Below are 46746 nucleotides of genomic sequence, written 5' to 3'. Positions count from 1 at the left end.
TCAGAGAAGCCATCCTTGAAAAACTCAGAAAAACTTTAAAAACATCTGGCCCTAAAACCATTGTGGGTAACCGGGGTTACCAAAGATATCTTAAGATAGATAAGGAAGCTGTCACGATAAATGAAGATGTCATTAAACAAGAAGCCATATATGATGGTAAATACCTGTTGCGCACCAATTGTAATCTACCACCTGCGGAAGTAGCCCTTGCTTATAAGGGGCTCTGGCAAGTGGAAAGAATCTTTCGGACGATGAAAAGCAGCTTGGATTTAAGGCCGATTTATCACTGGAAAGAAGAACGTGTACGCGGACATATTTTTATCTGCTTCTTAGCTTTTGTTTTACAGGTTATGCTGGCCAAACTACTTAAAGACAGCAAGCATAGATTTAAAGATTTAATGCTTGACCTAAGGAAACTACATGCTGTTAAATTTACCATCGGTCAGGAAGAGTTTATTTTGCGCACAGAGTTAAAGGGCAATATCTTTGATATTTTTAAGGCTGTTGGTAGCAGACCGCCAAAAAGGATACTAGGATACAAATCTACCATATAAAGGAATATTGTAGTGGTACGTCTATTTGGTGTGCCCGGAAACCGTTGATATTACTGAATTCCTTTGGATAGTGCTGTCAAACTTGAGTAAGACTGGTATGTTTATATTTATTAGACAAGTTGATTAGTTTTCTTCAAAGCAACGTAACTATTTAAAGGATAAAACTTAATAATTATAGAATTTTAAGTATAATGTTTTGGTCGATTTTCTCGCTACCATGTTGACTATAACCCTGTTCCCAAATCCATTAGGCACTCACTATCCATAATCATTAACAGTGATAACTCAACAGAAAATAGTTAAATAATTGATGGAGGTGACAAGATTAAAATGCTTGAAATGACTAACGTAGGTGTAACCATAGAAGGAGACAATGGCTCGGTAGAAGTATTAAAAGATATCAACCTAAAATTTGAAGAAAAAAAGATTTATGTGATGACAGGACCTAACGGTAGCGGTAAATCGTCCATAGCTAAAACCATTATGGGGATTTACCAACCTACTGCAGGTAAAATTATCCTGGATAGCACTGATATCACCAACATGAGCATTACGGAGCGGGCTCGTCTAGGTATCGGCTATGCTTTTCAACGGCCACCACTTTTCAAAGGTATGACAGTGCGCGACTTTTTGAATTATGCCGCCGGTCCTGATAATACGATCATGCATTGTGATCTCCTCTACGATGTAGGTTTATGTGCCCAAGATTATTTGGAGCGTGAAATCAATGCCAGCTTTTCCGGGGGGGAACTGAAGCGAATTGAAATTGCGAGCATTTTAGCGCGCAATTTAAAAGTTGCAATCTTTGATGAGCCCGAGGCAGGGATTGATTTGTGGAGCTTTCAGCGTTTAACAGAAACTATAGCCAATATGAATATAAAATATGACACTACCATAGTGCTTATCTCACATCAGGAGCGCATTATTAGATTAGCAGACGAAGTAATTCTGGTAGCTGAGGGAAGAATTAGCGGCATAACTACTCAAGGAAAAATCCTCGACGATATTCAATGTTTAGATACGGGCTGTGAATGCCGGAATAATTGTATTAAAGGGGGCGAGGATAACCAATGCTTGATACTTTAGATTTAAAGCTTTTAGAAGAAGTAGCTGATTTGCACGGGTTACCTCAGGGAGCGTACAATATTCGCAAAAATGGCCAGGCTGCTGATCGCAAGACTACGGCCAATATTGATATAATAACTAAAAAAGATAAACCAGGCATTGATATCGTTGTTAAACCGGGCACCAAGGAGGAAAGCGTGCATATTCCGGTAATTTTATCCCAGAGTATTGGTGATTTAGTTTACAATACGTTTGAAATAGGCGCATATGCAGATGTTTTAATTGTAGCGGGCTGCGGCATTCATAATCCTAGCAGTGAAAAGGCGCAGCATGATGGGATTCATGAATTTTTTGTCCGCAAAGGCGCAAGGATGAAGTATATCGAGAAACACTATGGTGAAGGGGAAGGCACCGGACAACGAATTTTAAATCCGAAAACCATTATCGAAGTAGAAGAAGATGGTATAGTTGAAATTGAAATGATACAAATCAAGGGCGTAGATCATACTGTTCGGGATACTGAAGTTCGCCTACAAAAAAATGCCCGTTTAATCGTTTCGGAAAGGCTACTGACCAACTTGGAACAAACAGCTATTTCCAACATTACTGTAGAATTGCTCGGAGATGAATCAACCGCGCAAATAATTTCGCGTTCAGTAGCTCAGGACAATTCACATCAGGATTTTCATTTAAATATGTATGGTTACTCTAAGTGCCGGGGACATATTCAGTGTGATTCGATAATAATGGACCAGGCTCACGTTACCTCTAGTCCTATGATTAGCGCTTTAAACACAGACGCACAGCTTATACATGAAGCTGCCATCGGCAAAATTGCCTCTGAACAATTGATCAAACTAATGTCCATGGGCTTGACGGAAGACGAAGCAGAGGCCGCCATTTTAAAAGGCTTCTTAAAATAACAATACGCTTCCCGGTAGATACTCTTTAAAGGCTTATGAATAAACCAGGTTATAAGCTAATAATATAGTAAGTAAAGGCCTCCTTTTCCTCCGGAGGCCTTTACATTTTCTATAAATAAAGTAAGTAAGGTTACATGCAGCAACAACAATAGAGTATAAGATTTATTAATTCTGCTTATCATCTGTGTTTAAATCATTAAGAAGTAATTCACGTGTTTCCAAAGCCTGTTTAAGAAAGCTATCAATAACATTGATATCTAACTGCTGGTTAACATTGCCGGGCTGAGTATTAATATCAATTTGAATTTTCAGAGCATCAATTTTTCGACTTAGTTCTGATACTACATTTACGTCAGTACTGGTACCAGCTAACTTCCAGACAACTCTGGCTGTCGAACTTATTGTCCACTCAACAGGTTCATTTTCTAAATAATAACTAGTCGGAATAATAAATTTTGAATAGACATGCGGGTTGAAGTCTTGCTTTTCACTAGTTGTATTAAAGCTAATCCTAAGAAATGAAAAGTTAAATATATCAAGCATTTTTTGTAGCATATTTAAGGCTTTTTCTTTGAAAGAACCAACTACCTCCGTAATAACGCCTTCCTCATTAACAATTCTTTGTTGAATATCGATTCGTTTGCCATAAACCATTATATTCCATTCATTATTGACTGTATCTAAGCGGGGTCTCACTATAGGCAGCTGGGCAGTAGAGATTTTTTCTAAAAAACTATTCGGAATTAAATCATATTCTTGAAATGCATTAGTTAATACCATCATCGTCTGAGGTGAAACAGAAACAGCCTCAAAGTCGCCGAAAACACTAATTTTGTAGTTCATGTTTATATCCTTCATTGTTTCTCCTCCTATCTCTATATAAAGTTATTATATACTTAATTATACTCAAAACTAAAAAATTTACCTAAACGGTATCTAAGCAAGCAGGAGCATTATTTGAGTACATCGTCCTTGCAAATGAATTTATATTGATAAATTTAGCATATTAAAAGAATTGCTTAGAATTTTTCTGGGCAGAATACCATTAAAATCTTGTAGGAGGTTGGTTTGCTTGTTTATAAAAGATACTATAACAAGAGGTTTTGTCGCTGGCATAATGGCAGGCGTCCTAATGAACATTGTAAGCTACATATCTTTTTATCTAAATATAGCTAGCTTGCGGTTTTTAGATTGGCCAAGTATTATTATCACAGGTCACAGCCCGGCAAATACTTTGTCAGCTTTGTATTTTCTGCTCGTTCAATTGATTTTTGTAGGTTTTTTGGGATCAATATTTGCCTTGCTTATTACCAGAGTGACTACGAGCATGAATCATTTATTTAAAGGGTTCCTTTTTGGCGTAATATCATGGTTTACCATATATGGACTGACCTATCTAGCAGATGTACCTAAGCTTACTCCTTTGGACATGGGTACAGCAGTAACAGACTTTATCGGTGCCATAGTTTTTGGAATTGTGTTGGCTGAATCATTAAACAAATTAGATACTAAGTATGACTTACTTTAAATAAGCAGCGGTTATTCCCAGCCAAGCAAAAGCGAAAGGCTGTAGCATCAATAAAGGCACTTGCTGAAAGCGGTCGTTTTGACCGTCCAATTGCTACTAAAATCATCGCAGCTTCCCGATTTTACCCTGCTGAGGAATACCACCAAAACTACCACAAAAAAAATCCTGTGCATTACGATAGGTATCGCCTAGGCTCGGGACGAGCCAGCTTCCTCGAGAAGTACTGGGGGGAAAAGGTGGAGCGGGAATTACTTAAGAATAGGCTAACCAAACTCCAATATGATGTAACTCAGAATAGCGCTACAGAGCCGCCCTTCAATAATGAGTACTGGGACCATGAGCAGGAAGGTATTTATATGGATATAGTATCCGGGGAACCACTGTTTAGCTCCCAGGATAAATTTGATTCCGGGTGCGGGTGGCCTAGCTTCACCAGACCGCTTCACCCGGAGAAAATCCAAGAAAAGATGGACAAAAGCTATAACATGCTCCGCACAGAGGTTAGAAGCAAAGAAGCCGATTCTCATTTAGGCCATGTATTTAAGGATGGTCCCGCACAAACAGGTTTGCGTTACTGCATCAACTCAGCAGCATTGCGGTTTATTCCCAAGGAGGATCTAGAAAAAGAAGGATATAAGGATTACCTAGATCTTTTTAATTAAAATGTTCACTTTATTGCACAAGTACTTTTTGCGTTTACTGGGACAGCTTGTCCAGTTCCCCAATACGGTCCTTGCAAAAACAATATGGATTGAATTTTAGAAATTAAAATTAAACATACTTTAAACCTCTAATTCAAATATAACCTTCTTCTTTTATTGCATCACCCGTTGCTAACATCAATTTAAACAATTAACTAGCACATTACCGTTTAAACGATAATATTCCTGTATACAAATCCAGTCAACAAAAAAAACCCCACCATTAAATCAACTGGCAGGTTATCGTTTGATTACTTATCATAAGCCGTCTATGTAACATAGGACCGCAACTGCTGTTGTCCGCTTATCTATAAAACAGGGAAGACTACTCTGGTCAGGAGTTCACTTTCCTCTGGTACGTCGTTCAAATAAAACTCATAAGCCACCCCGGTTGGTGTGTACCCATTTTCTTCTATCCATCGCATCATCGCATTATAAACGGGTTCAACCTGACTGTACGGGCCTTTATGGATACAGGATACCTGTTTACCGGCCGGTATTTCACTAGGTTTAATATCATTTTTTCCCGGGAGAACTTTATTGACTGGAAAACCTATTTCCAAGTCCAGATCCTGCATGTCCATGTTATAGTAAGCAGCAAACGGCTCCCCGGAGGGATTCTCGCCCAGTTCCCCGAGGTATTTCATAATAGCACCAAAGGCTGCACCAAACACTTGCGGCAGGTCCCCCACCGCAGCCCTGGTCCGAATTGACAGAACAGGTTGGGCCGCTTGCTCATACATTTCAATTTTGTATGACATTTTATACATCTCCCTTCCGATTTACTGCCTTTATTATACAATATTATATTAAAAAACACCAATTTATTTGATAATTCAGTAAGGTTCGTCGTTTGCTTTATTTCCATATAGCGGAGAACTATTTTGACCTTTGCTCGTCTAAGTTATTAACTATAAGCCTCAAGAATCAAGACTTCCCGGAGGCGATGTATTTGGCTCTAGATAAAAAAGGAAGGTGTTTTTAATGCGGAAGCTATTATTGTTCACGCTTGCTGTTTTGCTCCTATTGACGGTTAGCGGCTGCGGCAGTGCAACCAAGAACACAAACGAATCAGTTACCCCGAGTGGCCAGTATGCTAATCAGACTGCTGATATGTCTACCGAACAAAGGGAAAAAACAGAGGCAAAGGAAGACAGGCAATCTAGCATGCAGAAAAAAATTATTACCACCGTAAACCTGGTGCTTATTGTGTACGACGTCGATAAAACGGTCATAGAAATAGAAAACATACTAAAGAAAGTTGACGGTTATATACAAACGGCCAACCTTTGGCATACCAACGAACAGCCCCGGGGTAGTTTAGTTTTGCGCCTGTCCGCAGAAATGATAGATGAGTCTTTGCCCCGATTAGAAGCCCTGGGGCAGGTTGAAAAAAAGAACATTACTCGGCAGGATGTCGCTGAAGAGTATTACGACGCTGAAGCCCGCAAGAACAACTTGAAAAAACAGGAGGAAAGATACCTAGAGCTGCTGAGCAAGGCTAACACGGTTAAAGATATGTTAGAAATTGAGAATCAGCTAACCCGGGTGCGCGGTGAAATCGAATCCTTTGAGGCTAGGCTAAAGTTGCTAAACAGCCAGGTGGACTTAGCCACCATAAACCTGGAACTACGTTCACCCCAGAGCTTACCCACCGGCGAAACCCTTAGGGAACCTTTCGTCCAGCGTCTACAAGCCGGATGGCAGCGTGGTGTCAACGGCATGAGCAACCTAGTTCAGGATTTACTTGTACTGGCGGTTATATTAGTGCCATATATACCAATTTTGGCACTGGGTGGTTACCTCACCTACCGGTTATATAAAGCAAGACTAGCGATAAAAAAAAGCAGTGATGAGAAACAATAATAGCAGAGAAGCAAAACATGAAAAAAACACATGATAGCGCTATTGCTAGGATTTTTTGTTTATTTCTACTTATCAACGGCAGGCTGTAGTACTTTCGATAACATCAGTTAAAGTAATTAATCTAAAAAACGCGATTAAAGATGTAATATTTTTACCGATAAAATAAAAAAATAACCCAGGGATAACAAACCACTGGAGGACTAAATATGCCAAGAAACGTTGCCGAAATCATTCTAGAACAGCTTGCCGCCTGGGGTGTGAAAAAAATTTACGGGTTCATCGGAGATAACGTATTCCACCTTTTCGATGCCCTGGCTCGCCAATCCCAAATTGAATTTTACCAGGTACGCCATGAGGAAACAGCGGCTTTTATGGCCTCAGCCCAGGCCAAGCTAACCGACGGATTAGGAGTATGCCTGACAGATGGCGGTCCCGGTACACTGCACCTGTTAAACGGCCTGGCTGATGCCTATACGGACAGGGTGCCTGTGCTGGCCATTACCGGGCAGGTTGCACGCAGAAACATCGGAACTAATGCTAAACAGTATATAGATCAACAATCATTGTTTAGGCCTCTGGCTGCTTATACTTCCCTGCTCTGCGACCAGGCCAACACGACGGATATCTTAGGTAAGGCTTACCGTATCGCGGTCACCGGGCGATCAGTGTCCCATGTCAGTGTGCCTATGGATGTGCTGCCCATGCCCTGCGATGCTGAGATTTTACCACCTGCCCCATATCTTAATACGTATCCAGCGTCATCATCCCAGGTGCTCGATGGTGCCGTGACAATGCTGGAGCAGGCCAACCGCCCTGTGATTCTTATCGGCGAAGGAGGGCGTCCGGCCGGGGCTTTACTGGCGGAACTGTCTGTCCGCTGGGGAGCTGCGGTAATTACTACGCTACAAGGCATGGGAGCCTTCGACCGCGCTCAGCCGTTGTACGTCGGCGGGCTGGGGCATGCCGGCAGCCCTGCTGCAACCAAACTGTTAGGCCAGGCAGATTTGTGTCTGGTGGCCGGAGCGAATTGGTGGCCACAAAAGTATGTGCCCCGCCAAATATCCATCATCCAGATAGCCCCAAACCCCTCCGACATCGGAGCAACCACGCCGGTGTCCTATGGCGTGGTTGGTAATACCGAATCGGTTTTGCAATATATCTTAGAGCGAGCCTCATTAACCCCCAAACAGGAGTGGGTTTATGCTATTAAACAAGAAACTGAAAACTGGCTTAATCAGCTTGAACAAGAAGTAAACACGCCCGGCTCCCCGGTTCATCCGGCTGCAGTAGTGAGAGCTGTACAAAACTCGGTTACAGATGACACCATCATCTGCCTGGATACTGGCGATCACACCGTGTGGTTTGGCCGGGTTTTCCGGCCTACTCAGCAGCGTGTTTTAGTATCCGGCAAATGGCGTTCGATGGGTTTTGGCCTGCCTGCAGCTCTAGCCGCTAAGATTAACTGTCCCGACCAAAAGGTACTAGCTCTGGTGGGTGACGGCGGCTTGTCAATGAATATGGGAGATTTCCTTACAGCCGTTAAATATAAGCTGCCGATTACGGTGGTTGTTATGAATAACCGCACTCTAGCAATGGAAAAGAACAAAATGCTGGCCGGCGGTCTTACACCCAAAGGAACATCGTTATTAAACCCGGATTTCGCCAAATTCGCTGAATGCTGCGGTGGGAAAGGATATAATGTGGAGCATGCCGATGAGTTACATAACGTACTACAGTCAGCCATAAACAACGAGCTACCCACAATAGTGGATGTACAAGTAGCTGACTTGGCAGTGCGGGGAACGGCTATGCCTTCATAACCTGGCTACAATTTTTCCGAACTAAAACTTATGTCCGATGTTGAACAGTTACGCAATGTATTAAACGGGTATATAATCTTTTTTAAGTCGAAAAGATATAAACCCGTTTTGTTTAAAAGTTTTATAAATCGTTTTTATTTAATCAGCATACGATAAAATGCTATAATAAACTATACGAAATAAATATATGCTAATAACCAGTTTCATACTGATCAACGAAAGGTGAAGTTAATGGTTCAATCGCGCAAAAAAGCTAACTGGCAGGTATGGTGGAGGTTATTACGGCCACATACCCTAACCGCCGCCTTTGTTCCCGTGTCAGTTGGCACAGCACTAGCTCTGCAAGAAGGACAAGTTAACTTGCCCCTATTTCTGGCTATGCTGTTGGCCTCATTAATTATCCAAGCAGCCACTAATATGTTTAATGAATACTTCGATTACGTTAAAGGACTGGACACTGCTGAATCCGTAGGCATCGGCGGCACCATCGTCCGGGACGGTGTGCCGGCGTCTACCGTTCTAAATATAGCCCTGGCTTTTTATGGCGTCGCTATTATCCTGGGCTTCTATATCTGCGCTGCGAGCAGCTGGTGGCTTGCCGCTGTTGGTCTTGCCTGCATGGCAGCCGGTTACCTTTATACCGGTGGTCCCTGGCCCATTGCCTATACCCCGCTGGGCGAGATTCTGTCGGGAGTGTTAATGGGCATGACCATTATCCTGATTTCTTTCTTTATTCAAACCGGCACTGTATCATTAGAAAGTGTGCTGATTTCCGTTCCCATTACCGTGCTCATAGGGAACATAATGCTTTCCAATAATATCCGTGACCTGGACGGTGATCGGGACAAGGGTCGCCACACCGTGCCCATCCTGCTGGGCAGGGATAATGCCATCACTCTGCTGGCGATAGTATTTACCTTTGCCTTTCTTTGGCTTACCGGTTTAGTACTGCTGAAGATCGTCACACCATGGTCATTACTGGCCCTAGGTAGTATCCCCAAAGCACGGCTGGCTGTGCTGGGCTTCCGTGGCAAAAGTTTAGCGGTGGAAATGATGCCGGCCATGCAAGCTACCGCCCAAACCAATACTATTTTCGGTCTATTGTTGGCCGCTGGGCTAACCTTAGGTTACTGGTTTTAAAACATTCGAGTAATTTTTATAATATCATTGAAGTATTTTATATTAATCGGTTATGATAATAGAGAAGATATTAACAGGGAGAGATTTATATTATGGAAGAATGGGTAACCTTAAAAAATTTATTTGATACTGAGGAAAAAGCATTAAAAACCGCCAATATTGTGGCTACTACCGAAGCCAGGCTGGCCTGTGAGCCCCATGGTCCCCAATACGAAGTGGAAACCAAGCTTGAACAGATCGGTGAGAAATGGCAGGTATCCTGGCGCAAAATATTTGTTGGCTTTGCCTCAGGCTGTGGCAGTTGCCAATCCTGCCAACCACCGGCACCCAAACGCACCGGTGGCGGTAAAGTAATCCCTTTTAGAAAACCGTCTTTCTAATACCGCTACTTTTTTCGCATATTGCTTAATTGTTTAGCCTGTCGCTGCCTTAAGCCGGACAGGCTATCATAATTACTGACCAATAACGTCCCTGTATTGTAATGAGCCATAAAGAAAGGGTACATGATGAGCTTATTAATTGCAGAAAATCTTTCTAAAAGTTATAGTGATAAAATGCTGCTCAACCATGTCAATATCAGCTTAAATGATAGAGATAAGCTTGGGTTAATCGGTATTAACGGCACCGGCAAGTCCACACTGCTGAAAATTATTGCCGGTGTGGAGCAAGCAGACGAGGGACAGGTAACTAAAGGTAATAACATGCAAATAGCCTACCTGCCTCAAAATCCTGATTTTGATGACCAGGCTACGGTACTGGAGCAGGTTTTCAAAGGTGATAGCCCGTTAATGAAATTAATCAGGGAATATACGGCTGCCCTTAACAACCCTGCTACCTCCAACGAGCAAATTATGCAGCTTACCCGCGACATGGATGCCCTGAACGCCTGGAACTTGGAAAGTGAAGCGCAGTCCATCTTGACCAGACTGGGCATAAGTGAATTTAATGTCCTTATCAGCACGCTATCCGGCGGACAGAAAAAAAGAATCGCGCTGGCAGCGGCACTGGTCAAACCGGCAGATTTACTCATTTTAGATGAACCGACCAACCACCTGGACAATGAAGCCATCGACTGGCTGGAGCAATACCTAAATAAAAGAAAAGGCTCATTGCTTATGATTACCCATGACCGGTATTTCTTAGACCGGGTGGCCAACCAGATTATTGAGCTGGACAGAGGTAGTCTTTATATATACAAAGGTAATTACAGCTACTACCTGGAGAAACAACTTGAACGAGAAGAAATGGAGCAATCCTCTGAGCTAAAAAGACAGCGGCTGCTCAGAAAAGAGCTGGCCTGGTTAAAAAAAGGAGCCAAAGCCAGATCCACCAAGCAGAAAGCCAGAATAGACCGCTACCACAAGTTAAACAGCCAGCCCGTTATCCAGAAAGAGGAGCAGCTGCAAATATCCGTGGCTTCCAGTCGCCTGGGCAAGAAGACCATTGAGCTGGAACAGGTATGCAAAACATTGGGCGGTACCCGGGTAATAGATAACTTCAGCTTCAAGTTAGCCAGAAACGACCGAGTCGGCATCGTTGGTCCTAACGGGAGCGGCAAGTCCACCCTTTTAAACATCATGTGCGGCCGGGTGCAGCCGGACAGCGGCACAGTGGATACAGGGAAAACGGTTAAGATTGGATATTACTCCCAAGAAATTCAGCATATCGACGGTAATTTAAGAGTTATTGAATACATTAAGGAAGGGGCGGAGCTGTTAAACACGTCAGATGGACATACCATAACGGCCTCGCAAATGTTGGAGCGGTTTTTGTTCCCTCCTGCCCTGCAGCGGAGCCTGATTGAAAAGCTCTCCGGCGGGGAGAAAAGAAGACTGTACCTGCTCAGGGTGCTGATGGAAGCACCCAATATATTGCTATTGGACGAACCAACCAATGACCTGGATATAGCAACGCTATCCATTTTGGAAGATTACCTGGATGAATTTAACGGTGCTGTGCTGGCTGCTTCCCACGATAGGTATTTTTTAGACCGTATGGCAGAAAAAATTCTGTCCTTTGAGGGAGACGGCTATATTGTGCAATACACCGGTAACTATTCAGATTACCGGGAGAAACGCAGTGAACAGGCCAACAATAAAGCAAATAATCGCGTTACTGCCCCCAAAAAGCAGGAAGAGCAAAAAGGAATAAAAAACACTAAGCTTAAGTTTACCTATCAGGAGCAAAAAGAATATGCGGACATAGACGCTATCATCGCCGGACTGGAAAAGAATATAACACAACTGCAAAGCCAAATTAACGAAGCCACCGCTGATTACGTCCTTTTACAGCAGTTGGTAGCAGAGAAGGAAGAATTAGACAAGCAGCTCCAAGAGAAGCTGGATAGGTGGGTTTACCTAAATGAGCTAGCTGAAAAAATCAGGGGTCAGGCTTAAACTCCACCGTTACCCTCTCCCGATCTTTTCGAGAAAACCAGCCACCCGTCTACCACCGGGCAGGCGGCGCACATCTTCGGACCGCACACCACCAAGGCAGATCAGCGTTATGGGGTACAGCACCGCACCGGTCAGCACAGCCAGCAGAGTAGGCCAGGTATTCCCCCCTATTTTCATAGCACTTACCCAGAAAACAGCCAGTACACCGGCAGACATACAGAGAGTAGCCAGCACTGACCGGGATAGTGCTTCCCATAGGTTAAACCGCATACCCACTAGGCGAGACAGCGCGATTATATTGAGCAGCGAGGAAACTATAAATATTACCACTGTTCCATAAGCTGCAGCCCGGATCCCCAGGACCGGAGTTAAGTAATAAGCAATAGCTACTTCAAATACTATGCCGATAACCAGGTTTCGCACAGGCACTATAGCCTTGCCCATGCCCTGCAGAGCTCCCGCCGTAACCAGGTGTACTGACCAAAAGACCACTACAGCAGACACAGCAGCCAGGGGTACCCCGGCGGCCGCTTCCGCAAACAACAGCTCGGTTAGCTGGGGAGCCAGCAAATACAGGCCGGCCGTGGCGGGCAGGGAAAATATAATGGACAGCCTCAGCGCTTGTGTCAATTGAGACCTGATGCGTTCCATATTTTGCAGCGCGAAAAACTCCGCTACTGATGGCACCAGACTGGCTCCCAGTGAAACAGCCAGGGCGAGTGAGATATTGATAAAGGCCATAGCCATTTGGTTATATTGCCCGAACAGGGCAACGGACTGCTGGTGGCTGTAGCCGGCAAACTGCAATCGGTCGATAATGAGCCACTGGTCAATTAGATGGGTAATGGACATGGCCACCGAAGCAAACGATACCGGTATGGCCACGCTAAATATCCGCTTGAGTAGGGACAGCGTGCCTTCCCTGGCTCCGGATAAATCCTGGCTGGCCAGCTCCAACATATCCCGGCGCTGCCAGTGGTAAAGGAAAACCAGCATCAGCGTAGCCCCCACCGCCCCGGGCACAGCACCGAAGTTAGCCCCGGCAGCGGCAACAGATAGGCCATGCGGCAGTAGCAGGTAACTGAACAGCAATGTACCCACTACCAATAACACCTGGTCGGCTAGCTGCGAATAAGCCACTGCTCGCATATTTTGTAGTCCCTGGAAGAGCCCCCGGTAGGCGGAAGTTAACGCAGCAAAAAATATCACCGGGGCAATGGCCAGCATACCCAGGTAAGATTCAGGTATCTGTACCAGGCCGCTCTTGATAAGCCAGTTCGCTCCAAAGAATAGCAACAGCGCAAAGGTGACACCCAGTACTAGCATGGAAGCCCGGGCTACCCGGAAGGTACGTATCGCATCGCGGTAGTGCCCCAGAGCCATTTTTTCAGAAACAATACTGGCCACGGCCACAGGTATGCCAGCTGCAGAAAGAGTGAAAAATAGTAAATAAATTTGGTTGGGCACAGCATAGATCCCCAGCCCCTCATCCCCTAGCAAACGACCCAGTGGGATGCGGTAAACCGCGCCTAAAACTCTAATGATCATCCAGGAAACGGTCAGTGTTAGAGCACCCTGCAACACTGTTTGCTTATTCAGTAACTTATTAGCCATGAACTTTTTCTCCCGCTATATCCTGCCTGTTAAAAAGGCATAGCTCAACAAAATTGCTATTTATTCTTTACATTGATTAATCTAATCTTTTTGTTTATAAAAAGCTTATACAATTTTCTAACCGGTTTGGATAATAAAGTATGCTAAGCAAACGTATACCTACCATTGGAGCCTGGGTGCAGCCCCTCGATGGTCAGGAGGCTCTCTTTCCAAGCAAGACCACAACCAAAACCACCAAGAGTTCCGTCACCGCGGATCACCCTGTGACAGGGTATCACAAGCAAAATACGGTTTGCCCCCAGAGCACCACCCACCGCCCGAGCGGCCCGGGGGTAGCCAGCCAGGGCAGCAACCTGCCCATAAGAAAGCAGCACCCCGTAACGGATCCCCTGCACCACCTGCAGCACCCGCTGCTGAAAAGGCGTAAATACGGACCAATCAACTGGGAAGTCAAGCTTCACCATTTCGCCGCTAAAATATCGGTTCAGCGCTTGGTCTAACCCGTATAGTACATGGCCGGGCTCCGGTGGTACCACCGGAAACTCATTATTAATTCCCAGCCAGGTTAAATTACAGTTACACTCTTCAAGACTGGGCTGGGGCAACGTTAACGCCATCAAACCGACTTCGCTGCGGGCAGCTCCCACCCAGCCATTTGGCGTAGTAAAAGTCCAAACCAAAGGGGCAGGCTGAAAATCTGCAAAACTAGCTGTCTTCTTATCCGAGAACGACAATTCAAAAATACCTCATTATAGTTAATAAAAAAAACAAATTTGGCTATCATGCAAAATACAACTATCTATCAATTCTGATTATCTACCTATTTGATCATTAATAGGGATACCAGATCTACATGACTACATTAATAACCTTAATTTTACAAATACTATTTTACTTTAACACCGACAGCACAGCTTGTCAATTAAAGCCGCATAGGTAAGCTTTTTAAGCGCAGACTACCATAGAGATACTAAATAAAATCATAAGGAGCGAAAATGAATATGAAAGTTAGCAAAAGTCCCAGTACAGCCCTGTATCCTGTACCGGCAGTACTGGTCACCTCCGTTCTGGAGGGGTATCAACCAGACATAATCACCATCGCCTGGACAGGTACCATAAACTCTGAACCACCGATGGTATATGTCAGTGTGCATACCTCAAGGCATTCCCACAAATTAATCAAGGAATCCGGTCAATATGTAATCAATATTCCATCAGCAGAGCAGTCTAAAGAATTAAATTATTGTGGAAAGGTTTCAGGCCGCGATGTGGATAAATTCCAGAACACTGGACTTACCCCTGTGCCGGCTACAAACGTACAGGCCCCATTGATTAAAGAATGTCCGGTGAACCTGGAGTGCCAGGTAAGGCAAGTCGTTTCTTTGGGCAGCCATGATGCATTCATTGGTGAAATTTTAGCGGTTCATGTAAATGAAGATATTTTAGACGCTCAGGGAAAAATTGATTATAGCTTGGCCAAGCCTTTAGTTTTCTGTGGTGGTCAATACTTCATGTGCATCAAAGGAAACAATTTATAGAAATCCTTTCCGTGCTTGGAAGCTAAACAGGCAATAATTGATATTGCCTGTTACAACCCTACCCAAGAAAGCCCTGCTTTTAAGCAGGGCTTTCTTCAAATATCAATGAAACTTGGGTAGAACAGAAGAAGAGACCCCAAACAAGGGTCTCTTCTTGTTTTAGATATTACATCATGCCGCCCATGCCGCCGCCCATTCCAGGAGGCATGCCCATGGCCTTGGGATCTTCTGGTTTATCTGCCACAAGAGTTTCAGTAGTCAAAATCATAGCCGCGATGCTGGCTGCGTTCTGCAATGCAGAGCGAGCAACCTTAGCGGGGTCAACAATACCGGCATCGATCATGTTGACATATTCACCGGTAAGAGCATTAAAGCCCACACCTTGTTCAGCAACCCGTACTTTTTCCACAACCACGGAACCTTCCATACCAGCGTTATTGGCAATCTGCCGCAGGGGTTCTTCCAGAGCCCGGCGCACGATATCCAGACCTACTTTTTCATCCATGTTATCAGTGCTAAGATCTGCCAGAGCGCTAATAGCCTGTACATAGGCTACGCCGCCGCCGGGAACAATACCTTCCTCGACTGCTGCGCGAGTTGCATTTAAGGCGTCCTCGAGGCGCAGCTTTTTCTCCTTCAATTCAGTTTCGGTAGCTGCACCCACCTGGATAACAGCCACACCACCGGCTAATTTAGCCAAGCGCTCTTGCAGTTTTTCCCGGTCGAAATCTGAAGTAGTTTCTTCCATTTGTTTTCTAATCTGAGCTATCCGGGCGGTAATTTCGTCAGCGCTGCCTATACCACCAACAATAATTGTTTCTTCTTTCTTAACACGGACCTTGGAAGCACGACCCAGCATGGTAATATCAGCTTTATCCAGTTTTAAGCCAACTTCTTCGGAAATTACGGTGCCGCCAGTCAGTATGGCGATGTCCTGCAGGATAGCCTTGCGACGATCACCAAAGCCAGGAGCCTTGACAGCTACGCAGGTGAAAGTGCCGCGCAGTTTGTTCAGCACCAGGGTAGCCAGCGCTTCGCCCTCAACATCTTCAGCGATTAGCAGCATTGACTTGCCGGCTTGCACCACTTTTTCCAGAACCGGCAGAATGTCTGCTATAGCAGAGATTTTGCGGTCGGTTATTAGCAAATATGGATCATCCAAATTAGCTTCCATTTTATCAGTATCGGTGATCATGTACGGGGAAATATAACCACGATCAAAGTTCATACCTTCCACAACTTCCAGGGTGGTACCGATACCTTTTGATTCTTCAACGGTAATAACTCCGTCTTTACCTACTTTCTCCATAGCATCAGCTACCATGGTGCCGATGGATTCATCGTTGGCAGAGATTGAAGCAACCTGGGCAATGGCGGCCCTGGTTTCCACAGTCTTAGCCGAACCCTTAATAACATCAACAGCCTTCTCAACAGCCTTCTCTATACCCTTTTTAATAATCATGGGGTTGGCGCCGGCTGCTACGTTTTTCAAACCTTCCCGCACAAATGCTTGTGCCAGCAGAGTGGCCGTGGTGGTACCGTCACCAGCAACATCGTTAGTTTTAGTAGCTACTTCTTTAACCAGCTGAGCACCCATGTTTTCAAAAGGATCTTCCAGTTCAATTTCTCTGGCAATAGTCACACCGTCATTGGTAATCATGGGTGAACCAAATTTTCTATCCAACACTACATTGCGGCCTTTAGGGCCAAGGGTAACCTTAACCGCATCAGCCAATGCGTTTACACCCTTTTCCAGTGCCTTGCGGGCATCCTCTTGGAAAATAATTTCTTTACCTGGCACTATCAATAACCTCCTTCAATTAGGTATATATAATCAGGTTAAATAAAAGCTTTGCTAAAAATTAATCTCTGCTAAAAAACTACTCGATTACGCCAAGAACGTCTGCTTCACGTAGAATCAAATACTCAACATCGTCGATTTTAATATCATTGCCTGCATACTTTGAGAACAGCACCTTGTCCCCAACCTTGAGATCAATAGCTACGCGCTGGCCATTATCTAACAGACGGCCAGATCCTACGGACACTACTTCGCCTTGCTGAGGTTTTTCTTTGGCTGTATCCGGCAGCACAATACCGCTTTTAGTTACTTCCTCACTTGGCATAGGCTTGACAACAACTCGATCGCCTAAAGGTCTTATCACAAAAACCCCTCCTTAATATAATTTGATAAAAGTATTAAGCGGTTTTATTATTGTTAGCACTCATCATTATCGAGTGCTAATACCTAAGTAATATAATATAGAACGAGTCAGCCAAAAGCAAGTATTTTTTAGCAAGAAATTACCCTCTTTTATTATAAATAGGACAATTTTTTAAATATTGCTCCAGCTTTCTCCTTCTATATAATGATTGGTGTATTTTTTTACAGCATTACTGCAATGCAATTTATATGAATTTAAACTCCTAAAAATATTTTCCCACATTTTTCATGATATTATACAGATTTTCCAATAAAATTTTTGTCTGGATCTACTCATCACTACCGCATTCTGTAGCCCGACCGGTAAGTATATCAAGACCATGGGGCAGTGCCGGTAAAATAGCTTCCAGGCATTCCCGCACTCCTTTAGGGCTGCCGGGCAAATTAATAATGAGTGATTTATGCCTGATGCCAGCTACTGCCCGGGAAAGCATAGCCCGGTTGGTTTTTTTCAGGCTTTCCAAACGCATAACTTCCGCAATACCAGGTGCCTCACGGTGGATTACTGCCCGTGTGGCCTCGGGTGTATTATCCCGCGGGCTAAAACCAGTTCCCCCGGTAGTTAATATAAGTTCATACCGACCACGGTCGGCCAATTCAATTAATGTTTCCACAATAACATCGTAATCATCAGGGATAACCCGATAATCTGCTACAGTCCAGCCCTGCTGCTCCACTAATTCTTTGATTATCCCAACGCTGCGGTCCTCGCGTTCGCCTCTTGAACCTTTGTCGCTCATGGTTAAAATGGCCGCTTTGAACATATCTTAATCCCCCTAAAATTTATCTTCTCAAGAGATCAACAAGCATCCGAGCAGTAGCCGGTAACAGGCTTGCCTTTCCCCGGAGCAAAATGCTCATTTACACCCGGTTATCGTACAATATTTTCCCACAATCACGCAAGTTGTAGCCTCCCAAAGCTTCGACTTCCCTTTGGAAGGCAGGCTCGGCCATTACCTCTAGCAAACGCTGAATATACGGTGTGTCATAGAAAGCAGCCGGGATACACAAATCGTATCGTTCCTCCACGACAGGCACAAAATCCAGTTCTAAGGCTAAAGCTGCTGCCCGAATGCCCATACCGGCGGCGGCCGATCCCGAAGCTACTGCCGCGGCCACAGCCATATGTGTATATTCTTCATGCTCGTAGCCCTTGATATCATCCGGGTTAATATTATTTTCTTTTATTTTATAATCAAACAAAATGCGCGTGCCCGCGCCTCGCTGCCGGTTTATGTAACTAAGACCTCGCTCGGCCAGGTCCTCTACTCCACGGATATTATGGGGATTGCCGGGTGCCACTATTAAGCCTTGCTCGCGGTAAACCAAATTAACCAGGACCACAGGCTGGCCGGGCAGCAATCGCTTAATATAGGACACATTATAATCGCCGGTTTTTTCGTCCAATAAGTGAATCCCGGCACAGTGTGCCTCGCCTCGTTTTAAGGCGCCTAAACCGCCCAAGCTGCCAACATTGGCCGAAGAAAGAGTTGCAACAGGATACTTTTGGCGCAGGTGATTGGCCAACACATCAAGAGTGATGTCGTGACTGCCAATAATCACAGTTGTCTCCCGGATTTCCTGCAATGGGCGCATTAATTCCACTGTTACAGACTCCCCGGCATTAAAACCCTCAGAAAGCCTGGGCACCCGCAGCATACCATCCGCCCGCACCAGCGACATAATCACTCCGGCTCCCCGGGAAATAGCTGTAGCGATTATTTTATCACCTACCTGTCCCATTTTAACCCGGACAAATTCCTCGGTACCCATAGGCGATACAATTTTACGCGATACAATAGCACTGGCTTTTTCCCGGGCAGGTGACACCGCGCCCAATTTGCTGTAAATAATTGGACGAACGAACTGCTCAGCAGCCACCACGGCAGACACCGAGTAACCGGGTATACCAACCACCGGTTTACCCGCAATTTCGCCTAAAATTACAGGCTTAGCGGGCTTAATGGCAACACCATGGGTGAGCACACGACCCAGTTCACCAATCAGCTCAGCCGTGAAGTCCTCCCTTCCCGCTGAGGAACCGGCATTAATCAGTACCATGTCAAAGTTAGCCACCGCTTCTTGCAACCGCGATTTTAGTGCTTGATAATCGTCGATAGTAATCTCCTGACGCTGAGGGATGCCGCCCCATTCAGCCACCATAGCACCCAGCACCCGAGTATTATATTCGATGATATCACCGGGCTTAAGGGGTACTCCGGGTTGCACCAACTCGGTCCCGGTGGGCAAAATAACCACCCGTGGCCTGGGATGCACAGCTATTTCCGTTAAACCACCAGCCAGTATGCCGCCAAGATCCACGGGACGTAACCGGTGATTGGCAGGTACAATCATTTCTGTAGCTACCACATCCTCGCCAATCACACGCACATGCTGCCAGGGAACTACACCGCTTGTTATTTCAAATACATTTTCATCAATAAAATGTACGTCTTCAATCATAATTACTGCATCACATTCAGGCGGCAGGGGATCCCCGGTGTCCACCACAGCAATATGTGTACCCAGGGTTAGCCTTTTGGGCGTAGCATCGGATGCGCCAAAGGTAATCGATGCCTGCACTGCCACTCCGTCCACTGCTGACGCATGATAATGGGGTGAAGAATTCCGAGCATACACCGGGCTTGCGGTCACCCGGCCCGCTGCTGCTTCATCTACTGCGATTAATTCACTGGGCCCCGGCGATAGTGCACCAAGCCCGGCTAGATAATCAAGATACTCCGCCAGCGCCTCTTCCAACGGCTTGTCATCCAAGTAAACATCCCTTTTCATGGTTTCACTCCGTTCGCCATATAGTCCATCCATTAAAACAGCTTAACCTCAATATAATCTCCGGCTTCGACGCCTTCTTTTTCTGAGGCTATACGAGCTAGACCAGTAGCCCGCACCATTGTACTGATTAACCCCGATTTACCAAGCACTGGGTCAGCAACCAGCTCGCCATTTTCTTGGTACAAACGAACTCGCAGGTAGTCCTCCCGCCCAGAAGCTGAACGCATATTACGAGTCAAACGAGCACGCACGGGGAATTCAAGCGGGTCATCCAAATAAACACCGTGCCTTAAAAGGGGCGTGACTAGCAAATCAAACACCACCATTGCCGAGACTGGATGACCTGGCAAGCCAATTACAGGCTTGCCCTCTACCACAGCCCCCACTGTTGGTTTGCCGGGCTTAATTGAAATACCATGGAATAGCACCCCTGGTGAGCCCAAGGTATCCAGCGCCCGCGCAGCCACATCTCTTGTACCAATCGAGCTACCGCCAGAAAGCAGTACCATATCACATTCCACCAGCGCCTGTTTGAGCCTATCCAACAGCAAATTAAAATTATCACGTACAATGCCATAAATGTGAGGCTGGGCACCAGCAGCCACCGCCTGGCCATATAAAGCATAGGAATTAATATCCCGCACCTGGCCTGGACCGGGCTGCTCCCAGGTTTCCACCAACTCGTCACCAGTAGAAATGATGCCTACCTTGGGTGGCACTAGCACCGGTACACTGGACACACCCACCGCTCCCAGCAACCCCAGATCCTGAGGCCTGAGTAAATGTCCCCGGGATAGCACCCCAGCCCCAGCAGCAATATCTTCACCGGCCAAAACAATATTCTCCCCCGGCGCTACCGGTCTGGTTACCCCTATGGTCAGCTCATCTAAGTCTTCAGTATATTCAACCATTACGACTGCATCAGCCCCGGGCGGCAGCATACCACCGGTGGGCATACGCCAGGCCTGCCCCACCCCGACTTCACCTATAGCCGCAGCATCTTGCCCCATTAACACCTCACCGGTTACATCAAGGTAGGCAGGCAGGCTTTCCGTAGCTCCAAATGTATCCCGTGCCCGCACGGCAAAACCGTCCACAGTAGAGCGAGTAAAACCAGGTACTGCATCCAAAGCCGTCAGGTCCTGGGCTAGCCTACGACCCATTGCCTCCAGTAACGGTACTTGCTCAACCGGGTAATCCGCCTTGATATGTTCCCCCAACAATTCCCGGGCTTCCCACACCGTCCGAGCCTGAAACAGTTCACCCATAAAATTACCTCCCAACGCTCATCATCCCAGGCTAGCGGTCCCAAGCATAGCCGTGACCAGGGACTGTATTTTTACCACATGAACAAAAAATTTGTCTGCACTATCTGTCAATTAAAAGCAGCCCAATTCACAACCGCAAAGCTTTATTTTTAGCTCATTTGCCGCCTGGCCAATTTCCTTAGGTGCAACGCCCAACTCGCTAGCCAGTTTTCTGGCTACAGTACAACTCAATTTACCGTCTTTGGCAGCGTTCTGCACAACAGTTCTAATTTCCTCAGTGTTTATGGACATATATATAATCTCCTTTCATATATTAAAATAGTTATCATTATCTAAGCGACCTCTCGTATTTAGAAAAACCATATTTAATACAGTATCCCTAATAACAACAATTGGGACCGCTAGAACAGGCAGAACCAGGCTAACAGTAACAATATGTTTTAGAAAACATATTATCATTATAAAGATAACCTTTATGACTTTATTGTGCAACAGATAACATTAACCTAATCGACAAAAAATACGTAACATCAATTAATTATTATTTTAAATATTGCTATTTCAACTATCACTTCCACCTGATTGCTTAATGAAAAGTATCCACTACTGTCTTAACAATGTCTATTTTTTTTCACTGCGTATAATTAAATTTTACCAAAATCAGCCTTAAATAATATTCCTCGTGATTATTATCAATTTATATAACCATACAACAAAGGTTGAGCCGGTGGTGAAAATGAAATTGCAGCTGTGGATTTACGAACACTACGATTAATTTAGTATGATATATAAATAACCACCCCGTAAGAGGTGGTCATACATATTTAACAAATTCTTAAAGCAGTTCCCGTTCCATACTGATCACTTCCACACCCTCATGATTCTCTACAAAACGCATCACCGAATCCAGCATGTTTTGCATATGCGCAAAATCACCACTGACTGAGCTTATACCCACGGTGGAATATTTCCAATTATCCTGACGTCCTACCTCCGCCACTGATATATTAAAGCGGTGCTTTAGCCTCTCGAGCAAGCTTTTTAACACCTTCCTTTTGTCCTTCAAAGATTCTGCCCCAGCCAGTGACAATTCCAGGGTTATTACTCCCACAACCATAAAGCTGTTCTACCTCCCAAAATGCACTTCAGTAAATGCTTATCCCGTTAACATGTAATATATCATTTTCCGCGAGCCGGTGATGATATAATAAACTCCTGAGCAGGTCTAAACACATAAACACTTATTATAAATATAATAACAGCGTAGTATACAACATGCAATGACTAGACTTTTGGATCTGGCAAAGAGTGCAAACGGGTTGCAGGCATCTAAAATTTTTATGGTTTTACCATAATGGCCAATATTTATTACCCATTTTTATATTGAAAGTTATGCATCTCTCCATGTAAAATAATACTAAAGCTCTATACAATAAAATAACAATTAAAATATTTTGGGGAGGGAATACTATGGATCCACATGATGCACATGGAGCACCGGCACAAGAAGACTTCAGAATGGATTATTCAGAGTGGAGTAACAATAACATTATCCCAGCTGTCATATTTTTTGGCTTTTTATTCTGCGCAGTAGCAATTTTTATTTAAACGTTTGTGCGTTGGGTCAATCTAGTTTAACGGCAAATTTACTCATACCATCAAAATCAGCAGGTGCTACCTGACAGGTACGCCTGCTGATTTCTTTGTTGTCGAATGTTTAAGCCAAGTTAATCAGCGTTAAAAACAAGTATCTTGTCCTGTTGCTTTTCCTCAAAACGATATCTGCGGGACACGCCTGTTTCTTTAGCTGCTTTCTGCACTGCATGGGAGACTGCCGGGCAAACACCTTCATGAAAAACCGAAGGGATAATATATTCTGGGGAAAGCTGCTCGGCCGGTACCAGATCTGCCAGCACACGGGCCGCCGCCAGGCACATGGCATCGTTTATTACACGGGCATGGCAATCCAACGCCCCCCGGAAAACGCCGGGAAAAGCCAAAACGTTGTTGATCTGATTGGGAAAATCAGAACGCCCGGTAGCAATAACTCCAGCAATATCCTGTATCTCGTTAGGATCCACCTCGGGCACTGGGTTAGCCAGGGCAAAGATAATCGGTTTTTCCGCCATGCGCAAAATATCTTCCCGGTGCAGTAAACCAGGACCGGAAACCCCGATAAAAACGTCGGCCCCTCCGATAACCTCCGGCAAGCTGCCATGCACGCAACCCTTGTTAGTATGCTCGGCCAACCATTTTTTTGAGTCAACTGCCGATAAATTGTCCCGGCTAATGGCTCCATTGCGGTCGCAGATTATTATATCACGTGCACCCGTCACCAGAAGCATTTTAGTTACAGCCACACCAGCCGCACCTGCGCCGTTAATCACTATTTTAACCTGGTCGATACTTTTACCCACAACCCGCAGCGCATTGATTAAACCTGCTGTCACTACAATAGCCGTACCGTGCTGGTCATCGTGAAATACCGGAATATCCAGCCGGCGGACCAGTTCTTCCTCAATAGAAAAACACTTGGGGGCGGCTATATCCTCCAGGTTAATACCTCCATAAGTAGGCGCACAGGCTACCACTGTGTCTACAATTTCCTTTATGCTGTGTACATTAAGACACAGAGGCACCGCATCAATACCACCAAACTTTTTAAATAATAAAGCTTTACCCTCCATCACCGGCAAGGCTGCTTCTGGACCGATGTCACCCAGCCCTAAAACAGCAGTGCCATCGGTAACAATAGCCACCGAATTACCCTTAATAGTCAGCTGGTAAACCAGTTCAGGGTCGTCTGCAATAGCCTGGGAAGCGCGGGCCACCCCCGGAGTGTATACCGTGCTTAAATCCTCACGGTCAAGGATTTCACTTCGAGCTTTAATTTCCATTTTACCACCCAGGTGTTTGGTAAATACCCGATCAGCAACCTGCTCCACCTCTACGCCTGGAATTTCTTCCAGTGCGCCGACCAATCTAGCCATGTTTTTCCGTTCAGAAAATCCAACCATTAATTCTCTGATAACATAACCTGATTCAACGGATACCACATCTATGGAACCCAGATTGCCTCCCTCCGCGGCAATTACGGCCAGCACTTGAGCCAGCATGCCGGGCTTATTAACCAACTTTAAACGAATAGTAACATTAAGCGAAATTGCCATACATTAACCCCCTAACAATTTTCTGTATATCTTATGGTAGCCTGAATATATTTTGCAAATGCTACTGCAACCTTCTAATAATATATTAGACATGTTTGTTCTCCTGTTTACAAGGCTAACATACCAAACACCGCCATGTAAATAACTACAATTAATACCAACAATACTTTCCTGTACAGTATGCTTTAAATATATGATAAAGTAAATATAGAGCATAAAACCAGTGGTATATGGGAGGGATTGCTGTGTCCATATCAAATGAACAAGAATTGCTCAATCCGGCCCAAATCAGCCAGACACTGGGCATTAACCCCATTAATATTATACGACTGACCAGAGAGGGTTATCTCGAGGTAAAAAAACAGGTAAGTTTTAAAAACGGTGTTATGCAGCTATTTAACCGTACACAGGTTCAAACTCTTATACCTGCCATGCCCAGAATTAAACAAGCCTGGGAACGATATGACAACTATCACCATGGCGGCAACAGGATGGCCCGGGCAAGGGCTTACAGACACCAATCCTACCGCGACAAGGTTAATCGCAAGGAGCAATTTTTTAATTCGTTAAATGAACTGACCCAAGAGCGACACGAAATACTAAAAACCGCCTACTACCTTTACTATCTCAATCATTACGCCAAAGCAGGCAGTTCCTACCTGTACGATTTAAAGGAGACCGTACTGCATACACTGGTCAAGAACTATTACCAGCGCACTGATTGGCTCAAGATCAGTTTAATTGAAGGGACCAATAAAATCGTTTTATGCCCTGAGTGCCGGGCAAAAGCTAACAACCAACGTCTCAGTTACCTGGAATACCTGGATAAAACCGGTGGATGTAATAAATGTATAAAAGAATATAAGTACTACAGTCTGTACGAATTTATCATCTGCTGCCAGGACTACCGGTTCTGCTTTCATACACCCTATTCTACAGCTAAAAGATGGTTTAATAAACAGGCTTTGCCACCATGCAAAGAATGTCCCGAAAGAGAAGGCGCTTACGCCTTTGGGCGGGCGATATACGATTCCGAAGCAAAGGCTGTGGAATTAATCGAGGTGATTGACGAACTGCAAAATTTCCTGGCCTTGTATAATATTGAGCCACTTATTGACACTTATTGACTTAACCCTGGAGACAAAAATGAAAGGACGTCAAATACAAAAGCAGTTTTAAGGCACCCCGCTTTACTTCTGGTCTTCACCTTTAAAACTTGCTTTTATGATATCCTGACGGGTAATGATTCCTATTAATTTACCATCATTATCAACTACTGGCACCCGGTTAACATCCTTTTCGGTAACGATTGTGGCCACATCTTCAATTGATGCGTCAGGACCAACAGTATAGAGTTTGGTTGACATCAGGGCACCTACCTTTTGAGCAACCGCACGCTTGACATCATGAATAAACCGGTTGGGGTTTTCCAAATAAATGGGGCTGTCGAATAGTACCACATAAAATGGAGCTCTAACTGGTTTTTCCTGAAAAACCAAGTCTGTCTCACTAACTACACCTACTAATTTACCGTTATCATCCACCACCGGTAACCCGCTGATCCGGTGCTCCAGCAATAAGCGCGCCATTTTATCTACATCATCATTAGAGTTTACAGTAATCACATTAGCCGTCATGATATCCTTGGCTTTTTTCATTATTTTCGCCTCCTAATACTAAACTTTCATAATAATTATATTATTTGCACCGCTACTCTTCAAACCCGGTTTTCATTGACCCGCATAATTATTCACGTACTCCTCAAACGTGATAATATTTTTTTCTTGCATGAAAGTAACTACCGGCACACCTAAGCATCAAAAAAGATGCTGCAGGGTAATTCCCTTGGCAGCATCTTTTTGATTATTCAGTTCATTTCGGGCTTTGCATCTACAGTTTCATTCAGCAAAGTACGATTTTTATAATTCCAAGCCAGCACCGCTTCGGCAAAGGAGACCATTTTTTTAGTCATTCCACCACCCACTTTACCATTCATGCGACTGGGCAGTTCCCCTTTGTCTATATAAGAGTAGTCGTGCATACCCAATTCAGAGGCCATTTCATTTCTAAACTCCTCAAGAGCAGGGGCCACATAAGGCTGTAAATCCTGTGGCACTATACCGGTGGCGGCAGTTTTGCTCATTAATTCCGGAAGCGTATTTTCCAACGTCATTAAATTTGTTACCGTTCCTTCTGCCAAAACCGTCACCTCCTAGAAAAATTTTTTAAGGATTATCATATCCAGTTAACGATTTTAGTATCCCTTCATAAAAAATTTATATGCTATAAAATAATACCCAGTTTTTTACTGAGTAAAATTATTTTAATTTTCAATTAAGTTATAATCAGGTTCAATTGGCACAGTCGTATCCATGTTGCCGTTTAAAATACTTTCCTTCTTCTCACCCTCCAATAAAAATTGCACCTTTTCAATACCAGGGAGTTCGCACAGTGAATTAACCACTGAGTACAAAGTCATAGTTTCACCCGCTGAACCGCCCCAATGTTTACTTTGAAATTCCTTAGAAAAGTTGACATTAGCTACCCCATTAACCACCGATATGGAGATCAGTTTAGTGTCTTCAGGAATCGTGCGCACCAAACTATCTTTCCCCGGACCGTTAATCAACTCCTGAATAACTGCCGCCTCCAGTGATTCATGTCCTTTGGTGACGGTTCTTTCCTCAGGTAATAAATACATGGCCTGCTCATCACTGAAGTAAAGAGTAACTTTTTGCTGGTTCTGAGCCGATTGGTCGCTGCCATCGCCAGTCTGGTTTGAATTATTCCCCTTATCCCCCTGTGATGAGTTGGGATTCTGGTTACCATCTGTAGAGCCGTTATTCCCACAACCCGCCGGTACTAAAACAATAAGCGCTAGAACCGCCACCAGTACCAGTATAAACTTAAGTCTAAAACAATTTACTCTTTTAAGCATAAACAACCCCCCTTTACATAATTGTGCTAAATCTGCCTGCAAGAATAGTATACCTTAAAATATTTAACTAGTGAAAGTATTTGTAATGATTTTTCGCTAGATGTTCAATTTAAAAATCTAGCTTAAAAACCTGAGACAACTAATTTACAAATGCAAAACCAACTAATTTTGATGCAAACCAGACATTTTTTTACCTTAATACTAATAAAATTACTAAGTAGTTAGATTAATATAAGTTTAGATTCAACCATCATTTTGCAAAGCAGTGTACTTTTTTAGGGGGGGTTTACTTGTTATCACCAAGCCTTGAGGATTATCTGGAGGAAATTTACCGTTTTTCATTGAACAATGATGTAGTGCGGGTCAGCGATATTGCCGCTTGCCTTGGTGTAACCATGCCCTCGGTAAATAACGCCATTAGGAAACTAAGCAGTGAAAATTATTTAGTATATAAAAAATACAGAGAGCTGGTTTTAACTGATAAAGGACGCAAGCTAGGTCATTTCCTCGTTAAGAGGAACAGTATACTGCAAAGATTTTTGTACGTAATTGATTCCAGTTGCGATATCAAAGCTGAGACCGAGGCTATGGAACATTATTTATCCATACCCACCATCTGGGCTATAGAAAGCCTGGTCGATTTTTTTGAGCTGAATGACGAGTGTGCCCAGCAATTCTTAAAGCACTCTCAAAAAAGAAAACAACAAGGACTGGGCTTAGTTGATGGTTACGAGAAATGATACCACTAACACCTCATCCGGCTGTATAAGCCGGTTTTTTTATTGTCATGCTGCCACGTTTTGACACGCCTAAGCAGTAACACCTTAAGTACAAACCACATATTATATAGAGAAAGTTAGATACCTATAACAAAATAATACACCATAAAGTTTGGGGGGAATATACACGTGAGTGCTACCACAACACTAAATTGCCTGAGCAACGGGTCTTTCGCCCTGGTCAAAGAAGTTGTAGCCGAGGGGTTAACCCGGCGCAGGCTACTGGATCTTGGCCTTGTTCCAGGAACTAAAGTGGAAGTGATCCGGCGCAGTCCAGCAGGTGACCCAATCGCCTTTAATATCAGGGGTGCAGTGATTGCGCTGCGCCGGGATGTAGCCGGGCAAGTGCTGGTAAGTCCATGGAAATAGCGTGTTAATAGCATTGGAAATTACCAAGTTTAATAGTTTATTACCAGTAAATCCAAACAGCCATAACTAATGGATAACCATATTATTAACGAAAGGATCAGGGGAAATGGGCCTTACCTATCAATCAACCGGACAGTCAAGCACCCGGGAGATTTTTCATACACTTGCAGACGACTGCGATTATGTAATCGCGCTAGCAGGTAACCCCAATACCGGCAAAAGCACTGTGTTTAATGCTTTAACGGGCTTACGTCAGCATACCGGCAACTGGCCGGGTAAAACGGTACAACGGGCTGAAGGCAGTTATATATACAAATCGCACCGGTACAGATTGATCGATCTGCCAGGCACCTATTCGCTGCTGTCCAATTCAGCCGATGAAGAAGTAGCTCGGGATTTCATCTGTTTTGCCAGGCCGGATGCCACCATTGTAGTGGTAGATGCCACTTGTTTAGAACGCAACCTGAACCTGGCTTTGCAGGTCATGGAAATCACCGGCAGGGTGGTCATTTGTGTAAATTTAATTGACGAAGCCAGGCGTAAAAAAATACGGATAGACACCGATAAATTGAGTAAACGACTGGGGGTACCTGTTGTAGCCACCGCCGCCAGAAGCGGTGAGGGCATGCCTCGGCTGAAGGAGCTGGTTAGCGATGTGGCAAACAAACGAGTGCAAACAAAACCGCAGCCGGTGCGCTACAGCCAAGATGTAGAGGATGCTATCGCCCGGCTGGAACCTCGGGTGAAGGCCATAGTAGGCAATTCTATAAACTCCCGCTGGCTGACCCTGCGTTTACTAGACGGTGATACCAGGCTGGTGCAAACTATGGAGAATTATTTAAATGCCGGCAAAACAGTACCTGTAATGCCTGTGGGGCAGGAGGGATTAGCCTGATAATGCAAAAATCTTTAATACCGCTGCTTGAGGATGCTCAGGAGATCGCCGGACTACGCCGGAACCAATTACAGGACAATATTGTGGCCAGCATCTACAGCACTGCCGAACAGATTGCCGGTGAAGTAGTTAGCCACACATCCCCAAAAAGGCAAGATTTGGATCGCCAAATTGACAACATATTAACATCCCCAATATGGGGGTTCCCTATCATGTTCGGCGTGCTGGCTGTGGTATTCTGGGTAACCATTGTCGGCGCCAATATACCTTCAAATTTACTAGCAACAGGACTTTTTTGGATTGAGGAGCGGCTTACGGATTTATTTATGGCCCTTAATGCCCCCGGCTGGCTGCATGGTTTTTTGGTTTTAGGCGTTTACCGGAGTTTAGCCTGGGTTGTATCAGTCATGCTGCCCCCAATGGCCATTTTCTTCCCCCTGTTCACTCTTTTAGAAGACCTGGGTTACCTGCCCCGGGTGGCCTTTAACCTGGACCGTTTTTTCAAAAAAGCCGGTGCCCACGGCAAGCAAGCCCTGACTATGAGCATGGGCTTCGGCTGCAACGCTGCCGGCATTATTGCCTGCCGTATTATTGAGTCACCACGGGAGCGGCTGATTGCTACACTAACCAACAATTTTGTGCCCTGTAACGGCAGGTTTCCTACATTAATTGCCCTAGTTAGCATATTTATCGCCGGTTCCGTGTCTTTATCACTAAGCAGCTTCATAGCTACCCTGACCGTAGCCGGGCTGGTTGTCTTTGGCATTACTGTTACGCTAGCCATATCATGGCTGCTATCTATAACGATATTGCGCGGTGAGCTGTCCTCATTTGCCCTGGAGCTGCCACCTTATCGAAGACCACTACTCGGTCAGGTGCTCGTACGCTCAGTACTGGACCGTACAATATTTGTTTTAAGCCGTGCCGTAGTTATCGCCGCGCCCGCAGGTGGTTTAATCTGGATACTAGCCAATACCACAGTTGACGGCGCCAGCCTATTATCTACCCTGGCCGGCTGGCTGGACACTCCGGCCAAATTTATGGGTTTAGATGGTTTTATATTGCTAGCCTTCATACTGGGGTTGCCGGCCAACGAAATTGTTTTACCCATTCTGCTCATGAGCTATGTTTGCGGCGGTGCCATGACAGAACTGGCCAGCCTGGCCGACCTGCGCCACCTGCTGGTAGAGCAGCACGGGTGGACCTGGTTGACAGCGCTGTGCACCATGATATTCTCCCTTTGCCACTGGCCATGCGGTACCACACTGTTGACTATTCAAAGGGAACAACGCAGCCGGCGTTGGACTTTATTGGCTGCTTTGATACCAACTGCTGTAGGTGTGGTGGTCTGTGTATTTATAAACAACCTGGTACGGTTATTAGATCTAGTTTAGAACAATTGTCAAAAGGCCTCCACGCTAGTCAATGGAGGCCTTTTCGGGTTATTCATTGTACAACATTGTACAACAAGGATATCTCAGTTTTATAATTAAGACTCTACTTCATCGTAGGAAAGAGTTGTTACCCGGGTGTAATCACCTCTGGCTTTATCCTTAGGACTGGCACTTCTTTTGAGAATTTCGTCATCCCCGGCTGCCACTGATGGTACTATGCGCTTCTTTATCCCAACAGCATTATTCCCCTGCTTATTTGTATTTTCCATAACCTCACCTTTTACTGTTTTTATTTATTATGCGCCACCTCCAGGTCTTTGAATACTCTAATCCGGCATAATTAAACTAATACATTTTATTAGGAATTTTTTAGAAATGGAACAAAAAGCCGGTTAAATCCTAAAAAATCCATGGATTCCGATTAATTTATGAAACTTTATACAGTTATTTGGTGTCATATTATAAATGGATAAATTATAAAGTGCAAAGGAGTTTCGCAATGGCACCAAGGAAAAAAAATAAATACAAATTAATCAGGTTTGGATTATTGCTGTTGCTATTCCTGGCACTTGGAGTTATAGCAACAGCAATGGCAAATGATAACTGTTTTTCCAATCCAAACACGGCAACTGACATCCTGCCCCCTGGCACTACAGTACTGGGAGTAGATTTATCAAAATTATCAAAACAAGCTGCCATGACCAAATTATTGCACTTGGAACAACAGCTGCAAAAGCAAAAAGTGAAAATAGCATACCAAGGGACTGACCATGAAGTTACTTTAGGTGCACTGGGTCTTAGCCTAAATGCCTCTAAAACCATCGATCAGGTACTGGAAAATGCCAACCAAATGGGAATAATCAAGCGCTGGCAAGCCCGCTTGCATCTAATAGGACAACAACCGGCCGTGATTAACCTGGACCGGAATAAGGTCAAGTCCGCCTTGCAAACAATAGTAAACCCCCTGTATATACCAGCAATGAATGCCGGTCCCACAGTAAACAGCCAGGGGCAAGTGATGGTGCAACCGGCTAAGGATGGCTTTCGGGTGGAAATTGATCAGTTTACTAAACAATTATTAGAAATGATAAATAGCAACAATGACTTATCCCTGGAGCTAACAACAGCCAAAATCAAACCAGAACTAAGTACAGAAGAAGTAACCAAATGGAACATAAAAGAAATGATTGCCCAGTATACTACCCGTTTCAATTCGGCTTTAACCGGGCGCACCCAGAATATTAAGATCGCCGCCGACGTCTTGGACGGTCTGGTCGTGGCACCAGGAGAAATAATCTCTTTCAATGATGTAGTTGGACCCCGGGAAGTTGATAAGGGCTATCAAAATGCCGGGATTATTGTAGGCAATACATTGACAGAAGGTATAGGAGGCGGAATATGCCAGGTGGCTACAACGTTATATAACGCTGTTTTGCTGGCTGATCTAGACATCGTCCAAAGGGGGAATCATAACATCCCCATTAGCTACGCCCCCATCGGACTTGATGCTGCCGTTTCTTACGGCTCGCTGGACCTGAAGTTCAAAAACAATACAGGTAGTCACATGTTGATTAAAACCAGCGTCGAAGGGAACTATATCACCGTAAGAATATATGGCAACAATGAAAAGGGGAAAAATATTCAATTAAAAAGCTGGGTGACCGAGACAATTGAACCAAAGGTGGTTTATAAGGTGGATCCCTCTTTAGAACCCGAGCAATCTAAAGAGCTCCAAAAGGGTGCCAGCGGATACCGAGCCCAGGCACAGAGAATAGTGACTGTGAATGGTAAGGTAGAACAGGAAGCACTGCCCAGCAGTTATTACCTGCCGGTGGAACAAATAATTGCCGTGCAAAGCGAAACACAGATACCAGGTCATGAACCTGTAGAAGAACCTCAAGAAGAAGAACCCGATGAGGAACCTGAAAATGAGACTACGGGTGATTCAGCAGACCCTGGCCCAACACCCGATAGGCCCGAAATAAAACCCGGTATACCGTTGCCCAATTCACCCGCTGAAAATATATGATAATTTGATAAGGTAAAAGAACCAGGGAAGTAAGGAGAAATTTTCATTGCTTCCCCGGTTCTTTTTTCTTGGTTTTGTTATGAGAAGTTTTTGAATCGCAGATTTAAATATTGAGTTAGTGAGATGAATGTGTAAAGCATAAGAGTTCTTAGCTAAAAGGAGTAGCACATCAAATAATCATACATATATTGGTATGGGAACATGATTCAAGCATTCGATGAGGCGAAAATGCTAGCTGGAATTGACTAAGTCAAAATCCGATTGAAGGGAGATTAAATGGGTGATTCCTCATACAGTTGAGCAAGTTTTGACAATTACCAAAGGAAAGCTCATTCAGGGGAACGGTAACAATGTTCTTTATGATGCGGCATACCGATTTGAAAGGTTGACTCAAAAAAATACAGTATTATTTTTAAGGATGCAAAGAAGTATAGATTGGAAAAGATTACTCGAATTTACACCTTTAACGTTCGTTACTAACAACATTTTCCCCGAGCTGCAAGCTTTTCAAGATTGCCCTATAATTCAGGTAAATAATATTGATCTTGCCTATTGGAGCTTCGTTGATTATTACAGGAACCTTTTTGACATCCCCTTCATAGCAGTGACCGGTACCTGCGGAAAGACATCAACAAAAGAGCTTATAAAGCATATTCTTGAGCAGGACCGAAAAGTACAGGCTACCCGAGGTAGCGCCAATTCCAGGTTACAAGACCTTCCCTATCTGCTTGGCATTGACAAAACAACGAAAGCCGCAGTAATTGAAACAGCGGTTGGCAGACCGGGGGATCTTGCCGAACATTGCAGGTATTTCAAGCCGTCAATTGGCATTATTACCAACATTGGTGTCTACCACCTTGATGAATGCAAGACTGTTGAAGCTTATATAAATGCCAAAGCTGAAATGCTTGATGGTTTGGACAATAAAGGTACGCTTATTTTAAACGCTGATGATGAAAATACCAAAACAATTAAATTGGAGAGCTTTAAGGGAAAAATCGTTTACATCGGCCTGAATACAACAGCTGATTATCTGGCTTCTCAAATTGAATTTGCCCAAAACGGGATGAAATTCATTTTAAACTATCGGGGCAAAAAGTACCCGGTTTTTGTGCCAGGTTATGGCGAACACCAGGTGTACAATGCCCTGACAGCGATAGCTGCTGTGCACGAGGTCGGCGTTGAAATAGAAGAAGCTACCAAAAGACTACGCTCTTATAAAAACTTTCCCAGGTATATGGAGGTTTTCACCGGCATAAAAGGTTCAACTCTTATCGATGATACCTTTCTTACCAATCCTACATCAATTAAAGCAGCCTTAAAATTGCTTGATTCCCTGGCCAGGGGGAAAAAGAAGATTGCTGTTTTAGGCGAAGTGAATCGGCTCGGCGAGCACAAAGTTAAATACCACCAAATAATCGGTGAAATGGTTGCGGAAAACTCTGTGGATGTCCTATTCACGATCGGAAGAACAGCAGCCGAAATAGGAAGAGCGGCAATCAGAAAAGGATATCGGGGTCAGGTGGAATCTTTTGAAACTATGGCAGGAGTTCACCACAAGTTAACCACCATAATCGATGAAAAGTCAATAGTACTAGTAAAAGGTTATGCCTATGATAAAGCTATGGTAGCCTTGGCCCAAAAGCTTAAAGCAGGTTACACAACATGTGTGTCGGATCTTATGATGCCAACAAAAATGCTAGAGTAACCATAAAGTAAACAGGGAAAGGGTAAGCTTAAATGATTTCAATTACCACAGGAGAAATATGTAGGATTATTCAGGGTAAATTTGTACAGGGTAAACCAGACCTCGAAATTTCAGCCGCAGCAGAATATAAACGACATAAAGTCAGGACAAGAAGAACGCTCATTTTTATCCATAGAAAACAGACAATTGATTGGGACGCACTGAAAAGGGTACAACCATGTGCAATCGTAACGGATAAAGAGGAACGTGAATTAGAGGGAGTCAGAGAAAAAGTAACCGTGATCCGGGTGGAAAAAATACGCGAAGCATTCTGGAGGTTTACAAACTACTACCGAGGATTATTTGAAATTCCTGTAGTTGCCATCACTGGGACTTGCGGTAAAACAACAACCAGGGAAATGATCAAGCACGTGCTTGAGAAAGATTATAACGTCCAGTCAACTATCCATAACTGGAATGAGCCGAAAAGGTCGTTTCAGTATCTTCAAGGAATCGACCATAAAACAGATGCAGCTGTCTTTGAAACAGGTTTAGGGAACCCGGGCAATTTAAGATACCATTGCATGATTTACCAGCCGACAATCGGAATTATTACAACCATTGGCGTTGATCATATTGAGCATTGCAAAACTCTTGAAGGCTATATCCAGGCCAAGGCAGAACTAGTTGAGGGACTGCGACCAGATGGGGTTCTTATTTTAAACGCGGATGACGAAAATATTAAAAAAATATCCCTTAACGGTTTCAAAGGAAAAATTGTTTATTTTAGCTTACTAAACAAGGCGGAGTTTCAGGCCCAAAACGTAAAGTACGCTGAGGGAGGTATGAGATGCACGCTGAATATAAACAATTTTAAATACGATATGTATATACCTGGGTATGGGGAGCATCAGGTATACAATGCGCTTGCAGCACTTGCCGCATTGCATCAGATGGGTATAGGAATGAAACAGGCTGTCGAAAGGCTCAAGTCTTTTAGGAACGTGGAAAGACACCTGGAAATATCTGCTGCATTTAACGGTTCGCTTATGATTGACGATACCTGGAGTACAAATCCAACTTCAATACGAGCCGCCTTAAAAGTACTCGAAGCAATAGAACCAAATAAAAAAAAGGTTTTGCTCATCGGCGATATCCAACAACTTGGCGATTATGATGAACAAATTCACCGTGAGATAGGCAGCTTGATTGCCAGGACAGATATCGGCACCCTCATAACGGTAGGTACAAGTGCTGCACAAATGGCTAGACAGGCAGCAAGAGAACAATTTAAAGGAAAAATAGTTTCATTTGTAGATATAGACCCGGTCGAAAATAAACTAAAGCAGCTTGTGGATGAAAATACAGTTTTTTTAATCAAAAGCTCGCGTTTCAATAAGCAAATGATGCAATTGGCAGAAAAATTAAAGAAATCCACAGCCAATAACGGTGCTTAAGGGGGAATGCTCAATAGACTACACAATACTTGTAAAGACAGTAAAAGCATTTGCCGACGGTAGCAATAACATTTCCATACAGGAAATCGGGGAATCCAGTCATGGAAAGAAACTATTCTGTGTGATGATAAGTGAAAATAAAAAAAACCAGTGTTTAAATAGCTTGCTTGGCTGCAAGCCGCCAAGGGATACAGCAAAGATTCCGGTAGTAATAACTGCTGCCGTTCATGGTCATGAACGCTGCGGCACAGCAGCAGTGCTCAGGCTACTTGAGTACTTTTCTGAAAAAAAGGAATGGCTCAAGCACCTGCACTTAATTCTTATACCTTGTGTCAACCCGGACGGTTTTGAGCATAATACCAGGTTTAACGGAAAAGGCTTTGACTTAAACCGAGATTTCATTACCCAATCCCAGTCTGAAACAAAAGCCATCGTTCGCCTGATTGCCGAGTACAACCCTGTCGTTCTCCTCGATCTGCATGGATTTGTTTGCAAGGATCCTCACAAAATAGGGGTAATTGAACCATCCACTCCACCCCACAATCCAGTCTATGAATACGACCTTTATTTGCAGAATGCTATGCCAATGGCAGAATATATTGAAAAATACCTTCTAGACAACAAAGATACCTTTGTTTCAAAACGCTATAAAGAAATGACTGGAACCTATATCCCCCTCCGTGACAGTACTTCCGGCTGGGATGATTATACCCCGTTCAGCATAGCTATGTATTCCCTACTTCATGGTACAGTTGGTTGTACCATAGAAGCACCGACAAGAGCAGCCGACAGTATCTCCTGGCTTTATCTCGCTGTTTTGGGTGCATGTCGATATATCATTACAAATAAACAGCACTTACTAAAAAATCATATTGAATTTATTAATAGAGGGAAAGAAGGACGTCATCCCTTGCACCCTAACGGTTTTTTCCCTGAGGCATATCTACTACGCAAAAAAAATGCAGAAATAGCTCCTTTAGTTAAATTGATTAACCATTTACAGTGGAACGGTGTTCATATTGATAAAAGAACAAATGACGAGTATTATATTGATTTACACCAACCCAAAGCAATTCTTGCCCACACTTTTTTATGGTCCGGTGAAGATCTTTCCCCAAAGCCATTTAAAATGACCGAACTATGCGCATGGAGTTTGCCGCTGCTTTGGGGTGTAGAGTCTATTCCCCTGTATCGCCGGGAAACTGCTGAAACAACAAAGGGGCAAGATGTTCCCTTCATCCCCCAAAACTTGGCAAAGGTGCAAAGGGATAGCTACGCTACTCCGTTTCATCTATCCCCCAAAAAAATTGCCCTTATCGAAGATGGTGGGTTATACGGGAAAAAGTCCCATGCAGGAGCAAGGGAAGCACTAACGATGATGGGTTATTCCGTAACAGAGCTCCCTCCGCAACAGTTGGCTGCTCAGAGGTCTTTAAATAACTTTACTGTGCTCATTTATAACAGTTATGAACAACTTTTTTATACTGCGGAAAAAATGCCTCAACGGTACAAGAAATATGTGTTCGCATCAATCTCTGAACGGGAAAACGGCACCAAAAATATAATTGAATTTATTGAAGCGGGAGGCATGTTTATCACTATAGGTGCAGGAGGAGCCAGAGTAGCCAGAATTTTTCTCAAGTTGACCAAAGCAACAGTTAACGTCAGCGGGTGGAATAACAATGGCATCGTAAACATACGTTATATCCCCGGTCCGCTGACGGAAGGTTATCTAGCGACAGATATTGGCTTCGTATACCGGCCGGTTTGGTTTACCAACACGACCGAGGCTGTAGTAGTTGCTAATTATGACTCTGGCCCTGGTTCCTTTATCGCAGGGTATTGGCCCGAACACTCAAAAGCTGAAGGCGAAGCGGCAATTCTTACTGAAAAGGACGGCAGGGTGGTACTAATCGGTCCTGAGATATGCCATCGTGCACACACCGAATATCTATACCGTCTTATTGCCAATACCATTGAGCATAATAATTAGAAAGAAGGATGGCAATATGCCTATCGATATATCAGTAAAAAGGCCGGTCATTGCTGTAACCGGCAGTGCAGGGAAAACATCAACAAAAACAATGATTGCAGCAATTATGCGGACAAAATATATTACATTTGAATCGAGCGATTACTGGAATCGGACTGACCATACCGAACAGCATGTTAAACTAATTGGTCCCATCCACCGTGTTGTGGTCCTTGAGTATGGCATGGCGTATCCTGGAGTTATAACCCGGCATTGTGAACTAATTCAGCCAAAAATTTCAGTTATAACAAATGTAGGATTAGCACATATTGGAAACTTTGCAGGGAAAATTGAAAGGATTGCTGCAGCAAAATCGGAAATTATCCACGGAATGGACCCGGACGGTGTTCTTTTTGTAAATGCGGATGACCACAACTCAAAGCTGCTCGAAACGAATGCCTTTAAGGGAACACTAAAAACAGTGGGAATTGACACCCAAGCTGATTATCAGGCTAAAAATGTAAATTTTAGCGAAAACGGAATGTATTTCGAACTTTTCCTTGGGGAAAAGGAATATTCCTTTTCTATTCCGATTTTTGGCCGTTACCATGTTTACAATGCCCTGTTTGCCATTGCTGTTGCAGATTGTCTGGGATTTTCACCGGAAGAAATTCAGCAGGGGTTTAATGAGATGAAAAAACCACGCCACCGTCTGGACATTTACCGGCATGCTGAGGATATCACCATAATAGATGATACGGTTCATGCTTTTCCGGATGCGATGAGAGGAGCTATCGATGTCCTTATAGAAATGGCCGGCAAAAAGAAAGTCGCGGTGCTTGGCAGCATGCCCGGTCTTAGTGACAAGCATCCGGAAGAACACTGGAAGATAGGTGAGTATTTAAAAGAAAAAAAAGTTGATTATATATTTACCTATGGAAATATATCGAAAAATATAGTTATTGGAGCTGTTGCGGCCGGCTTCCCACCCGATAAAGCCAGGCATTATTCCCGGACTGCAAAACAGCTACTCCACCAGGATTTAGCGAAATTGATTGAGCCAGGTTGGACTATTTTGGTAAAAGGGGCAAGCGGGCTTAACATGTATGATACGGTTAGGTACTTAAATAAACATTTCAATAAGAAGGAAAAACGCTGATGGCAGGCAATTTTCCATCAGCGTTTTATTTACCCCTTCATAGGCAACACTCATTGGTTCATTGCACATTAATTATATCGACTAACCATGCTATTGGCCGAAATAGAGGTGTCTGAATTGAAAGTTTCCAAAGGCAGATGGAGCCAATATCTAATTTTAAATTCCGACCCCAATATAACCCAGTATCTATTGGAAGTTAACCTATTAACCAAACAGTCCCTTATTAACTACCTCAATAAATACAACAATATTGAAATATTACCATGTTACGGTCATGATAGCATTTTAATTTATTCTCTGGGGGATGATAAATATAAGGTTGATGGCTATAAAAATAGTGTGATTATAAAAGGGATAGAGCATGTATATAATTATTTACAAGAAAAACTTTTGAAACCTAAAAAGAGATATATAATTAAGCCTAATTTAACAATTCAAGCTCAGCATATAACAGTACAACAAGATCCTATATCTTCCGAGTGGAAAACATCTTCAAATAATTATAATGAAATTGCCGGACGCATTTCCTATAAATTAGAAAAAATTTTCACTGATTGCACAACAATTGTAATAAAAATCATACATGATAAAAAAGGAAAGCCATGGATCACTGATGTGACAATTCACCCATTATTTAGTAAATGGAGTCAGTACCAAATTTTTAAAGCCAGCAAGAAAGAATCCTACCTCATTCCTGTAACCGAAATTTTAACCTATGAATCGCTTTTTAACTTACTTGAAAAGTTTAAGCAGGTAATAATCAAACCCTGCTTTAGTCAATGGGGGTTAGGAATAGCGCAAATTACTATAAAAGAAAACAATGCATATGAAATTCATACAGAGAGAACCAAACATGAACTGGTTGGTCAAGATTGCGTTTTTGAATTTTTGCAAACAAATTTCTTATTGAAAAACCGTTACCTTATTCAACAAAAAATCCCGCTAGCTTTGATTGATGGTAGCATTTTTGATGTTAGAATTCTTATACAATGGGATTCTAAAAATAATGAATGGGTAATAACCGGGAAATTAGCTAAAATAGCTCACGATGGCTATTTAATTACTAATATGGCTAAAGAGTTGCTCCCATTGGATATAGCGCTAGAACTTGCATCGATCAAAAATATAGAAAATAAAATTAGTCAAGTAAGCAAAGATATGGCCAAACAGTTAAAAGAAAACTTTAAGGATATAAAAATTATTGGATTTGATTTAGGCATTGATTTACATGGCAATATATGGTTCATCGAGGCCAACTTTAAACCCGATATTTACATGTTTTATATGTATGATAAAACAATGCATGAACAAATAATGAAAGCTTTAATTGCTTATAAGTAATAGAAACCTCGGGGCCAATCCGAGGTTTCTACTATATTTGAAGTATTATGTTTTACAAAACACGTCTTGCTGTAACAAACTTTGAGCTATATTTTGCATCCGACAGATTTCCTTTAACAACACCTTCCCCTGTTTTGGGGTTAATATAAGAACATACAACGAATTCATTACTGCCACTGTATATCCCCACCAGCGAACGAGATGTTATATTACCTCCTGGTGTGATGGCAAAGAAAAGCAAATCCCCCGGTTGCAATTTATCCTTTGACACAGGCTGTCCTAATCGCGCTTGCTGGTTAGAATACTTTGTTCCCAAATCAACACCGTTTTCTTTACAAACATAATAAACAAATTCGGGGCTATTAAAAGTTAGTTTCGTTTCGTTATATGAACCATATTTGGCTATACCCATCAAACTCTCAGCGGTTTCAACAATACTACCGGCCGGTGTACTATTTTGAGGCAGTAAATAAGTGGGGATGACCCGGCGGGCAGTATAGTAATTCTTGGTGTAATAAGAACCACTTAAATCAGATATAACAATATCTAATTCTTCACTGGCCATATGAATTATTTTGTTATTACCATAATAAATACCAACGTGAGTGGTCGGGTTTTGATCTGTCTTATTGGCATCAAAAAATACCAGGTCACCTTTTTGCAAATCATTTTTGGCAACGTACTCTCCAAGCTCGCTTTGAATATTGTTATTAAGGGTTCCAAGGTCTATCCCGTTTTGTAGAAACACATAATACACATAGCCACCACACCCCATACGCATTGGGGTTACATTTACATTATAGTAACCGTAAACAGCCTGACCAATTAAATCCTTTGCGGTAGTAAGAATTGCATCTGCTTTTTCATCAACTAACCGCTGCTGGTCTTGTGTAAGTGCAGCAGCAGGTCCCGCATTGCCTATTAATAATAAAAAGGCAAACACAATTGTGCTTACTATAGAAACAACATACCTCCTCACAACTTCACCCCTTACTCAAAGTAGTCTGACAGTTTTTGAACAGCTAAAGAATTTTATCATAGAGGTGGTTTTTTGAGCAATTTGGCTATAATAGTTTTCTTGGCCAGGATAAACAGTTATAGCTGCTATTGAGAAAAATTATCTTTATTTATAACCAATTACACCCTAGTTCAAAAATTTGTTAATTATGACGCAACATACCCCCGATTTATTCTAGTTAACAAAATTCATACAAAATCCCTTAAACTGGAACAACCGGCTTGCCCAATCATAACAAAACTAAGGATTAATGCATAAATTAAAGTACTCTGTAAAAATATTAACTTTTTTCGTGTATGTTTGTAATTGAAATGAGGTGCTGTTATTGATTATAGGTATGCTGCATCACCGCAAGGACCCTCAAAAAGTAGTTAAATCCTATGCTTTTGCCGCAGTTGCTAAAGCAGAGGGCGCAGAATTACTTTATTTTACTCCAAAGGCAGTAGATTTTTCACAAAATGTAATTCATGGCTACGTATACGTAAATGGCGTTTGGGAGAAAAAGGACAGTCCCTTTCCAGAGGTAGTCTATAACGCGGGGAGTCCTGAAAAACTGGCCAAGTCGCACAATATAATAGCAAAACTGAAGGAGTTAATTCCATTCACTACCTATTCCATTGGTAACAAAATGAGAGTTTATCAAAGGTTGAAATTGGAAGGTAAGTTTGCTCAATATCTTATTCCCTCTGAAGTTATTCATTCGACCAGAAGATTTTTTGACTTATTTAATACTTACCGTAAGGTTGTGTTTAAGCCTGTAAATGGACGTAAAGGTCAAGGTATAACCTACATCGAAGGTGTGCGTGACCGATATAATATAAGATCCTGTGAGGGTAACTGTGTACTTAGTTTTGAAGAATTACGTGACCTTGTTGCTCAAAAGCTTAGGGATGAGTCTCACCTTCTGCAGCCATACATTAACTGTAAAACAAAATCAGGGATTTCCTATGATGTAAGGTTGCATGTGCAAAAGGACGGTGCAGGAAAGTGGTTAATCACGGCAATTTACCCTCGCTTTGCACCTGAAGGAAGTATAGTATCCAATATCAACAGCGGAGGTTCGACCAACTATTTAATACCTTTTCTGAAACAGGAATTTGGCGATGAGTATTTCAATATTAAGCGTTACCTGGAACATTTTTCGCTCCAGTTAGCTGCTCATATGGATGAAGTGCAACAAAAATACTTCAACGAGAGAATTGACGAACTGGGTATTGATGCAGGGCTGGATGATTTAGGAAAAATATGGGTTTATGAAGTAAACTGGCGCCCGGGCTGCCCCCCGACTTTTTATTTAGAGCTGGATGTGGTCAGGAATATGATTAAATACGCCATGTATTTAGCCAGGGAACGAAAAGATATGTATAACAATATTACAGGGGGAACGTCTATTGGTGTTAAACCCTTTCGTAGAGAAGTGTATGCATAGCCGTCGCCAAAAAACAGGTGGTAGACTCCATTACTCTACCACCTGTTTACTTTCGATTATTTTTCAGACATATTAATTTGGTTTACCTGGATAGTATCCACACCCGAAAGCAAGAACTTAATTTGAGCCGCAGCTTGTTTAGCATTTTCTTTTGCTTCCTGCTCGGTACTACCTTTGGCTATAACATACGCGTACCTATCTCCCATGGAAAGAGGAGGAGTAAGCAACCTGCCCTTGCGCGGCTTCACATATACTTCTAAAACGCCGGGGGCTCTTAAAGCCTTTTTTTTACCAGTAACTTTCATTAAATAGCCAGTTTGCGAGATAATTAGATATTGTGCAAAAACAGGTTGCTTAAACTTTGCCCGTAGATTCGGCTCTTGACCGAGGGCAATTTTTAGCGTTTCCTCAACCAAATTGATACCGAAACCAAATTCAATTAATTTGTTCATACCTGCACCTGATATGCGAGGGTTTATTTCAATTAACTTCCATTCCTGATTAACCAGGCGCAATTCCAAATGACAAGCTCCTGACTCCATCCCGTGGAGTTTTATAATTGTACTTACAGCCTCCCGTAAACTGTGTAAAAAATCTGCTTCCAGATCAAGCAACAAACTATAGCCAGTGACAATAAATCTTTTGCTGAAGGTAATTTCCTGCTCAATTATAGCAATAATATAAATCCCTTGTTGGTAAACAACTGCTTCAACTAAATATTGTGGACCATCTAGATATTCCTCAATTAGTATGGGGACTCCAGGATATTTTTTGTCCAGTAATTCCATATATCGTTCCAGTTTTTTTTCACTATTAATTACGTATACGTCTTTAGAACCCGTGGAATTAGGTGATTTTAAGATAAACCTGGTCTGCCGACTGTCTTCTCTTCTGAGCGAAATCCTGGATAATTTATTCGACAGAACCTGATATTTAGGGACATATGGTGTTTGCGCGAGAACTTCACGGGAAAGAATTTTATCCTGCATCGTTAAAACAGCCTGCGTGGAAAAATGGTTAACTCCGAACTCTTCGGCCATAAGACAGGCCGTATAGCAATAAGGGTCAACGAAACTAATAATGCTGTAAATATCAAGGGCTCTTAAGGTAAGAGCTCTTATATTATTGCGTATTTCTTCAATATCTTCTAAATTGCATAAACGCATCAAATGAACATCAGGAAATTCAGAACGTTTTTCCCAAAATGAAGAGCGTTTTGTCAGCAGCACGGTATAATACCCCAGTCGTTCTGCAGCTCTTATGGCTTCTCTGCTTGAACCGGATTTTTGGGTCTCAATGAATACTATTGTTTTCATAGCTTAACCAATACCTTTCATCATAAACTTAATAACCTACCGAAAGTTCAAAGCTTCAAGTTATATTATTCAAGGCATAGGTTAAATGTTTGACATCGGGCAAAATCAAACGCAGCTCTGGACCTAAAAAAAATACCCCTTTACACGGGGTAATCCGTAAATATATGTTAGTTGTATCGGGACGTACGTTTAAAATTTTCCAGTAGCTATTAAAGACCCCTGGGGTACCTTAACAACCCCGCCTTGACTAAAAAAATTTGCTATAACGAATGATTGAACGGCGTCATTTTCCGCAGGTTTGGGTTGATCAACAAATTCAGCAACAAAGTGACGCTGGAAACTGGTGCCGGCAAAAGCTCCTTTGCCCTCTACCCTAACCACAGAATTATCCCTTATCTTTCGGCAAGTCACACAGCTTATTTGACAGGCTTCGAACCGAAAACTCCTAGCACCATGATTTTCCTCTCTAAACTCCAGGGTCAGATTAGAGTCGAAACGCGGGTCTGCACTTACATTCACCTTATAGAGCAAGCTGCCATTTATAGCTCCGGGGATGTATGCAAATCTTACTTTAACTCTTTTTGCAAAAGCTTTAATCGTTGAAGATGTAACCATACCACAACAACTCCGAAGACCCATTTTTATTAGCCCCTTTCTTTATTTACCCATAAAACTAACAGCCAACTGAAATAATAGAACCCTGGGGCACTGGTACAGCCCCGCCTTGATTAAAGAAACCACTGATCATGAATGACTGCACTAAATCATTAGCAGCCGTATCCGGTGTGTCTCGAAATTCGGCAAAAAAGGTTCTTCCACCAGTACCTTCGCCCGCAACTGTAACCACACATGTATTACCCATTGATAGGCAATTTGTACAGGTAATTTTGCTGGCTTCAAAAGTAAAACTCCTATCTGGAGGTCCAGACTCGGTTTGGGTGAATACAAGAGTCAAAGTAGATGCTTCAAGAAAATCAACACAAGCATTTACTATATAACGCAGATTGCCACGCACAGTCCCTGGCACACCAACAAATTGTACATTAACATCTGTTGCAAAAGCCTTGATAGTGGTAAATACACCGCAGGTACAACGAATACCCATTTTCCCCTCCCCCTTTCTATACTGTAATATATTTCCACAATCCATAATATGCAAATAAAGGTCTAATCGTGTATGAACATACTTGAATATAATAATTCAATTCAAATAAATTAAAATGGAGTTGGCGGTATGAGAGTAAAGAAAGGAAGATGGAGTCGTTACCAGATTTTAAGATCTGATACCGAACTCTCTAAACACCTGACACAAGCCGAGCTTTTAAATTCAGAATCGCTAGATATGTATATCAATCAATACCAAAATGTACAAATAATGCCATGCTATGGTTATGAGCGAATTTTTATTTCTTCGCTGGGACAGGGACATTACAAGGTACACGCTTACCATAAAGAGGAAATGTTCAGCAATATCATCGGCTTATATGACAATCTAATCAATCGTGGCATACTGAAAAGTAAGAAATATTATGTTGTTCAACCCAGCTTACAAGAGGGAGAACGCGAGTATTTGGTAACAATGCAACGTATTGCGGTTACCCGGCAATGGGAAGAACCATTAAGTGAACCCAGACAAGACACAAACATGGTGGCTTGTAACAGTCTAGCTAAACAGGCAGTAGAATGTTTGGAGGAATCTTTGACTGAATATATGACAGTTGTAGTGAAAATAATTATCGACGAAAAAGGCCAGGCATACGTGGCAGATATACAGGCTCACCCTCCATCAAGCAAGTGGGCGCAATACCAGGTTCTAAACGGCACTGGAGAAGATTTGTACCTGATACCGGAAACACAACTTTTTGATGAGAGCTCGTTCTTTTATCTACTTCAAAAGTATAAGCAAGTATTTATCAAACCTACTATTGGCCAGTTGGGGTTTGGGATTGCCCAGGTCACCTTAAAAGAAAATAATGCGTATGAAGTTCATTCCGGGAGGATAAGTAAGGAAATATTCAATGAAACATATTTAATTAAGCATTTTGCATAATTTCTGTAGCATAAAATTCAATGCCATAATTTAGAACTGCAATCGCATTAACTTAACACAGTTATGGTAAGTTGCTATGCTAAATGCTATTTTATAACTGTGGATAATCAAAAATGGACAAAAATACCCCTTTGAGCTATAGAGAGTTTTAAAATACCAGTATCGCCTAAGCTACCTGCTTTACAACTTTGGGCTCAAATACTGAAACCATCGCTGTGGATAACATTGCAATACATGATAATAAGACACGCGCTTTTACTTTTTTGAACCCTCGCACATTTAAGTTTTTTAGGCTCAGGTATTCTTTAAGGCG

At 43.1% G+C, this 46746-nt stretch carries 44 protein-coding genes and 1 pseudogene; 25 read left to right on the top strand and 20 right to left on the bottom strand.

Annotation, left to right across the window (positions count from 1 at the left end; translation table 11 throughout):
• The 3 genes from SPSYN_RS14865 to SPSYN_RS14855 form a co-directional block, all read left to right on the top strand.
• Positions 1 to 554 (top strand): IS1634 family transposase (locus tag SPSYN_RS14865; RefSeq protein WP_161823277.1); only part of this gene is annotated, 554 nt, incomplete at its 5' end.
• A 330-nt stretch (positions 555 to 884) separates the two neighbouring features.
• A complete protein-coding gene (locus SPSYN_RS14860) occupies positions 885 to 1640 on the top strand; it encodes an ABC transporter ATP-binding protein (RefSeq protein ID WP_161823276.1) in 756 nt (251 codons plus the stop codon).
• Positions 1625 to 2542, top strand: coding sequence for a SufB/SufD family protein (locus SPSYN_RS14855; RefSeq protein WP_161823275.1), 918 nt, complete (start codon positions 1625 to 1627; stop codon positions 2540 to 2542). Before SPSYN_RS14860 ends, SPSYN_RS14855 begins: the two co-directional genes overlap by 16 nt.
• A 165-nt stretch (positions 2543 to 2707) precedes the next feature.
• Here SPSYN_RS14855 and SPSYN_RS14850 read toward each other — a convergent pair whose 3' ends face one another.
• Positions 2708 to 3400: a hypothetical protein gene (locus SPSYN_RS14850; protein ID WP_161823274.1), complete on the bottom strand. Its 693-nt coding sequence runs from the start codon at positions 3398 to 3400 to the stop codon at positions 2708 to 2710.
• A 214-nt stretch (positions 3401 to 3614) separates the two neighbouring features.
• Here SPSYN_RS14850 and SPSYN_RS14845 point away from each other — a divergent pair, with 214 nt between their 5' ends.
• Positions 3615 to 4070 carry a YqhR family membrane protein gene (locus SPSYN_RS14845; RefSeq protein WP_161823273.1) on the top strand — a complete coding sequence of 152 codons (456 nt, stop codon included), beginning with the start codon at positions 3615 to 3617 and terminating at the stop codon, positions 4068 to 4070.
• 23 nt (positions 4071 to 4093) lie between these two features.
• Positions 4094 to 4732, top strand: a pseudogene (gene msrB / locus SPSYN_RS14840) (peptide-methionine (R)-S-oxide reductase MsrB); the annotation flags it as partial.
• 347 nt (positions 4733 to 5079) lie between these two features.
• Here msrB and SPSYN_RS14835 read toward each other — a convergent pair.
• The gene (locus SPSYN_RS14835; protein WP_161823272.1) at positions 5080 to 5532 is read right to left on the bottom strand and encodes a GyrI-like domain-containing protein; all 453 of its coding nucleotides are present in this window, start codon (positions 5530 to 5532) and stop codon (positions 5080 to 5082) included.
• A 223-nt stretch (positions 5533 to 5755) separates the two neighbouring features.
• Here SPSYN_RS14835 and SPSYN_RS14830 point away from each other — a divergent pair, with 223 nt between their 5' ends.
• The 5 genes from SPSYN_RS14830 to SPSYN_RS14810 all read left to right on the top strand — a co-directional run bounded on the left by SPSYN_RS14830 (position 5756) and on the right by SPSYN_RS14810 (position 11993).
• A complete protein-coding gene (locus SPSYN_RS14830) occupies positions 5756 to 6637 on the top strand; it encodes a DUF4349 domain-containing protein (RefSeq protein WP_161823271.1) in 882 nt (293 codons plus the stop codon).
• A gap of 206 nt (positions 6638 to 6843) precedes the next feature.
• Entirely contained in the window at positions 6844 to 8457 is a 1614-nt protein-coding gene (locus SPSYN_RS14825; RefSeq protein ID WP_161823270.1) for a thiamine pyrophosphate-binding protein, read from the top strand.
• A 231-nt stretch (positions 8458 to 8688) separates the two neighbouring features.
• Entirely contained in the window at positions 8689 to 9597 is a 909-nt protein-coding gene (locus SPSYN_RS14820) for a 1,4-dihydroxy-2-naphthoate polyprenyltransferase (RefSeq protein ID WP_161823269.1), read from the top strand.
• A 92-nt stretch (positions 9598 to 9689) separates the two neighbouring features.
• Positions 9690 to 9977 (top strand): hypothetical protein, encoded by a 288-nt coding sequence (locus tag SPSYN_RS14815; RefSeq protein WP_161823268.1) that lies wholly within the window; start codon positions 9690 to 9692, stop codon positions 9975 to 9977.
• A gap of 126 nt (positions 9978 to 10103) precedes the next feature.
• The gene (locus tag SPSYN_RS14810) at positions 10104 to 11993 is read left to right on the top strand and encodes an ABC-F family ATP-binding cassette domain-containing protein (RefSeq protein ID WP_161823298.1); all 1890 of its coding nucleotides are present in this window, start codon (positions 10104 to 10106) and stop codon (positions 11991 to 11993) included.
• Between the two features lie 9 nt (positions 11994 to 12002).
• Here SPSYN_RS14810 and SPSYN_RS14805 read toward each other — a convergent pair whose 3' ends face one another.
• Positions 12003 to 13607, bottom strand: coding sequence for a putative polysaccharide biosynthesis protein (locus tag SPSYN_RS14805; protein ID WP_161823267.1), 1605 nt, complete (start codon positions 13605 to 13607; stop codon positions 12003 to 12005).
• A gap of 143 nt (positions 13608 to 13750) precedes the next feature.
• Positions 13751 to 14341 (bottom strand): methylated-DNA--[protein]-cysteine S-methyltransferase, encoded by a 591-nt coding sequence (locus tag SPSYN_RS16285; protein WP_279279332.1) that lies wholly within the window; start codon positions 14339 to 14341, stop codon positions 13751 to 13753.
• Between the two features lie 267 nt (positions 14342 to 14608).
• Here SPSYN_RS16285 and SPSYN_RS14795 point away from each other — a divergent pair, with 267 nt between their 5' ends.
• Positions 14609 to 15145, top strand: a complete 537-nt coding sequence (locus SPSYN_RS14795) for a flavin reductase family protein (protein ID WP_161823266.1) — start codon at positions 14609 to 14611, stop codon at positions 15143 to 15145.
• A 166-nt stretch (positions 15146 to 15311) separates the two neighbouring features.
• On the opposite strand, the gene groL is transcribed toward SPSYN_RS14795, so the two are convergent.
• The 7 genes from groL to SPSYN_RS14760 all read right to left on the bottom strand — a co-directional run bounded on the left by groL (position 15312) and on the right by SPSYN_RS14760 (position 22547).
• Positions 15312 to 16946, bottom strand: coding sequence for a chaperonin GroEL (gene groL / locus SPSYN_RS14790; RefSeq protein WP_161823265.1), 1635 nt, complete (start codon positions 16944 to 16946; stop codon positions 15312 to 15314).
• 79 nt (positions 16947 to 17025) lie between these two features.
• Positions 17026 to 17310, bottom strand: coding sequence for a co-chaperone GroES (gene groES, locus SPSYN_RS14785; RefSeq protein WP_161823264.1), 285 nt, complete (start codon positions 17308 to 17310; stop codon positions 17026 to 17028).
• 328 nt (positions 17311 to 17638) lie between these two features.
• Positions 17639 to 18133, bottom strand: a complete 495-nt coding sequence (locus tag SPSYN_RS14780) for a MogA/MoaB family molybdenum cofactor biosynthesis protein (RefSeq protein WP_161823263.1) — start codon at positions 18131 to 18133, stop codon at positions 17639 to 17641.
• A gap of 97 nt (positions 18134 to 18230) precedes the next feature.
• The gene (locus SPSYN_RS14775; RefSeq protein ID WP_161823262.1) at positions 18231 to 20162 is read right to left on the bottom strand and encodes a molybdopterin biosynthesis protein; all 1932 of its coding nucleotides are present in this window, start codon (positions 20160 to 20162) and stop codon (positions 18231 to 18233) included.
• A 32-nt stretch (positions 20163 to 20194) separates the two neighbouring features.
• Positions 20195 to 21430 carry a molybdopterin molybdotransferase MoeA gene (locus SPSYN_RS14770; protein WP_161823261.1) on the bottom strand — a complete coding sequence of 412 codons (1236 nt, stop codon included), beginning with the start codon at positions 21428 to 21430 and terminating at the stop codon, positions 20195 to 20197.
• 111 nt (positions 21431 to 21541) lie between these two features.
• On the bottom strand, positions 21542 to 21721 hold the full coding sequence (locus SPSYN_RS14765; RefSeq protein ID WP_161823260.1) for a hypothetical protein: 180 nt from the start codon (positions 21719 to 21721) through the stop codon (positions 21542 to 21544).
• Between the two features lie 544 nt (positions 21722 to 22265).
• On the bottom strand, positions 22266 to 22547 hold the full coding sequence (locus tag SPSYN_RS14760; RefSeq protein WP_161823259.1) for a DUF503 domain-containing protein: 282 nt from the start codon (positions 22545 to 22547) through the stop codon (positions 22266 to 22268).
• Positions 22548 to 22900: 353 nt separating this feature from the next.
• On the opposite strand from SPSYN_RS14760, the gene SPSYN_RS14755 reads away from it, so the two are divergent.
• Positions 22901 to 23038, top strand: coding sequence for a hypothetical protein (locus SPSYN_RS14755; RefSeq protein WP_161823258.1), 138 nt, complete (start codon positions 22901 to 22903; stop codon positions 23036 to 23038).
• A gap of 119 nt (positions 23039 to 23157) precedes the next feature.
• Here SPSYN_RS14755 and SPSYN_RS14750 read toward each other — a convergent pair whose 3' ends face one another.
• Positions 23158 to 24600 carry an NAD-dependent malic enzyme gene (locus SPSYN_RS14750; protein WP_161823257.1) on the bottom strand — a complete coding sequence of 481 codons (1443 nt, stop codon included), beginning with the start codon at positions 24598 to 24600 and terminating at the stop codon, positions 23158 to 23160.
• Positions 24601 to 24845: 245 nt separating this feature from the next.
• On the opposite strand from SPSYN_RS14750, the gene SPSYN_RS14745 reads away from it, so the two are divergent.
• Positions 24846 to 25727 (top strand): hypothetical protein, encoded by an 882-nt coding sequence (locus SPSYN_RS14745; RefSeq protein ID WP_161823256.1) that lies wholly within the window; start codon positions 24846 to 24848, stop codon positions 25725 to 25727.
• 63 nt (positions 25728 to 25790) lie between these two features.
• On the opposite strand, the gene SPSYN_RS14740 is transcribed toward SPSYN_RS14745, so the two are convergent.
• From SPSYN_RS14740 to SPSYN_RS14730, 3 genes are all read right to left on the bottom strand, one after another.
• The gene (locus tag SPSYN_RS14740) at positions 25791 to 26258 is read right to left on the bottom strand and encodes a CBS domain-containing protein (RefSeq protein WP_161823255.1); all 468 of its coding nucleotides are present in this window, start codon (positions 26256 to 26258) and stop codon (positions 25791 to 25793) included.
• Between the two features lie 209 nt (positions 26259 to 26467).
• Positions 26468 to 26773 (bottom strand): alpha/beta-type small acid-soluble spore protein, encoded by a 306-nt coding sequence (locus tag SPSYN_RS14735; RefSeq protein ID WP_161823296.1) that lies wholly within the window; start codon positions 26771 to 26773, stop codon positions 26468 to 26470.
• A gap of 150 nt (positions 26774 to 26923) precedes the next feature.
• Positions 26924 to 27538 carry a GerMN domain-containing protein gene (locus SPSYN_RS14730; RefSeq protein ID WP_161823254.1) on the bottom strand — a complete coding sequence of 205 codons (615 nt, stop codon included), beginning with the start codon at positions 27536 to 27538 and terminating at the stop codon, positions 26924 to 26926.
• Positions 27539 to 27828: 290 nt separating this feature from the next.
• Here SPSYN_RS14730 and SPSYN_RS14725 point away from each other — a divergent pair, with 290 nt between their 5' ends.
• The 4 genes from SPSYN_RS14725 to SPSYN_RS15825 all read left to right on the top strand — a co-directional run bounded on the left by SPSYN_RS14725 (position 27829) and on the right by SPSYN_RS15825 (position 30975).
• Entirely contained in the window at positions 27829 to 28278 is a 450-nt protein-coding gene (locus SPSYN_RS14725) for a metal-dependent transcriptional regulator (protein WP_161823253.1), read from the top strand.
• A gap of 168 nt (positions 28279 to 28446) precedes the next feature.
• Positions 28447 to 28686, top strand: coding sequence for a FeoA family protein (locus SPSYN_RS14720; protein WP_161823252.1), 240 nt, complete (start codon positions 28447 to 28449; stop codon positions 28684 to 28686).
• A 106-nt stretch (positions 28687 to 28792) separates the two neighbouring features.
• The gene (locus SPSYN_RS15830) at positions 28793 to 29581 is read left to right on the top strand and encodes a FeoB small GTPase domain-containing protein (RefSeq protein ID WP_202623857.1); all 789 of its coding nucleotides are present in this window, start codon (positions 28793 to 28795) and stop codon (positions 29579 to 29581) included.
• Between the two features lie 2 nt (positions 29582 to 29583).
• Entirely contained in the window at positions 29584 to 30975 is a 1392-nt protein-coding gene (locus SPSYN_RS15825; RefSeq protein WP_202623856.1) for a nucleoside recognition domain-containing protein, read from the top strand.
• A gap of 95 nt (positions 30976 to 31070) precedes the next feature.
• Here the strand turns inward: SPSYN_RS15825 and SPSYN_RS15820 are convergent, their stop codons facing one another.
• Positions 31071 to 31244: a hypothetical protein gene (locus SPSYN_RS15820; RefSeq protein ID WP_202623858.1), complete on the bottom strand. Its 174-nt coding sequence runs from the start codon at positions 31242 to 31244 to the stop codon at positions 31071 to 31073.
• Between the two features lie 230 nt (positions 31245 to 31474).
• Here SPSYN_RS15820 and SPSYN_RS14710 point away from each other — a divergent pair, with 230 nt between their 5' ends.
• The 6 genes from SPSYN_RS14710 (at position 31475) to SPSYN_RS14685 (ending at position 40620) form a co-directional block, all read left to right on the top strand.
• Positions 31475 to 33004, top strand: a complete 1530-nt coding sequence (locus tag SPSYN_RS14710; RefSeq protein WP_161823251.1) for a VanW family protein — start codon at positions 31475 to 31477, stop codon at positions 33002 to 33004.
• Between the two features lie 280 nt (positions 33005 to 33284).
• Positions 33285 to 34712, top strand: coding sequence for a UDP-N-acetylmuramoyl-tripeptide--D-alanyl-D-alanine ligase (locus SPSYN_RS14705; RefSeq protein ID WP_161823250.1), 1428 nt, complete (start codon positions 33285 to 33287; stop codon positions 34710 to 34712).
• 32 nt (positions 34713 to 34744) lie between these two features.
• Positions 34745 to 36148, top strand: coding sequence for a UDP-N-acetylmuramoyl-tripeptide--D-alanyl-D-alanine ligase (locus SPSYN_RS14700; protein WP_161823249.1), 1404 nt, complete (start codon positions 34745 to 34747; stop codon positions 36146 to 36148).
• Positions 36141 to 38141: a DUF2817 domain-containing protein gene (locus tag SPSYN_RS14695; RefSeq protein ID WP_161823248.1), complete on the top strand. Its 2001-nt coding sequence runs from the start codon at positions 36141 to 36143 to the stop codon at positions 38139 to 38141. The genes SPSYN_RS14700 and SPSYN_RS14695 overlap by 8 nt, the downstream gene beginning before the upstream one ends.
• Before the next feature lie 16 nt (positions 38142 to 38157).
• A complete protein-coding gene (locus tag SPSYN_RS14690) occupies positions 38158 to 39279 on the top strand; it encodes a UDP-N-acetylmuramoyl-tripeptide--D-alanyl-D-alanine ligase (RefSeq protein ID WP_161823247.1) in 1122 nt (373 codons plus the stop codon).
• 117 nt (positions 39280 to 39396) lie between these two features.
• Entirely contained in the window at positions 39397 to 40620 is a 1224-nt protein-coding gene (locus SPSYN_RS14685; RefSeq protein WP_161823246.1) for a YheC/YheD family protein, read from the top strand.
• A 52-nt stretch (positions 40621 to 40672) separates the two neighbouring features.
• Here the strand turns inward: SPSYN_RS14685 and SPSYN_RS14680 are convergent, their stop codons facing one another.
• On the bottom strand, positions 40673 to 41563 hold the full coding sequence (locus SPSYN_RS14680; protein ID WP_161823245.1) for a C40 family peptidase: 891 nt from the start codon (positions 41561 to 41563) through the stop codon (positions 40673 to 40675).
• Positions 41564 to 41954: 391 nt separating this feature from the next.
• Here SPSYN_RS14680 and SPSYN_RS14675 point away from each other — a divergent pair, with 391 nt between their 5' ends.
• On the top strand, positions 41955 to 43067 hold the full coding sequence (locus tag SPSYN_RS14675; protein WP_243153076.1) for a YheC/YheD family endospore coat-associated protein: 1113 nt from the start codon (positions 41955 to 41957) through the stop codon (positions 43065 to 43067).
• A gap of 56 nt (positions 43068 to 43123) precedes the next feature.
• Here SPSYN_RS14675 and SPSYN_RS14670 read toward each other — a convergent pair whose 3' ends face one another.
• The 3 genes from SPSYN_RS14670 to SPSYN_RS14660 form a co-directional block, all read right to left on the bottom strand.
• Complete coding sequence (locus SPSYN_RS14670; RefSeq protein WP_161823244.1) at positions 43124 to 44383, bottom strand: ATP-grasp domain-containing protein; 1260 nt, start codon at positions 44381 to 44383, stop codon at positions 43124 to 43126.
• Between the two features lie 189 nt (positions 44384 to 44572).
• Positions 44573 to 44998, bottom strand: a complete 426-nt coding sequence (locus SPSYN_RS14665) for a hypothetical protein (RefSeq protein ID WP_161823243.1) — start codon at positions 44996 to 44998, stop codon at positions 44573 to 44575.
• Positions 44999 to 45056: 58 nt separating this feature from the next.
• Positions 45057 to 45488, bottom strand: coding sequence for a hypothetical protein (locus SPSYN_RS14660; protein ID WP_161823242.1), 432 nt, complete (start codon positions 45486 to 45488; stop codon positions 45057 to 45059).
• A gap of 129 nt (positions 45489 to 45617) precedes the next feature.
• Between SPSYN_RS14660 and SPSYN_RS14655 the strand changes: the two genes are divergently transcribed.
• Positions 45618 to 46433, top strand: coding sequence for a YheC/YheD family protein (locus SPSYN_RS14655; protein ID WP_161823241.1), 816 nt, complete (start codon positions 45618 to 45620; stop codon positions 46431 to 46433).
• The last annotated feature ends 313 nt before the right edge of the window (positions 46434 to 46746 follow it).

It is taken from the genome of Sporotomaculum syntrophicum, from assembly GCF_009932395.1.
GTDB classification, from domain to species: Bacteria; Bacillota; Desulfotomaculia; order Desulfotomaculales; family Desulfallaceae; genus Sporotomaculum; species Sporotomaculum syntrophicum.
Note: the sequence above shows the minus strand (reverse complement) of the source record. Positions and strands in the feature narration are given on the sequence as shown.

Bases quoted from the DNA above. Each gene is read 5' to 3' on its own strand.
- SPSYN_RS14775 (WP_161823262.1), bottom strand. From the start codon at position 20,162: ATGAAAAGGGATGTTTACTTGGATGACAAGCCGTTGGAAGAGGCGCTG.
- SPSYN_RS14750 (WP_161823257.1), bottom strand. From the start codon at position 24,600: ATGGCAATTTCGCTTAATGTTACTATTCGTTTAAAGTTGGTTAATAAG.
- SPSYN_RS15820 (WP_202623858.1), bottom strand. From the start codon at position 31,244: ATGGAAAATACAAATAAGCAGGGGAATAATGCTGTTGGGATAAAGAAG.
- SPSYN_RS14660 (WP_161823242.1), bottom strand. From the start codon at position 45,488: ATGGGTATTCGTTGTACCTGCGGTGTATTTACCACTATCAAGGCTTTT.
- SPSYN_RS14690 (WP_161823247.1), top strand. From the start codon at position 38,158: ATGCCTATCGATATATCAGTAAAAAGGCCGGTCATTGCTGTAACCGGC.
- SPSYN_RS15825 (WP_202623856.1), top strand. From the start codon at position 29,584: ATGCAAAAATCTTTAATACCGCTGCTTGAGGATGCTCAGGAGATCGCC.
- SPSYN_RS14780 (WP_161823263.1), bottom strand. From the start codon at position 18,133: ATGTTCAAAGCGGCCATTTTAACCATGAGCGACAAAGGTTCAAGAGGC.
- SPSYN_RS14735 (WP_161823296.1), bottom strand. From the start codon at position 26,773: ATGACGTTGGAAAATACGCTTCCGGAATTAATGAGCAAAACTGCCGCC.
- SPSYN_RS14825 (WP_161823270.1), top strand. From the start codon at position 6,844: ATGCCAAGAAACGTTGCCGAAATCATTCTAGAACAGCTTGCCGCCTGG.
- SPSYN_RS14755 (WP_161823258.1), top strand. From the start codon at position 22,901: ATGGATCCACATGATGCACATGGAGCACCGGCACAAGAAGACTTCAGA.
- SPSYN_RS14850 (WP_161823274.1), bottom strand. From the start codon at position 3,400: ATGAAGGATATAAACATGAACTACAAAATTAGTGTTTTCGGCGACTTT.
- SPSYN_RS14835 (WP_161823272.1), bottom strand. From the start codon at position 5,532: ATGTCATACAAAATTGAAATGTATGAGCAAGCGGCCCAACCTGTTCTG.
- SPSYN_RS14815 (WP_161823268.1), top strand. From the start codon at position 9,690: ATGGAAGAATGGGTAACCTTAAAAAATTTATTTGATACTGAGGAAAAA.
- SPSYN_RS14760 (WP_161823259.1), bottom strand. From the start codon at position 22,547: ATGGTTGTGGGAGTAATAACCCTGGAATTGTCACTGGCTGGGGCAGAA.
- SPSYN_RS15830 (WP_202623857.1), top strand. From the start codon at position 28,793: ATGGGCCTTACCTATCAATCAACCGGACAGTCAAGCACCCGGGAGATT.
- SPSYN_RS14860 (WP_161823276.1), top strand. From the start codon at position 885: ATGCTTGAAATGACTAACGTAGGTGTAACCATAGAAGGAGACAATGGC.
- SPSYN_RS14770 (WP_161823261.1), bottom strand. From the start codon at position 21,430: ATGGGTGAACTGTTTCAGGCTCGGACGGTGTGGGAAGCCCGGGAATTG.
- SPSYN_RS14795 (WP_161823266.1), top strand. From the start codon at position 14,609: ATGAAAGTTAGCAAAAGTCCCAGTACAGCCCTGTATCCTGTACCGGCA.
- SPSYN_RS14700 (WP_161823249.1), top strand. From the start codon at position 34,745: ATGATTTCAATTACCACAGGAGAAATATGTAGGATTATTCAGGGTAAA.
- SPSYN_RS14710 (WP_161823251.1), top strand. From the start codon at position 31,475: ATGGCACCAAGGAAAAAAAATAAATACAAATTAATCAGGTTTGGATTA.
- SPSYN_RS14730 (WP_161823254.1), bottom strand. From the start codon at position 27,538: ATGCTTAAAAGAGTAAATTGTTTTAGACTTAAGTTTATACTGGTACTG.
- SPSYN_RS14740 (WP_161823255.1), bottom strand. From the start codon at position 26,258: ATGAAAAAAGCCAAGGATATCATGACGGCTAATGTGATTACTGTAAAC.
- SPSYN_RS14855 (WP_161823275.1), top strand. From the start codon at position 1,625: ATGCTTGATACTTTAGATTTAAAGCTTTTAGAAGAAGTAGCTGATTTG.
- SPSYN_RS14820 (WP_161823269.1), top strand. From the start codon at position 8,689: ATGGTTCAATCGCGCAAAAAAGCTAACTGGCAGGTATGGTGGAGGTTA.
- SPSYN_RS14670 (WP_161823244.1), bottom strand. From the start codon at position 44,383: ATGAAAACAATAGTATTCATTGAGACCCAAAAATCCGGTTCAAGCAGA.
- SPSYN_RS14810 (WP_161823298.1), top strand. From the start codon at position 10,104: ATGAGCTTATTAATTGCAGAAAATCTTTCTAAAAGTTATAGTGATAAA.
- SPSYN_RS14805 (WP_161823267.1), bottom strand. From the start codon at position 13,607: ATGGCTAATAAGTTACTGAATAAGCAAACAGTGTTGCAGGGTGCTCTA.
- SPSYN_RS14655 (WP_161823241.1), top strand. From the start codon at position 45,618: ATGAGAGTAAAGAAAGGAAGATGGAGTCGTTACCAGATTTTAAGATCT.
- SPSYN_RS14665 (WP_161823243.1), bottom strand. From the start codon at position 44,998: ATGGTTACATCTTCAACGATTAAAGCTTTTGCAAAAAGAGTTAAAGTA.
- SPSYN_RS14830 (WP_161823271.1), top strand. From the start codon at position 5,756: ATGCGGAAGCTATTATTGTTCACGCTTGCTGTTTTGCTCCTATTGACG.
- SPSYN_RS14765 (WP_161823260.1), bottom strand. From the start codon at position 21,721: ATGTCCATAAACACTGAGGAAATTAGAACTGTTGTGCAGAACGCTGCC.